The 57671-nt window shown below is 71.9% G+C and carries 26 protein-coding genes (1 of these 26 running past the window's edge); 5 read left to right on the top strand and 21 right to left on the bottom strand.

Annotation, left to right across the window (positions count from 1 at the left end; all coding sequences use genetic code 11):
- Positions 1-130: 130 nt before the first annotated feature.
- The 3 genes from ACWDY5_RS13640 to ACWDY5_RS13650 form a co-directional block, all read right to left on the bottom strand.
- Positions 131-1633, bottom strand: coding sequence for an ArnT family glycosyltransferase (locus tag ACWDY5_RS13640; RefSeq protein ID WP_449722532.1), 1503 nt, complete (start codon positions 1631-1633; stop codon positions 131-133).
- A gap of 70 nt (positions 1634-1703) precedes the next feature.
- Complete coding sequence (locus tag ACWDY5_RS13645) at positions 1704-2915, bottom strand: ROK family transcriptional regulator (protein WP_449722533.1); 1212 nt, start codon at positions 2913-2915, stop codon at positions 1704-1706.
- A 189-nt stretch (positions 2916-3104) separates the two neighbouring features.
- Complete coding sequence (locus ACWDY5_RS13650) at positions 3105-4217, bottom strand: glycosyltransferase (RefSeq protein WP_449722534.1); 1113 nt, start codon at positions 4215-4217, stop codon at positions 3105-3107.
- A 73-nt stretch (positions 4218-4290) separates the two neighbouring features.
- On the opposite strand from ACWDY5_RS13650, the gene ACWDY5_RS13655 reads away from it, so the two are divergent.
- Both ACWDY5_RS13655 and ACWDY5_RS13660 read left to right on the top strand, forming a co-directional pair.
- Positions 4291-4653 (top strand): DUF5313 family protein, encoded by a 363-nt coding sequence (locus ACWDY5_RS13655; protein ID WP_449722535.1) that lies wholly within the window; start codon positions 4291-4293, stop codon positions 4651-4653.
- Positions 4654-4777: 124 nt separating this feature from the next.
- Positions 4778-6811: an FG-GAP-like repeat-containing protein gene (locus tag ACWDY5_RS13660; protein ID WP_449722536.1), complete on the top strand. Its 2034-nt coding sequence runs from the start codon at positions 4778-4780 to the stop codon at positions 6809-6811.
- A 68-nt stretch (positions 6812-6879) separates the two neighbouring features.
- On the opposite strand, the gene ACWDY5_RS13665 is transcribed toward ACWDY5_RS13660, so the two are convergent.
- From ACWDY5_RS13665 to trxB, 6 genes are all read right to left on the bottom strand, one after another.
- Complete coding sequence (locus ACWDY5_RS13665) at positions 6880-7497, bottom strand: vitamin K epoxide reductase family protein (protein ID WP_449722537.1); 618 nt, start codon at positions 7495-7497, stop codon at positions 6880-6882.
- Between the two features lie 145 nt (positions 7498-7642).
- The gene (locus ACWDY5_RS13670) at positions 7643-10837 is read right to left on the bottom strand and encodes an amidohydrolase family protein (RefSeq protein WP_449722538.1); all 3195 of its coding nucleotides are present in this window, start codon (positions 10835-10837) and stop codon (positions 7643-7645) included.
- An 80-nt stretch (positions 10838-10917) separates the two neighbouring features.
- The gene (locus tag ACWDY5_RS13675; RefSeq protein ID WP_449722539.1) at positions 10918-11517 is read right to left on the bottom strand and encodes a hypothetical protein; all 600 of its coding nucleotides are present in this window, start codon (positions 11515-11517) and stop codon (positions 10918-10920) included.
- A gap of 96 nt (positions 11518-11613) precedes the next feature.
- Positions 11614-12543 carry a hypothetical protein gene (locus tag ACWDY5_RS13680; protein WP_449722540.1) on the bottom strand — a complete coding sequence of 310 codons (930 nt, stop codon included), beginning with the start codon at positions 12541-12543 and terminating at the stop codon, positions 11614-11616.
- Positions 12543-13418, bottom strand: coding sequence for a hypothetical protein (locus ACWDY5_RS13685; RefSeq protein ID WP_449722541.1), 876 nt, complete (start codon positions 13416-13418; stop codon positions 12543-12545). The genes ACWDY5_RS13680 and ACWDY5_RS13685 overlap by 1 nt, the downstream gene beginning before the upstream one ends.
- A 63-nt stretch (positions 13419-13481) precedes the next feature.
- Entirely contained in the window at positions 13482-14393 is a 912-nt protein-coding gene (gene trxB, locus ACWDY5_RS13690) for a thioredoxin-disulfide reductase (protein WP_449722542.1), read from the bottom strand.
- 123 nt (positions 14394-14516) lie between these two features.
- On the opposite strand from trxB, the gene ACWDY5_RS13695 reads away from it, so the two are divergent.
- Positions 14517-14891 carry an FKBP-type peptidyl-prolyl cis-trans isomerase gene (locus tag ACWDY5_RS13695; protein ID WP_449722543.1) on the top strand — a complete coding sequence of 125 codons (375 nt, stop codon included), beginning with the start codon at positions 14517-14519 and terminating at the stop codon, positions 14889-14891.
- Positions 14892-14928: 37 nt separating this feature from the next.
- On the opposite strand, the gene ACWDY5_RS13700 is transcribed toward ACWDY5_RS13695, so the two are convergent.
- From ACWDY5_RS13700 to ACWDY5_RS13720, 5 genes are all read right to left on the bottom strand, one after another.
- Entirely contained in the window at positions 14929-15573 is a 645-nt protein-coding gene (locus ACWDY5_RS13700) for a 4'-phosphopantetheinyl transferase family protein (protein WP_449722544.1), read from the bottom strand.
- Positions 15570-16427, bottom strand: a complete 858-nt coding sequence (locus ACWDY5_RS13705; RefSeq protein ID WP_449722545.1) for a metallophosphoesterase family protein — start codon at positions 16425-16427, stop codon at positions 15570-15572. Before ACWDY5_RS13705 ends, ACWDY5_RS13700 begins: the two co-directional genes overlap by 4 nt.
- 186 nt (positions 16428-16613) lie before the next feature.
- On the bottom strand, positions 16614-17618 hold the full coding sequence (locus ACWDY5_RS13710) for a hypothetical protein (RefSeq protein WP_449722546.1): 1005 nt from the start codon (positions 17616-17618) through the stop codon (positions 16614-16616).
- Entirely contained in the window at positions 17615-18844 is a 1230-nt protein-coding gene (locus tag ACWDY5_RS13715) for an MFS transporter (protein WP_449722547.1), read from the bottom strand. Before ACWDY5_RS13715 ends, ACWDY5_RS13710 begins: the two co-directional genes overlap by 4 nt.
- 14 nt (positions 18845-18858) lie before the next feature.
- The gene (locus ACWDY5_RS13720) at positions 18859-20400 is read right to left on the bottom strand and encodes a discoidin domain-containing protein (protein ID WP_449722548.1); all 1542 of its coding nucleotides are present in this window, start codon (positions 20398-20400) and stop codon (positions 18859-18861) included.
- 296 nt (positions 20401-20696) lie between these two features.
- Here ACWDY5_RS13720 and ACWDY5_RS13725 point away from each other — a divergent pair, with 296 nt between their 5' ends.
- Positions 20697-21275, top strand: coding sequence for a DUF308 domain-containing protein (locus tag ACWDY5_RS13725; RefSeq protein WP_449722549.1), 579 nt, complete (start codon positions 20697-20699; stop codon positions 21273-21275).
- Here ACWDY5_RS13725 and ACWDY5_RS13730 read toward each other — a convergent pair whose 3' ends face one another.
- The 3 genes from ACWDY5_RS13730 to ACWDY5_RS13740 form a co-directional block, all read right to left on the bottom strand.
- On the bottom strand, positions 21276-22775 hold the full coding sequence (locus tag ACWDY5_RS13730; RefSeq protein WP_449722550.1) for an alpha/beta fold hydrolase: 1500 nt from the start codon (positions 22773-22775) through the stop codon (positions 21276-21278).
- Between the two features lie 159 nt (positions 22776-22934).
- Entirely contained in the window at positions 22935-23405 is a 471-nt protein-coding gene (locus ACWDY5_RS13735; protein ID WP_449722551.1) for a hypothetical protein, read from the bottom strand.
- 107 nt (positions 23406-23512) lie between these two features.
- Entirely contained in the window at positions 23513-24280 is a 768-nt protein-coding gene (locus ACWDY5_RS13740; RefSeq protein ID WP_449722552.1) for a hypothetical protein, read from the bottom strand.
- A 72-nt stretch (positions 24281-24352) separates the two neighbouring features.
- On the opposite strand from ACWDY5_RS13740, the gene ACWDY5_RS13745 reads away from it, so the two are divergent.
- Positions 24353-24712 (top strand): ArsR/SmtB family transcription factor, encoded by a 360-nt coding sequence (locus ACWDY5_RS13745; protein ID WP_449722553.1) that lies wholly within the window; start codon positions 24353-24355, stop codon positions 24710-24712.
- Positions 24713-24763: 51 nt separating this feature from the next.
- Here the strand turns inward: ACWDY5_RS13745 and ACWDY5_RS13750 are convergent, their stop codons facing one another.
- The 4 genes in view from ACWDY5_RS13750 to ACWDY5_RS13765 are tightly spaced (at most 16 nt apart) and all read right to left on the bottom strand, a layout consistent with a single transcriptional unit that may run on beyond the window.
- Positions 24764-24967 carry an MbtH family protein gene (locus tag ACWDY5_RS13750; protein ID WP_252478927.1) on the bottom strand — a complete coding sequence of 68 codons (204 nt, stop codon included), beginning with the start codon at positions 24965-24967 and terminating at the stop codon, positions 24764-24766.
- Positions 24967-26223, bottom strand: coding sequence for an MFS transporter (locus tag ACWDY5_RS13755; RefSeq protein WP_449722554.1), 1257 nt, complete (start codon positions 26221-26223; stop codon positions 24967-24969). Before ACWDY5_RS13755 ends, ACWDY5_RS13750 begins: the two co-directional genes overlap by 1 nt.
- Positions 26220-45773, bottom strand: a complete 19554-nt coding sequence (locus ACWDY5_RS13760; RefSeq protein WP_449722555.1) for a non-ribosomal peptide synthase/polyketide synthase — start codon at positions 45771-45773, stop codon at positions 26220-26222. Before ACWDY5_RS13760 ends, ACWDY5_RS13755 begins: the two co-directional genes overlap by 4 nt.
- Positions 45774-45789: 16 nt before the next feature.
- A protein-coding gene (locus tag ACWDY5_RS13765) for a non-ribosomal peptide synthase/polyketide synthase (RefSeq protein ID WP_449722556.1) crosses the window boundary here: on the bottom strand, positions 45790-57671 show its 3' portion. Its footprint extends 6775 nt past the window's final position; 11882 of the gene's 18657 nt are visible here — the last part of the coding sequence; the start codon falls outside the window, past its right edge; its stop codon occupies positions 45790-45792.

Raw genomic sequence — 57671 nt, forward strand, 5'->3', positions numbered from 1 at the left:
TGGCGGCGGTTGCTGTGAGCGTCTGCTCGCTGGGATGTGGTGTGATGTCTCCAGGTTGACGGGCATGGGGAACCTCAAGACTTCGGACAGGTTTTGAAAAGCCAGCCCGAAAAGCCACCCCACCCCGTCGCTAGTTCATGTGGCTGATCTCCGGCCAGAGTTCGTCCCAGGTCTTCGTGACGTTCTCGCAAAGCCAGATCTTGCCGCCCTGTTCGCGGTTCTTGATGTTGAGGTCGTTGCGGATCTCAGCCTCCTGGCGGAGGTTGGCGCAGGCCTGCTTTGCCCAGGCGGGCGGTTCTGGGCTCTTGGCCGGTTGGATCAGGATGGCGTTCCGGGCTGTTGCCGGGGGGCGTTCCCAGGCCGCGTAGCCCCGGTATCCACTGTGGACGGTGGGGAGGCCCCTGGTGTGGCCGTAGCGGTGCAGGGCGGCGGCTTCGCCGAAGTTTTCGGTGATGATGACGGTGGTGCCGCGTTGGGCTGGGGGCAGGGTGTCGTAGACCTTGGTCACGGTGTTGGTGAGTTCCGGCCAGCCGAACTGTTCGGCGGACAGGCCGTTCATCTGGATCACCGGGATGCGGTGGAGCTGGCTTTCCGGGACCAGGGGCAGCGCCAAGGGGAGGATGAACACCGCGGACAGGACTCCGGCGGTGGTGGCCACCGCGGTTCTCGCGTTGCCCTTGCCCCGGGACAGCCAGCCGTCTACGGCCAGGGCGCCCGCCGCGAGCAGGGCCGGGTAGCCGCCGAACAGGTACAGGGGGGAGCCGCCTGCGGCGAGCAGGGCGACGGTGAGGATGAGGAAGGCCGCTCCCAGGAAGCGGAACTGCGGGGTGCGGAGCAGACGGACCAGGCCAGCCAGCCAGAGGGGGGTGAGCAGGGGGCCGATGGCCAGGGCCTGCATGGCGAGGAAGAGGGCCGGGCCGCCTCGGTCGGTGTTGCCTTCGCTGAGGATCTTGACCATTTCCAGTTGAGGCCAGCCGTTTTCGTACTGCCACAGCATGTTGGGGAGCCAGATCAGGACCGCGATCGCGGCTCCGGCCCAGAGCCAGGGGGTGCGGAACAGGGAACGCGGGCCGGTGAGGAGCAGGGCGAGCAGGAGGGAGGCGACTACCGCGCCGATGAGGTACTTGTTGTGCAGGGCCACGCCCAGGATCGCGCCCGCGGCCAGGAGCAGTTTGGGGTTGCCGCCGCGGATCACCTTGACCAGCAGCCAGATCACGGCGGCGGTGAAGGTGATGTCGAAGGTGGTGGTGTGCAGCATGTGGCCGGGGATCAGGACCATGCCGGAGAGCGCGGTGGCCAGGGCGGCCAGGGTCTGGGCGCGGTGGGTGCCGCCCAGCTCCCTGGCGGTGAGGGTGACGAACAGGACGGTCAGGGCGGCGGCCAGTGCGGCGGGGAAGCGCAGGGCCATCATGGAGTCCGGGACCAGGAAGTCCATCAGGGCGGCGATCATCGGGGTGAAGCTGGGCTGGTCGGGGTAGCCCCAGGCCGGGTGCTGGCCCGCCACGATGAAGTACAGCTCATCGCGGTGGTAGCCGTAGCCGCCGCTGAAGGCGATCAGCGCCAGCGCGGTCACGGCGGGGATCGCCAGCGCCGCCCTGGACAGCGCCGGGCGCACCGAAGTCTCCTGCATCATGGCGGGAAGCCTGCCGGGGCACGGGTTTCCCGGCCATGGGTCTGCGTCCCTGGCCGGGGTGGTGCCAGGTCTACCGTTGCGGAGGGCTCAGCTTGTGCACGCCGCCGGTGCGCAGGAAGCGGTTGACCCACAGGGTGGCCGCGCCCAGGGCGATGGCGTCCGGGCCGAGTTCGCACAGGGTGATCTGGGTGCCCTCGAAGGGATGGCGCAGGGCGTAGGCGCGGGCGGTGTCCCTGATCAGCGGGAGGGTGTGCTCGGCGAGCAGCAGGCCGGCCCAGCCGCCGAGCAGGATGCGTTCCGGGTTGAACAGGTTGACCAGGTTGGCGATGCCGGCGCCCAGGTACCGCGCGCTCTCCTCGACCAGGGCTTGGGCTTGTGGCGCGGGGTCGGCCAGGGCGGCGCGGAAGGCGGTGGCCTCGTCGGTCAGCGGGGTGCTGATGTTCATGGCGGCGCGGTGGCGGGCGACCACGGCCGCGGCGCCGGTGAAGGACTCCAGGCAGCCTCGGGAACCGCAGCGGCAGGGTGGGCCGTCCAGGGCGAGGGTGGTGTGGCCCCACTCCCCCGCGCTGCGCCGGGCGCCGCGGAAGGGATTGCCCTCGGCGATCACGCCCGCGCCGGCGCCGGAGCCGATCAGGGCGATCACCGCGTGCTTCGCGCCCCGGCCCGCGCCGAACCACATCTCCGCCTGGCCCATGGTGTTCGCGCCGTTGTCGATGTGCAGGGGCAGGTCGGTTCCCTTGCGCAGCAACGCTTCCAGCGGGACCTTGTGCCAGGCCGCGGTGTGCCCGTGCACCAGCAGCTCGCTGTCCTGCTGCACCACGCCCGGCACGCCGACACCGACGCCGAGCACCCGGTCGGTGCGCACCGTGTCCGCGGCCAGCACCTTCTCCAGGCCGGTCAGGATGTGCCCGATCACCAGGTCCCGGTCCTGGTTGTCCGGCTCGACGGGCAGCGTCTCCTCGGCCAGCACCGCCAGGGTCAGGTCGAAGGCCTTGACCCGCACCCAGGTCTCGGCCACCTCCACGCCGATCACCGTGGCGTGCCCCGGGTTCACCCGCAGCAGCCCGCGCGGGCGGCCGCCGTCGGAGTCCACCGTGCCCGCCTCGACCAACACCTGCTCATCCACCAGCTGGCCCACCACGTTGCTCACCGAGGCCTGGCTCAGACCGGTGCGCGCGGCCAGCTCACGGCGGCTGAGCGGGCCCTCGAAGTACACCGCGCGCAGCACCATCGCCCGGTTGCCGCGGCGCAGGTCGTGCACCGTCTGACTGTTCTCGCGCACCCGCGTCCCTTCGCCGTCTTGACCGATTATCAACCTCCGAGTTGCCCACGTCGGTCCGCCGCCCTCGCTCTGTGTGAGGTTCCGCATGCGCGGACAACAACCACATGCACCAGGGATGGTTGCAGTCCCGCGGCGTGTCGATCGACTACGTCTCGGTCCAGAACGAGCCGACCTGCTGGGAACCCGGGCCTACTTGACCAGCCCGGCCAGCTTGGCCACCAGCGTGGCCGGGGCGGGCATGCCCGCCATCTCCTTGCGCACGGCCAGGGACGCCTCGGTCAGCCCCGGGTCGGTGAGCAGCCTGCGCAGCTCCGCGGTGCTGATGTCCTTGGCCGCCACCGCGGTGCCCGCGCCGCGCTTGGCGACCAGGCGGGCGTTGTGGTCGCGGTCGCCCGCGCCGGGCACCACCAGCTGCGGGATGCCCGCCGCCAGCGCCGCGGCCACCGAACCGGCGCCGCCGTGGTGCACCAGCGCGGCGCAGTGCGCCAGCACGCTGGTCAGCGGGGCCCAGTCCAGGGTGCGCACGTTGGCGGGCAAGGACTCCCGGCGCAGCACCCTGCGGTCCGGGCGCAGCAACACGATCTCGGCGTCCAGGCCGTCGGCGGCGTCCACCACCGCGCTCATCAGGCGGTTGCCGCCCGGCCCGCCGACGGTGCTGCGGCTGACCGCGATCCGCGGCCGCTCGGACTCCGCGGCCAGCCAGGCGGGCAGCTCGCCCTCGCCGCTGTAGGGCTCGTAGCGCATCGGCCAGCCGGGCTGCTCGCCGACCAGGCTGGGCGGCGCGGTGACGATCCGCGCGGCGGGCTCGGGCAGGTCATCGATCCCGTTGCGGCGCAACGGCTTGCTCAGCTTCTCCCTGGTCGCGGCGAGCAGTTCCAGGCCGTCGAAGAGCGAGTTCTCCACCAGTACCGCGGGCACCCCGGTCACCGCGGCGGCCAGCGCGCCCGCGATGGCCAGCGGCTCGTGCAGGATGAGGTCCGGCCGCCAGGAGCGGGCCAGCTCGACCGCGCCGTCGGCGATCTCCTCGTTCACGTGCCCGAACAGCAGGGCCGCGCCCCTGGTGCCGGACTTGCCCGCGATCTCCGCCTTGGCGATCAGCGGGTGCCACAGCAGGGTCCGGCGCACGATCGGCTCGAACCGGAAACCGGGCGCGATGTCACGCACCGGCAGGTCGGACTGGTCGGCCACGGCCAGCGCCTCGCCGGCGGTGGCCAGCAGGACCTCGTGACCGGCCTCGCGGATGGCGCGGGCGAGGGGAACCAGCGGCAGCAGGTGGCCCAGCATCGGAGCCGCGGTGATCATGACGCGCACCCCGCCACGGTAGCGCGATCTCCAGAGAGGTTTGTCGATCAGCCGAACGACCTACTCTGGATGCATGGAGCGGCCGAACCCGGCCCGCTGGCTGGCCTACGCCTACGGCGCTCGCCTACCAGAGCGGTACCGCGAGTGGGTGCTGCACGACGTGACCGCGCCGACCTGGCTGCTGCGGCACGTGGCCCGCGCCCTGGTCCAGGCCGCGCCGCTGGTCTTCCTGCTGTTCCTGGTCTTCGACCCGCTGCTCGGCTTCCCGCCGGGCATCGTGCTGCCCGCACTGGGCATCGGGCTGCTGGTGAGCCTGTACTACTCGGCCTCCTTCGCGCCGGAGAGCGCGGACTACCGGGCGGCCAGGCACGGCTGGCCGGAGGGCCACGCGACCCAGGTCAGAGCGGCTCGGCGGCGGGGCACCGGTTCGCGCTGACCAGGTCAATTGTTACAGCCTGTGACACTTGTCATACGGGCTACGCGGACGCCTGCCGATGACCGACCATCGAGCCGCACTTCCTGGGATTTGAACGATTTCCCGTGACTGGGGGAACCACACCGTGACTCGCCATCGTGCGGGCAAGGCCGTCGGCCTGCTCGCCTTCACCACCGCCGCGGCGCTGCTGACCAGCCTGCCCGCGCACAGCCTCGCCGGCGGAACCGCCGCGGCGGAGGGCTCCTACGGCTTCGTCGCCAAGATCGACGTCGGCCCTGGCACCCGCAGCTGTAGCGGCGTGCTGATCGACCCGAACTGGGTGCTGACCGTGAAGTCCTGCTTCCCGGAGAACGCCCAGGGCGGCAAGCCGGCCCAGCCGACCAAGGTCACCGTCGGCCGCGCCGTGCTCTCCGGCAGCACCGGCCAGGTGGTGGACGCGGTCAACCTGGTGCACCGCGCCGACCGCAACCTGAGCCTGGTCCGGCTGGCCACCCCGGTCACCGGCGTGGTGCCGGCCACCGTGGCCAAGACCGCCCCTGCCGCCGGGGACACCGTGCGCCTGGCCGGGTACGGCCGCACCGCCACCGAGTGGACTCCCGACCGGCTGCACACCGGCCCGGCCAAGGTCGAGTCGGCCGCCGCGACCACGCTCAGCGTGCTCGGCGAGGGCTCGGTCTCGGTCTGCCGCGGCGACTCCGGCGGCCCCGCCTTCCGCGAGACCGGCAGCCGCGCCGAGGTCATCGGCCTGCACGCGGCCTCCTGGCAGGGCGGCTGCGTCGGCGAGACCGAGACCAGGCGCACCGTCACCGAGTCCAGGCTGGACAACCTGGACGGCTGGCTGGAAGCCCAGCTCATCGGCCTGACCGCGACCCCGCTGGCGCAGCACGGCAACCAGCTCAGCTGGCTGAACCCGCCCTCGCTGAACGCCACCGCCTACCGCGTCTACGGCGCGCAGACCGCGGACGTGCCGCTGGTCCCGGCGAACCTGCTGGGCACGGTCAGCGACGGCAGGTTCGCGCACACCGCGCTGCCGGCCAAGCAGATCTGGCACTACCGGGTGGTGCCGGTGACCGCCGCCGGTGACGGCCCGGTCTCCGCGATCGCCTCGGCCACCGTGAAGACGCACACCATCAGCGACTTCAACGGCGACGGCCGCGACGACATCTCCGCGATCTACGACTACAGCAACGGCGACGCGGGCACGTTCAGCTTCGACGGCACGGTGGCAGGCCCCACCGAGCCGGTGTCCAAGCACCGCACCGGTCCGAACAACTGGACCGTCTCCAGCGCCAAGTACCTCAACGGCGACTTCAACGGCGACGGCTTCGCCGACTGGGGCGCCTTCTACAACTACGGCGGCGGCAACATCAAGTTCTGGGTCCGCTGGGGCTCGCCGACCGGGCTCAAGGACGGCACCGCGCTGTGGGACTCCGCGGGCCAGTGGGACTGGAACCGGGCGCAGTTCGTGGCCGGTGACTTCAACGGCGACGGCCGCACCGACATCACCGCCGCCTACGGCTACGACCACGGCCGCACCGCGTTCTGGCTGTTCCGGGGCAACCCGACCGGGGTGGACGCGCCGGTGGTGACCTGGAACTCCGGCGACGGCAACTGGGAGCGCACCAGCAGCACCTTCATCGCCGGTGACTTCAACGGCGATGGCCGCGACGACCTGGCCGCGCTGTACAACTACGGCAGCTACGACGTCTCGCTGTTCACCGCCAACGGCACCGTCGACGGGCACACCGCCCCGGCGCAGCAGTGGCGGACCGGCCCCGGCCAGTGGGACCCGGGCCGTTCCCGGCTGCTGGCAGGCGACTTCGACGGCGACGGGCGCACCGACGTCGCGGGCCTGTACGGCTACTCCGACAACCGGCTCGCGCTGTACGTGGCCAAGAGCACCCCGAACGGCGTCGGGCGGTTCGCGATGACCTGGGAGACCAGGCCGGGCGACTGGCACCTGCCCTCCAGCGTCTGGGTGGCCGGTGACTTCAACGGGGACGGCCGCTCGGACCTCGGCGGCTTCTACAACTACGGCGGCGGCAACATCAAGCTGTTCAACTTCCGCGGCCAGCCCGGCGGCGGCACCGACCGCGGCGCGGAGGCCTGGGACTCCCGCGGCGGCTGGTACTGGGAGCGGGCCTACTTCATCCCGTGAGGTAGCGGAACGGACAACGCCCGGATCGGCTCAGGCCGGTCCGGGCGTTTCGCTGTGCGGGGTCAGGCTCAGGCGAACAGGCTGGCTCCGAAGGCGGTGAAGACCAGCGCGGCGATCACCGCGAGCCAGGTGGCGGTCAGGATGCCGTGGTAGCCGACCACGGCCCGGCCGCCGCCGCGCCCGCCGAAGTGGCCGCGTTCCAGGTTGTGCAGCGTGGTGTAGACGAAGACCGGGATGGTCACCGCCCAGACGACCATGCAGTAGGGGCAGAGCACCCGGATGTCGTACAGGCTCTGCACCACCAGCCAGTGCACGAACACTAGGCCCAGCGTCGCCCCCGCTTGCAGGCCCAGCCAGAACCAGCGGCGGTAGGTCGCGCCGGCCAGCAGCCCGAACCCGATCGCGGTGACCACGCCGAACCCGCCGATGCCCAGCAACGAGTTGGGAAAGCCGAGCACTGCGGCCTGCGGCGACTGCATCACCGTGCCGCAGCTGAGCGCGGCGTTGAAGGTGCAGGTGGGGATGTAGTTCGGGTTGAGCATCAGCTCGAACTTCTCCACCGTCAGCACGAACGCGGCCACCAGCCCGACCAGCCCGCCGACCGACAGCACCCAGGCCACGATCCGGTCCAGCCTGCGGTCCTCGACCCCGGCGTCACCCTCGGCAACGACCTGCCTGCTCGTCATAGCGCATCCGATCCACTGCGGTTCCGGTCGATCCCACGGTAGGCGGTGCGCGGGTAACCACGCACCGCCCCGTTCGATCCCAGCACCGCTGAGGTGACACCGGGGTGAAGACCGGCCGTTCAGTTATCAGTTCACCCCACCGTGGCTAGCACTCCGGGTCGCAGCAGGAGTTGCGGCGCATGGTGTGGGCGACTTCGAGCCAGTGGGCGTCGTCGGGCGCGGACTTGCCGCGGGTCTCGGCCTGGTTGGCGAAGGAGCCGACCAGGTCGTCAGCGGTGAACTGGATGCCGCCGCGCAGCACCGAGGTGGTGCGGACCAGGGAGCTGAAGTCGGTGAACGGGTCACCGTCCACAATGGTCACATCGGCGACCTTGCCGACCTCGAGGGTGCCCAGGTCCTCGAACTGGCCGAACACCTTGGCCGGCAGCGAGGTCACCGTGCGCAGGGCCTGCGCGGGGGTGAACCCGTTGCGGTGCAGGGCCCGCAGCGCCAGGTGCAGGTGCAGGCCGACCGCGACCAGTGGCTGGTCGGTGCCCAGGGCGACCAGGCCGCCGCCGTCGAGGACCCGCTTGTAGACGTCGACCTCGGTGGACAGCGTGTTCAGCTGGGCCTGGCTGGGCGGCACCTTGGCCGCGGCCCGCGCGGCCGCGGCGTCCCACGGCGGCATCAGGGTGCCGACCCTGGGGTCCTCGGCCAGTGCGGCGTCCGCGCCGAGCAGCGGGGCCGCGGTGAACGGGGTGGCGATGAGGTGGAAGTTCGTCTTCGTGTAGATCTCGGTCACGTCCTGGTAGGCGCGGCCGGAAGCGCTGGTGGCGTGGCCCCACTCCAGGCGCTGGGTGGCCTGCAGGTGCGTGGTCAGGTCCTGGTTGAGCTGCACGCCGGGCGAGCACAGGTGGCCGCCGCTGCGCACGCCGAGCCGCTCGTGCGCGAACCTGGCCGCCTCGGCCATGATCCAGCCGGGCGCGCGGACGTAGGTCTTGACGAAGTCCCAGTCCAGCGCGGCCGCCCGGTCCAGCGAGCGGCGCAGGCCCGCGCGGGTGCTGTGCGCGCGGCCCATGCTGTAGGCGACCCTGGCGCCGTCGAGCAGCTCGCCGGTGGCGATCAGCCGCGGCCCGGCCAGCGCGCCCGCGTTGACCGCCTCCCTGATCCGGGCCTGCTCGTAGGCGAAGCCACCGAAGGAGACCGCGGTGGTGATGCCGTAGGCCAGCTGTAGCGCGGTCTGGCGGCCGCCGTAGGTGGACTGCCAGGGGTGGGTGTGCGCGTCCCACAGCCCGGGCAGCACGGTCTGCTGCGAGGCGTCGATCCGCCTGCCGCCCGGCCGGCCGGGACGGTGCGGTTCGACCGCGGCGATCCGGCCGCCGCGCAGCACCAGGTCCACGTCCTGGCGCACCTCGTCACCGGTGCCTGCCCAGAACCGGCCGGCGTGCACCACGGTGTCCTCGGGCCGGGGCCGCCGGTAGTCCAGCGGCGCGCGGACCGTCCGCGGCGCGCCCCCGCCGACCCCGATCAGCCGCAGGCGGCCGCTGGAGAGGTAGAGCACGGTGCGGCCGTCACCGGCGAAAGACGGGTGGTCGGCGGCCTCGTCGGCAAGCTTGCGCGGCGGGCCGGAGGGGGTGCCGTCCTGGCCGATCGGCACCAGGTGCAGCGCGGACTCGATGATCACCGCGAAGTGCCTGCCGTCCGGGGACCAGACCGGGCCGGAGTCGTAGCGGTCGGCGATCGAGGTGTTCGGCGCGACCGGGTGCAGCCGGGACTTGCCCGAGCCGGCCTCGACCACCCTGATCAGGTTGTAGCCCTCGCGGAAGCGGCCGTTGAGCCGGTTGCGGTCGCAGAAGGCGAGGAACTTCCCGTCCGGCGACCAGCTCGGCCGGCCCGGGATGCCACCGCCGCCGAGCGGGCTGGCCAGCACCTTCTCCGTGCCCGCTGCCAGGTCGCGCAGCACCAGGTTGCCGGACATGTCCAGCGCGGCGAGCCACTTGCCGTCCGGGGACAGCGCGGGGTGCACCCGGCCGCCGGTGGCCAGCACGGTCTCCGCGCCGGTGGCCAGGTCGCGGCGGCGGACGGTGTAGAGGCCGTCGCGGTCGTCGCTGTAGACGATGCCCTTGCCGTCGGCGGTCCAGGTCGGCGCGAGCAGGAACCGGGTCGGCTCGGCGCTGACCACCTTGCGCGGGCTGCCGCCGGAGCTGGGCACGGTCCACAGCGAGTTGAGCGCGGCGAAGACGACCTGCCTGCCGTCCGGGGACAGCGCGGGCAGGTGCGGCGAGCGCACGCCGCGCACCCCGCCGCCGGTGAGGTCGTAGCGCTTGCCGCGGTAGCGCGGCCGGTCCACCGGCAGCGTCGCGGTGAAGGCGATCGGCTCGGCGTTCGCGGGCGCGCCGGGGCGCAGCAGGGTGAACTTGCCGCTGACGGTGAGCAGCAGCTGGTCCGCCGCCACCCAGCGCGGCGGCACCGGCTCCACATCGCCGTCCACCGGCACCGGCTGACCGGCCACCACCAGGGTGCAGCCCGCGGCGGGCGCCGGGGTGGTGCGCAGGTAGGCCAGGCGGCCGTCCGGGGCCAGCGCGGGGGCCAGCACCTGGGCGCCGCTGGTGTCGGTGTGCGCGACGGTGACCGGTCCGCTGCCGTCGGCGCGGACCTCGGCCACGGTGCGGGAGTCCAGCGCGGTGCCGGTGAAGGAGCCGCGCACGAACAGGATCCGGCTGCCGTCGGCGGAGAAGGCCGGGTCGAAGTCCTCCCACGCCTTGTCCTGCAACGGGCCGTCCTGACCGGGCTTGCCGGTGATCCGGGTCAGCTCGCCGGTGCGCACGTCCAGCACCCAGATCCGGTACGGGCTGCCGTTGACCGTGTGCCCCTCCCGCTCGGAGGCGAAGACGATCTTCGTGCCGTCCGGGGACCAGGCAGGGCCGCGGTCGTCCCACGGGCCGTCGGTGAGCTGGCGCAGGCCGGAGCCGTCCGCGCGCAGCAGCCACAGGTGGAAACCGCCGCCGCGATAGGCGCAGACGACGAGCTGTTTGCCGTCCGGGCTGAACACCGGGCGGTTGGGTTCGAGGTCGGCCGGGGTGAGCGCCTTGGCTTTGCCGCCGCCGCGGGGAATGGCCCACAGCACGTTCTGCACCTCGGCGACCAGGCTGCCGTCGACTGGGCTCAGGGTGGCCGCGCCGTTGGTCGCCGCGGTGAAGGAAAGCGCTGTCCGACCAGCCTCTTCGGCGGCGGGCGCGGCGAGTGCCCCGGGTGCGGAACCGAGGGCTCCGGCGGTGCCCGCCGCGGCCGCGGTGAATGCGGCCGCCTGCAGGAACCGGCGTCGGGACAAAGTCGAATCGCTGCTGTCCGAAGTCTCCACGCGTCGAGGCTACTCAGCCGAACAGCCCCCACAAGTGCGTTTCCGTTCCGCAAATAGTGCATTTCCGGGCTATTCGGGATTTATTCCCAATCCCAGTGAAAACTGTGCCAGCCCGGCCTGGGTTCGGGCACCAGCAGCTCGACCAGCCCGGTGCGGTCGACCGTTACCGTGCGGACGGTTTCCGGGCAGGTGGCCGGGTCGGGCTGCCAGGTGTGCCGCACCCGCATGGGCAGCGCGTCCGGATGGAAGGTCAGCCTGGCGCCGAGGGAGTGCACGCCCGCGCGCAGGTGGCCGCGGTAGCGGTGCGCGGTGCGGTGGCAGCCGGCGAACAGCCAGCGCCACTCCAGCACCTGCGCCTCACCCCGGCGCAACGGCTGGTCCAGCACCAGTTCCGCGTAGGTGCCGCGGTGGTCGCGGTGCTGGCGGCCCAGCTCACCGCCCAGCAACGCCTCGAACTCCGGCTGGTGCCGCTCGCCTTCCGGGCCGCGGTGCCCGGTGACGTAGCTGCCCACCCCGTCCGCCTTGGCCAGCACGAACCGGTGGTGCGCGACCTCACGCCACTCCCGGTGCACGCCGACGGTGACGTCGACGTCCACGCTCACCATGCCGAGGCGGTCCGGATCCTCGGCGGCGAACGGGAACGGCGTAGCGTCCACTGTGGACGGTGGGGGGAACGACATCACTGCGGCGGCTCCGATCACGAGCGGCCCACGTAGGCGGCGGGACCGTCGCAGTTTAGGTCGCCGCAGCGGCGGAAAAGGTTGCTTCGAAAGGATTCACCCGTCCCACTCCCAGGCCAGGCCGTATATACCCGGCTCAGCATCGAGCACGGCGTGGTGCGCGCTGCCGCTCGGACCTGGTGGCACGTCGGCCAGCAGGTCCCTGGAGCGGCCGCCGAGCCTGGTGCGGTAGCGGTGGCAGCGCACCGGCAGTTCTGCCGGGTCGAAGCGCACCCGCAACAGCAGTTCGCGGACCTCGGCCCGGCAGCCGTACTGGAGGTAGCCGTCCCGCTGGCCGGGCGGGGGCAGCTGCACGGTCTCGATCGCGTAGGTCTCCCCAGCGCGCAGCACGTGGTCGAAGACGATCTCCACCGCGAACAGCCCCGACTCCGGGTCGTGGGTCTGCCTGCCGATCCGGCAGTCGCTGACCGGCCGGTAGGCAGGGCGGCCGCCGCCGGGTGGCACGGCCTGGAAGGCGAGGAACCGGTCCACCCCGTCCTCCAGCGCCACGAACACCTGCCGGACCCGGTGCTCGACCTCGCAGCGGTTGGCGTCCACCAGGCACAGCCAGTCGTGCTTGAGCTGCCGCAGCTGCGCGTTGGCCCGCCCGGTGTCCAGGTCGGGCAGCCGGACCGGCGCGGCCAGCTCCAGGCTCTGCTCGACCAGCGGCCTGCCGTGCGTCCGGTCCAGCCAGCGCCCGCGCGGCCGGCGCGGGCCGAGCAGGGCGAGCAGTGAGTCGGCGGGAAGTCCGGCCAGCTCCTCCACCGCGCGCACCGCGTTGAGCGACTCCTCGCGTTCCGGCCGCCGGTTGCCGCGCTGCCAGTAGCTCAGGCTGGAGGTGCTCACCGGCAGGCCAATGGCGTGCAGGCGGCGGCTGACGCCCTCGATGCCCAGTCCGCTGCGCCGGATGGCCAGCCGGAAGGCCAGGTGGAACGGTCCGGTGGACAGCGCCTGGTGCAGTGCGGCATCCGGCGGCGGCGTGCCCATCACACCCAGTCCCAGACCGCGCCGTGCCAGCCCGCGCCCGCGTCGGTGAGCAGGTAGTGCGTGCTGCCGCGCGCCCCGATCCGCAGCTCGGCCACCCGCTCCTCCGGCACCGCGAGGCTGGGCCGCCAGGTGCGGTGGCAGCGCGGCGGGATCGCGTCGGGGTGGAAGAACAGCCGGTAGCCCATGGTGCGGGCGCCCGCGCTGAGCACGGTGCGGCTGACGTTGCTGGTGCCAAGGCCCAGCGGGAACTCCCAGGTCCACTGCAGGTGCAGGGTCTCGCCTGCGGGCAGCGGCCGGTCGAAGCGCAGCTCGGCGCTGTTGACCTGCCGGTTCAGGTCGCGCAGCTGCTCGCCGGTGGTGGCGCCGATGACCTCGCCGAGCACCGGCAGCTCCTCACCGGGCTCGGCGGCGTAGCGGGTGACGTAGCGGTCGATGCCGTCGGCCAGCGACATCAGCAGGCGGCGGTTGACCATGCGCACCTGCTGGCGGTCCGGGCCCAGGTGCAGGTCGGCCTCCACGCTGACCACGGCCAGCGCGTTGTTGGTCTCCGCGCGCAGCTCCGCGGTGGCCAGCTTCCACTCCAGCCGCTCCTCGAAGGAGCTGGACCGCATCGCCCATTCCTGCCCCAACGGGTGCGGCGCCTTGCCGAGCAGCCTGCGCAGCGACCCGTCGGGCAGGGCGAGGATGTCCTCCAGCGCCGCCACCGCGGCCAGTGACGTGCGACGTTCCGGGCGGGTGCGGCCGCGGCGCCAGTAGCTCAGGCTGGCCAGGCTGACCGTGATCTTCCGGTCCATCAGCCTGCGCTGGATGTTCTCCAGGCTCAGGCCGCTGTGCTCGATCGCCAGGTGCAGCGTCTCGTGGAAGGTGGCGGTCATGGTGCCGACGAGAATCCAACATCAACGGCTTCGAAGCAAGGCTGACCAGGGGCTAAGTGAAAATCAGCGTGCCAGCCACCGTTCGGCGTCCATCGCGGCCGCGCAGCCGGACCCGGCCGCGGTGATCGCCTGCCGGTAGGTGTGGTCGACCAGGTCGCCCGCGGCGAACACGCCGTCCAGGTTGGTCGCGGTGCCCGGCCCGCTCACCCGCACGTACCCGTCCACGTCCACCTCGACCTGCCCGCGCACCAGCGCCGACCGCGGCTCGTGCCCGATGGCGACGAAGAAGCCGGTCAGCGGCATGATCGACTCCTCGCCGGTGCCCGCGTCCTGGACCCGCACCCCGGTCACCGAGGTCTCCCCCAGCACCTCCAGCACCTTGGTGTCCAGCTGCCAGCGGATCTTCTCGTTGGCGCGGGCGCGCTCCAGCATGATCTTGGACGCCCGGAACTCCTGGCGCCGGTGGATGATCGTCACCGACCGGGCGAACCGGGTCAGGAAGGTGGCCTCCTCCATCGCCGAGTCGCCGCCGCCGACCACCGCGATGTCCTGGTCCCGGAAGAAGAACCCGTCGCAGGTCGCGCACGAGGACACCCCGCGGCCGAGCAGCCGCTGCTCACCGGGCACGTCGAGGTAGCGGGCGGCCGCGCCCATCGCCAGCACCACGGCCCTGGCCTGGTAGTCCCGCCCGTTCGCGGTGACGGTCTTCACCGGCCCGGACAGCTCGACGGACTCGACGTCCTCGGCCCGCAGCTCCGCGCCGAAGCGCTCGGCCTGCGCGCGCATCTGCTCCATCAGGTCCGGCCCGAGGATGCCGTCCTTGAACCCGGGATAGTTCTCCACCTCGGTCGTGGTCATCAGCGCCCCGCCGTAGCTGACGCCCTCGAACACCAGGGGCTGGAGCTGCGCCCTCGCGGCGTACACGGCGGCGGTGTACCCGGCCGGCCCGGAACCGACGATGATCAGATCTGCCATACCCCCAGATGCTCCGCGCGCGGTGGCCGCCGCGCCCCGGCCGACCGGCTGGTGGGATTCACAGCCGTTCAGAGCCGTTCAGTTAGGGTCGGCACGCTGGAAGCCATTCGAGGAGGACACCCCATGGGCAAGACCAAGCCCACCGTCACCGTGCCCGACGGCCCGTCGCCGGACTACCTGGACATCACCGACATCGAGATCGGCGACGGCCCGGAGGCCGGCCAGGGCCAGGAGGTGACCGTGCACTACGTGGGCGTGGCGCACAGCACCGGCCAGCAGTTCGACGCCAGCTGGGACCGCGGCGACACCTTCTCCTTCCCCCTGGGCGCCGGCCGGGTCATCAAGGGCTGGGACATGGGCGTCAAGGGCATGAAGGTCGGCGGCCGCCGCCAGCTGGTGATCCCGGCGCACCTGGGTTACGGCAACCGGGGCGCGGGCTCGGCGATCAAGCCGGGCGAGACGCTGATCTTCGTGGTGGACCTGGTCGCGGTGAGCTGACCCGGGTCGCGGACGGCCGGTGCGCCGGCCGTCCGCCCTACCCTGGTACCACCACCGAGGTCAGCACCAGCCCGTCCCGCACCAGGTACCGCCCCGCGAACCCGTCCACCCGGTACCCGTCCACCACCGGCGGCTCGATCAGGATCCGCGCCCGGAACCCGCCCTCCCGGTCGAAGGTCAGCTCCGCGTCCTGGAACCCCAGCCACGCCCCGGTGATCGGGAACCAGGCCTTGTACACGCTCTCCTTCGCGCTGAACAGCACCCGGTCCCAGTGCAGCCCGTCCCCCGCCCCCGCCAGCCACTCCTGCTCCGCGGGCACCGCCACCATCCGCTGCACGCCCGGCGGCAGCACGTCGTGGATCTCCGCGTCGATCCCCACCGATCGGATGTCGGCGCGGTCGGCCACCGCGGCCGCGCAGTAGCCCTCGCAGTGGGTGATGCTGCCGACGATTCCGTTGGGCCACAGCGGTTCCCGTTTCGGGCCGCGCAGGATGGGCTGTTCCGGCAGGCCGAGGGCGGCCAGGGCGCGGCGGGCGCAGGTGCGGGCTTGGGTGTACTGCTTGCGGCGGCGTTCCACCGCGCGTTCGACCGCGGCGTGTTCCTCGGGCAGCAGGTAGGCGGTGGGGTCATCGCCCACCACCTCGGCGGCGTGCACGCCGTCGGGGAGCAGCTCCTCGATCATGCCGGCAGCGGGTACTGCGGTTCGGAGTCCACCAGCACGTCGCGCAGCACCGGGCGGCGGCGCTTGCGCGGCTGCCACTCGCGCGGGTAGCCCAGGGAGACCTCCTCGAACCGGACCCCGTCGAACTTGTCGGTGAGCGGGATGTGCAGGTGGCCGGAGACCACCACTGCGGCCCGGTAGCGCAGGTGCCAGTCCTCGGTCAGCGTGGTGCCGCACCACAGCGCGAAGTCCTGGTAGTGCAACCGCTTGGTCGGGCCGGGGTGCAGCGGGAAGTGGTTGACCAGCACGGTCCGCCGGTCGGCCGGGATGGCGTCCAGCCGCTGGCGGGAGTAGCGGACCCTGGCGTGGCACCAGGCGTCCCGGCTGGGGTAGGGGTCGTGGTGCAGCAGCACCTCGTCGGTGCCGACCACCCCGGCCTCTCGCGCGCGGGCCAGCGCCTGGTCCTTGGTCTCGTCCACCCTGCGGCCGATGGAGTAGTCGTAGAGCACGAACAGCGGCGCGATGACCAGGTCCTCCTCCGCGCCGTGCCACACCGGGAACTCGTCCTCCGGCGTGACCACGCCCAGGCCGCGGCACAGCTCGACCAGGTGCCGGTACCTGGCCTCGCCGCGCAGCTGCACCTCGTCCTTGGGCACGGTCCACAGCTCGTGGTTGCCGGGCACCCAGATCACCTTGGCGAAGCGGTCCCGCAGCGTGCGCAGCGCCCAGTCGACGTCGGCGATCGTGTCGCTCACATCCCCGGCCACGATCAGCCAGTCCTGATCGGACTCGGCGCGGAGACCGGCCACCACCTCGCGGTTGGCGGCACGGTCACAGTGCAGATCGCTGGTGGCCAGCAAGCGCGGACTCGACACGACCGCCGACGATACCTGGCCAGGTGGTGTCCGCCCGGTCGCGCCTGTGAGAGCCGTGATCGAACTGGTCGCTGGCGGTGCGGCCGGGACGCCCTCATACCGGACGTATCCGGGCGTTCCGGCCGTGCCGCCAGCGACCAGTTCGGCGCGGCTATCGCGGGCGCGACCGGGCGGACACCACCTGACTCAGTGGGTCCTGGTGGCGGAAGGAGACGACGCCCACCGGATCAGCATCTTGCTGGCCCCGGAGCCGTCGGCCGCCGCGGTCCACACCTCCTCCCCCGGCAGGCCGTAGACCAGCGTCTTCTCATCCAGCCAGGCCACCTGGTCGTCGATCCCGGCCGGTTCCGCGATCGCCGTCTCGGCCATGGTGGCCAGGTCCAGCACGTGGATCCGCCAGGGCCGGGCGCCGTCGGAGGAGATGCGTTTCTTGAATGCGATCCGCTTGCCGTCCGGGGACAGCGAGGGGCATTCCACGTTCTCCCGCAGCGCCTCGGCCTGCCACTCCCGGTAGTCCGCGCGGACCAGGTGGGTGCGGCCGCCGGTGGACACCGTGGCGTAGAAGGTCTCGCTGTCCGGGGTGAAGCTGACGCCCCAGAAGTTGACGTCCTCGGCCATGTGCTGCTGACCGCCCAGTTGCAGCGGGATCTCCTCGATGTTGGTCTGCAGGCGGTCCAGTTCGTGGTGGTAGATGCCGGTGCGGGTGGAGAAGCTGGTCGCGTTGTAGGCGTCGCCGGTGACGAAGGTGGTCCAGGCGGCGATCTTGCCGTCCGCGGACAGCCGGGCGCGGCTGACCGTGCCGAGGATCTGGAACCGCTTCAGCTCGTTCAGCTGGGCGTCCAGCAGGATCACCACCGCCCTCGGCGCGGGCCCGGCCTCCGCGGCCACGCACAGGCCCCGGTCGCCGCCGGTGGAGAACCGGTCGCAGCGCAGCTGGCTGACCCGGCGCGGCCCGCCCGGATCGGTCCGCGACACCGAGGCCACCACGCCGAAGTGCGGGCCGGGCGCGGTGTTGCGGAAGACCAGCCTGCCCGGCTCGTCCAGCCGCACCGGCGCCGGGTCGATGGCCAGGTCGGCCGCGGGCTGCTGGTCCGGCGCGGTGGCCCTGGCGTGCAGGGTGTAGACCACCGCGGCCGAACCGAGCAGGACCGCGGCCAGCACCGCGAGCAGCATGCGCAGTTTGGTGCTCATCGCGCCTCCTTCAGCCGGAACACCGCCGCGGCCACCACCAGCGCGAGCGCGCCGCAGGCGGCGAACACCGCGGGGTAGAGGCCCCACCAGGTCCACGCGGCGCCGAAGGCCACCGCGGAGACCAGCTTGGCCACCGCCTGCGCGGTCTGCAGCACGGCCATCCCGCTGGTGCGCTGGTCCTCAGGCACCAGCGGGGCGACCGCGGCCATCAGCACACCGTCGGTGGCGGCGTAGAACATGCCGTGCGCGAGCAGTGTGCCGACGAGCAGCGGGATCCCGTCGGCCAGCCCGGCCACCAGCAGGTAGGCCACCAGCAACAGCACGTGCCCGGCCAGGAACATCTTCCAGCGCCCGATCCGGTCGGCCAGCTTGCCCAAGGGCATGGCCAGCAACAGGTACACCCCGGCGGTGCCCAGCGGCAGCATGGCGATGTAGGCGGGCTCGACCTCAAGTCGCTTCTGCAGCAACAGGTAGAGGAACGAGTCGCCGACGGTCACCAGGCCGAGCAGGGTCGCCCACAGCACGATCCGGCGGAAGGCCTTGCCGCGCAACAGGGCGAAGGAGGCGCGCAGCGGGATCCGTGCCGTGGTGGCCGGTCCGCGCTTGTCCTGGACGAACAGCCCGAACAGCAGCACGCCCAGGGTGGCGAAGCAGAAGCTGACGAAGAACACGGTGTCGTAGCCGCCGGCCACGACACCCAGCAGCAGGAAGGCGGCCAGCGGGCCGAGGAACGCGCCGACGGTGTCCATCGCGCGGTGCACCCCGAAGGCCCTGCCCTGCTCGTCCGCCGGGGTGGACAACGAGATCAGGGCGTCCCTCGGTGCGGTGCGCAGCCCCTTCCCGGTCCGGTCGACGGCCAGCACCAGGCCCATCGCGGCGGCGGAACCGCCGGCCGCGATGAGCCCGAGCTTGGCTACCGCGGAAGCGCCGTAGCCAAGCCCCGCCACCAGTTTCCGGCGTTGCCACCGGTCCGCGAGGTGCCCCCCGAGGACCCGCACGATCGCGGTGGCCGCGGAGTACAGCCCATCCAGCAACCCGAACTGCAACGGGCTGAATCCCAGCCCCAGCACCAGGTAGAGCGGCAGGACAGCGGTCACCATCTCACTGGAGATGTCGGTGACCAGGCTGACCACACCCAGTGCGAGGACGTTTCCGGCTACCGCCCGCCGAGCACCGCCACGTTCGCGGTGTGGGGTGCCGGCGGCCCGGGTGGTGGCGAGATACATCGGGTGCTACCCCCTCAGCGACAGGTGAACGGGCCGGCCTTGTCCAGCAGCTTGTTGTCGGTGCCGACGATTTCCCAGGAGTAGCTGGCGCCGTTGAGGATGAGCTTCATGACGCCGTGCTTCTTGATGTAGACCTCCATGCCGGCCCTGGGCACGTGCTGCTCGTTGTAGATGGAGTCGCCGCCGATGCCGACGATCGCCGAGCGGATACCGTTGGCCTCGTCCACCTTGCCGCTGGAGTTCAACGGCTTCAGCCGCTCGTAGTGGTGGTCGTGACCGGAGAGCACCAGGTCCGCCTTGGCCTTGACCAGTTCGTCCCACAGCGGAGCCATGCTCGTGTTGTCGCCGTAGTGGCCGGAGTTGAACCTGGGGTGGTGCCAGTAGGCCACGACACAACGCTTCTGGTTCTTGGCCAGGTCGGCGCGCAACCAGTCGAGCTGGGCCCGGTCATTGGCCTTCTGCGCCATCGAGTCCAGTGCGATGAAGTGGAAGTCGCCGGAATCGTGGCTGTAGTACATCTTGCTGCCGCCCAACGGCGTGGCGGCGGCGCCGAAGTACTGGCGGTAGCCCTTGCCCTTGCCTGACGGGTCGTCGTACTCGTGGTTGCCGGGACTCGGCTTGGTGATGTTCTTGAACCGGCCCCAGGTGGGCTCGTAGTACTTGCGGAACTCCTCGATCGTGCCGCTGTTGTACTGGTTGTCACCGGCGGTGATGATCATCGAGGGCTTGATCTTGTCCACCAGCGCCGCGGTTTTCGCGCTGGCGCAACTGGATCCGGAGCACACCGGCGAGATGTCACCGACCGCGACCACCACTTGGCCGCCCGGCGAGCCGGGCTGGGTGCGGGCGACGAACGGGGCGCTCTCGGCGGAGATGTTGCCCGCCGCGTCCCTGGCCCTGACCGCGTAGTTGAACGTGGCGCCGGAGGCCAGCCCGGTGTCGGTGAAGGAGGTCGTGGCCGAGGAGCCGACCAGGTTGCCCTCACGCAGGATCTCGTACCCGGTGACCCCGACGTTGTCCGAGGACGGGTTCCAGGACAGCGTGACGCTGTCCGCGGTGGAGGAGGGCGAGGCCAGCCCGGTGGGCGCGGTGGGCGGCTGGATGTCGCCGGACCCGGTGCGGGTCCCGTAGACCGACAGCTCGAACAGCGAGTAGCCGTAGGCGGTGGCCCTGCGGGTGCCGTGCACCCTGATGTGCTTGGTGCTGGTGTTCAACGAGGTCAGCTCGTCCACGCCACCGTCGGATCCGGTGACCGAGCGGATCGTGGTCCAGGTGCGGCCATCGGCGGATGCCTGCACCTGGTAGTCGCTGGCGAAGGCGGTCTCCCAGGTGAGACTCACCCTGTTCACGATGGCCGGACCGCCCAGGTCCACCGCGATCCATTGCGGGTCGGCGCCTTCGGCGCTGGCCCAGCGGGTGGTGGTGTCGCCGTCGACCGCCTTGCCGCCGTCGAGCTCGGCAGCCTCGTTCGACGAGGTGGTGGTCAGTTTGTTGAGCGAGAGCAGGGAATCGTTTGCGGCGCTGGCGGTGAGCAACGACTGGGTCAGCGTGACCACCACAGCCGTTGATATCAGTGCGGGAAGGACACGAATTCTCATGGCGGTGTGTTTCTCCTCGACGAGCCTGTGTCGAATCCGGCGCGTGGCGGCGGCGGCGATGTTGGCTGGCCGGCGTCGACGAGGGATTTAAAAGTTAAGAAACCTCCCTGTCTATTCGGAGTGATCAGCACCGTAAGCGCTTGCCTGACGTAGCGCAACCCGCCAATCGGGCCACGACCAGGGTCGTTGCGACCCACAACAAACCTGGCTACGGCAGCGCCCGGCGCCGCGGGTCAGGCTGCGATCATGGGGAGGTGCTGGAACTCCTGCGTGACCACCACCGGCTGCTGACCGTCCGCGGCGCCCTCGCGCTGCTGTTCGCCGTGCTTGCCTTCGCCTGGCCGGACACCGACTGGGTGGTGCAGTTCGGCGTGCTGGTGGCGTACCTGGTCGCCGAGGGCGTGTTCGGGCTGCTGCTGGCCCTGCGCGGCAAGCAGTCCCCCGCACTGGACCGCTCGCTGTTCGCGCTGCCCGCGCTGTTCCTGCTCGCCGGGGTGGCGATCACCGCGCTGGCCTTCGCCGTCGACCCGTTCATCGGCCTGCTGGGCCTGGTGGTGACCACCTCGGGCTGGCCGGTGGTCAACGGCATCGGCCAGGCGCTGGCCGCCGCGCGGGCCAAGGAGCTCTACACCCGGATCGGCCTGGCGGTCAGCGGCACACTGTCCATTGTGGCCGGTGTGCTGGTGATGAACGTGCCCACCCAGGAGGTCTCGCTGTGGACGCTGCTGGCCTGGTACGCCATGGTCTCCGGCGCGATCTTCCTGGCCCTGGGCATCCGGTTCCAACGCGGCCAGGGCGGACCGCGTGCGGCCCGCCCTGGTAAGTCCCGCTGATCAGTCGCCGCGGCAGGTGAGGTCGCCGCTGGGCAGCACGCCGTCGCGCAGGTAGGTGTTCACCGCGTTCTCCATGCACCCGTTGGGGTAGCGGGAGAACAGGCCGTGCGCGCGGACCCCGGGCAGGGTGATCAGCCGCGAGCCGGACATGGCCCGGTGCAGGTCGACCCCGCTGTCGTAGGCGGTGCGGGTGTCCTCGGTGGCCTGCACGATCAGCGCGGGCACCGAGTTGCGCACGATCACCGGCGCTTCGGCGGGCTCGGCCCAGAAGGCGCAGGGGTTGATGCCGTTGGCGAAAGCGCCGAAGACCGGCTGGCTCGCCCGGCTGCGCTGGATGTTGCGCCAGTACCACTCCGGGTCGCGCCGCACCGCCGCGTCCCCACACATGATCGCGGCCTGCCCGGAGAGCTGCGCGTTCGGATCCCGCCTGCTCAGCACGTGCAGGCTGGCCAGCAGCCCGGGGCTGGGGCTGACCTGCTTGCCGTCGGCGGCGTCGGCCAGCACCCGCACGGTCTCGGCCAGCGCGGTGTTCAGGCGGGTGTCGCCCACCTGCTCGAACAGCACCATGGGCAGCATGTGCTCGTCGACCCGGTACTCCCCGATCGGGATGGGCTGCCGCGCGGACCGGCGGATCAGCTCCTCCACCGCGCCGCGCACCTGCGCCGCGGTGCGGCCGAGCCGGTACTCGCCGTCCCTGGCCGCGGTCCAGGCCGCCCAGTCGTCGAGGGCCCGCTCGTTCGCCGGGCCCATGTCCCGCACCATCTGCTGGGAGTACCGCTTGGAGTCCACCGCGCTGTCCAGCACGATCCGGTCGCTGCGGCGCGGGAACATCTGGGTGTACACCGAACCCAGGTAGGTGCCGTAGGAGTAGCCGAAGTAGCTGATCTTCCGCTCGCCCATGGCGCCGCGGACGACGTCCATGTCCCGTGCGGTGTTCCGGGTGGTGATGTGCCGCAGGGTGTCCCCCTGGGTCCGCGCGCACCGGCGGGCCAGGTCGGCCTGCAGCGCGACGGTGCGGTCGAAGCCTGCCCGGTCCAGCCCGGAGGAGCGCAGCATGAAGCCCACCGGCCAGGCGCAGTCCACCGGGTTGGACCGGCCGACGCCGCGCGGGTCCATGCCGATGAGGTCGTAGCGGGCCAGCACGTCCGGGCTCAGCTTCGGCCGCATCTTCAGCGGCAGGCCGAGTCCGGGGCCGCCGGGTCCGCCGGGGTTGGACAGCATGATGCCCCGCCGCTGCCCCGGGTCGGCGGCCTTGAGCCGGGAGATCGCCACGGTGAGGGTGCGGCCCTGGGGCTGCTGGTAGTCCAGCGGCACGGTGACCTCGGCGCACTGGGCGCCCGCGGCGTCCAGATCCTGGTCGCCACAGGCCTTCCAGTCCAGGCGCTGCTGGTAGAACCGTTCTGCCCCACCACGTCCGGCGGTCTCCGGCTCGGCCCCGGCCAGACCGGCTCCGGCCAGCAAACCGGCCCCGGCCGCCGCGGCGGTCAGCAGTGCGGTCATGCGTCTCATCGTCAAGGCTGCCTTCCCCGTGTTCACCGGCCGCCGCTACTCGGTGGCCGGTGATCACAAGGCTAGGAACTCCGGCCGCGCCGACCCAGCCAGACAGCACCCGCATCGAGGGTCCAGACCACTCCCGCCCGGGGGTGGGGCAGGCTCTACCTAGTGCGGCACGTAGACGCCGTCGACCTGCTTGGCCGAGCCAGGGGTGAATGTCAGCACGGTGCGCAAAGTCCGGTGCCGGATCTTGGCGTCCGCGCCGGGAATGGCGTAGTGGTCGGCGAACTCGTCCAGCGCCGCGAAGTCGGGCTCCCGGGCGCAGATCAGCAGCATCTCCACCGCCGGGTCGACCGCCTCGGCGGCGGACTGGATGTTCGCGGCGACCTCCGCGTCCAGCTCGGCGTGCGCCAGGCGCAGCGCGATGCCCGCCGGCGCCAGCTCCGCCACCAGCTCGGTGATCCGCTCGACCTGCTCGACCAGCTCCGCGCGGTCACCGATCGGGCCGAGCTCCAGGAACGCGCGAATGCCCCGGTCCCGCAGCAGCTGCCGGGTCGCGCGGTCGGCGGGACCGATGACGGCCCAGTCCGCCGCCGCCAGGTTGCCGCCTCGTCCGATGCACAGGATCCGCCCCATCCGGCGATCCTCGCACGGAGCCGGGGACGCCGGCCGTGCGGCGTCCCCGGTCCGGGGTCAGCGAGCCCCGTTAGAAGCCCGCTGATCTACCAGCGCGGATCAGACCGTCACGGCCGCACCGCCGTGCCCTCGGTGAGGGTGGTCTGGCCGGTCACGTACTCGCTCCACACCCCGACCGACAGCCTGGCGCCCGGCCGCGCGAAGCTCCGCACGAAGCTCTGTCCTTTGTGGACAGTTCCGAACGTCACGTAGAACTCCTTGGTGCTGGGCCGCTCCTGTGGCGGGATGTCACTCACCGGCAGGATCTCGTCCAGGCCCCAGCCATAGGATTCCCGGTAGTCGCCAACCACCCGCTCCAGGGTGTTCTCCAGGATGGCGCCGGTGGCCGGAATGTGGATCAGGACGCCGCGCCTGCCCTTGCCCAAGACGGTGTTGAAGACCAGCACCTCGCTTTCGCCGCCGCGGTGGAACACCGCCCGGCCGGAACCGACCTGGGAGCCCCGCGGGCAGGCCGCCGGGCCCCGCTCCGCGATGACCGATCGATCACAGGCCGGGAACAGGTGGGGGCTGAAGTGCACCGAGCGGTCGAACAGGAACACGAACTGCCGGGCCGCGGCCGGCTCCACCCCGGTGGTGGTGGAGCGCAGACTGGTGAAGGAGACGGTGACCCCGAACCGGGAACCACCGTCCCTGGCGTAGGTCACGGACCCCTTGTCGATGTTGACCGGGCCCGCCACGGCGGGCTCGTGCGGCCGCTGCGGACCGAAGGGGGTCGGATGCGGATGTGCGCCGCCGGGCGCGGCCGAAGCCTGCCCGGATGCGGCGAGGAGTGCGATGACGGCGACGGCGGACAGGATCACCTGACGGGATCGCATGGGCGGAGCCTTTCCATCCGGTCTATTCGATGCCCAACGAATAGACCGGGTCGGGGGTAGAGTCTTCGTGAAGTGTCGAAAAGACTGGAGAACCTCGCCAGGGAGGAGAGGCTCGTGCCCCTCGGCCGCTGGACCGGCGTCTCGCACCCCGAACTCGACGAGATCACCGTCGACGACGTGCTGCACGCCCTCGCCGACCCCACCCGCCGCGCGATCATCCGGCTGCTCCAGGCCGAAGGCGACCGCCCGTGCGGCACGTTCGGGCTCCCGGTCGCCGCGTCGACCCTGAGCTTCCACTTCCGCGCCCTGCGCAAGGGCGGCCTCATCCGCCAGTACGACGAGGGCAGGCAGCGGATGAACACGTTGCGCATCGCCGAGCTGGACACCAGGTTCCCCGGTCTGGTGGCCGCCGTGCTCAGTTCCGCGGACTGACCACCGCTCGCGGGCCGGGGACGCCGGCCGTGCGGCGTCCCCGGTCCCGATTCAGCGAGCCCCGTTGTCCATCCGCTCGCGCAGGCTCTTCGGACGCATGTCGGTCCACACCTCGTCCACGTGCCGCATGCACTCGTCCTTGGTGCCCTGCTTGCCGACCGCCCGCCACCCGGCCGGCAGCTCGGTGCCCACCGGCCACAGCGAGTACTGCTCCTCGTCGTTGACCAGCACCTGGTACTTGCCGTCCTCAGACATCAACTTGCCCTTTCCTCAGTGGTGGTGGCCGTCTCCGGCCGGGGGAAGTTCCTCAACGTGGGGCTCAGCGTGACCAGCAACGCGGTCAGCGCGATGCCGCCGGTGCACACCAACACCGCGGTGGTGGCGGGCAGCAGCTCCATCAGCACACCGCCGAGCGCGGGACCAGCGGTGCCCGCGACGCCGGTGGCCACGCCCATCACGCCGCCGAGCCTGCCGCGCAGCTCGTCGGGGGTGAGCAGCAGCTGGTAGGTGCTGATCGTGGTGTTGGCCGCGGGCAGGGTGAAGGCCATGCCCGCGAACAGCAGGCCCATCAGGTAGCCGCTGTTGATCCAGATGGTCAGCGGGGTCAGCGCGGCGAGCACCCAGAACACGCCGATGATGGACACCGCGGGGCTGATCAGCCGGTGCAGCAGCGGCGCGGCCAGTGCGCCGAGCAGTCCGCCGACGCCAAGCAGCGAGGCCATCACGCCGATCTCGCCGGAGGGCACGTTCCTGGTCTGCGCCAGGATGATCACCACCAGGTAGAACGCGGTGAAGAACAGGTTGAGCAGCACCGCGCACAGCGCCATCGTCCGAAGTGGACGCTGCTGCCACACCCAGCGCACCCCGGTGACGATCTCGCTGCCGAGCTGGCCGACCGGCGCGGACTTCCGTTCCTGCTTGGGCATCCGCAGGAACAACAGGCCGAGGAAGGCGATGGTGTGGCTGATCAGGTCCACCAGGAACGGCACCACCCGGCCGACCGCGAACAAGAACCCACCGGCCGCGGTGCCCAGCAGCTGGGCCAGGTAGCCGCGGGCGGCGTTGATCGACACCGCCGTGCCGAGCTGCTCGGCCGGCACCAGGTTGGGCAGGGTGGCTTCCTCGGCGGGCTCGAACAGCGCGGCGGCCACGCCGATCACCGCGGCCACCGCGACCATGTGCGGCACGGTGGCCACGTCCCACCACAGCGCCAGCACCAGGCTGCCCGCGGCGACCGCCTGCGCGGCCTCGCACAGCACCATCACCGCCTTGCGGTTCCACCGGTCGGCCAGCGCGCCGGCCGGCAGCCCGACGAGGAGCCGGGCCGCGGACATGGTCACCAGCACCAGGCTGGCGGCCGACGGTGAGCCGGTGAGTGCCAGCACCAGCAGCGGGAAGGCGATGGTGGTGATGTTGACGCCCAGTTCGGCGCTGGCCTGGCTGACCCACAGCAGCTGGTAGTTCCGGTTGCGGGACAGCGGAACCGGCCGGGTGTCGGTGCTGGTGCTCACTGCTTGCCCCCGCAGTCCCTGGCGATGTGCTCCAGCGCAGCCTGGAAGTCAGCGGCGACCCGCTCCACTGTGGACTGATCATGTCGGTCCGGCCGGTAGTGCCAGGCGAACCGGAGCTGACCGCCGCCTGCCGCGCCGACCACCTCGAGCAGGTGCTCGCCCTGGTTGGCGTGGTCCTCCTCCTGGCCGATCGAGCCATGCGCGGTGTGGTAGAGGCCCTCCTCGGCCTCGCCGCGGACCGCGCTGTCCCACTGGCCCAGGTAGTTGAACACGATCTGCGGTTTCCGGTCGTCGGCGGCCAGCTGTGCCCGCACCTCGGGTGAGCCGAGGTGGCGCAGCGCGCCGAAGCCGAAGCCGTTGTCCGGCACCGCGCGCAACTGCCGCCGCACCGACTTGATCAGCGTCCGCCAGTTGGTCTCGCCGGTCGCCGGGACCTCCAGGCCGACCGGGAACATGGTGGTGAACCAGCCGACCGTCCGGGAGAGGTCGACACCGTCCAGGATCTCCTCGCGGCCGTGGCCCTCCAGGTCGATGGAGACCCGTTCGCTGCCGGTCCACCGGCTGATCGCCCAGGCCAGCGCGGTGAGCAGCACGTCGTTGATCCGGGTGCGGTACACCGTGGGCGCGGCGAACAGCAGCGCCTCGGTGTCCGGCCGGCTCAGCTCCACCGACACCGTGCCCGGTTCGGCGACCGGCCGGTCCTGGTGGTCCACCGGCAGCGGCGCGCCGTCAAGGGCCTTGGTCCAGTGCGTCAACTGGTGGTCGAGACCACCACTGGCGACGTGCTCGGACAGCCGGATCGCCCAGTCCCGGAAGGAGGTCGAGCGCGGGCCGAGGTCGACCTTGGCCCCGCGCGCGGCCTGCTGGTAGGCGGTCTCCAGGTCGTCCAGCAGCACCCGCCAGGACACCCCGTCCACCACCGCGTGGTGCACCGCGAGGAACAGGTGCGGGCGGGCCGGGCCGCAGTCGAAGAGCACCGCCTTGAGCTGCGGGCTCTCGCCGAGGTTGAAGCTCGCGTGCACCTCGTCGGCCACCCGCTCCATCGCGGCCCGCCGCTCCGACGGGTCCACTGTGGACAAATCGTGGCGGCGCAGGATCTCACCGGGGGTGAAGGGCGGGTTGTACTGGTGCCACTGGCCGTCGACCTGCTCGAACAGCATGCGCAGCGCGTCGTGGTGCTCCACCAGCGCCTGCAGGGCGTTGTCCAGCGCGGCCGGATCGGCGGTGTGGTCCAGTTCGACCAGTGCGGACTGGTTGAAGTGGTGCGGGTTGGCCTGGTAGGCGCCGAAGAACCAGTCCTGGATCGGGGTCAGCGGCACCGCACCGACCGCGGGTGCCTGACCGGCCTGTCCGGCTTCGATCTCGGTGGCCACCTTGGCCAGCGCGCCGATGGTCTGGTTGCCGAACAGGTCCTTGGTGGTGAAGGCGTAACCCGCCTTGTGCGCCCTGGACACCACCTGGATGGTCAGGATCGAGTCGCCGCCCAGCTCGAAGAAGTTGTCCGAGGTGCCGACCCTGGCCAGGCCGAGCACCTCGGCCCAGATCTCGGCCAGCGCCTTCTCCGCGGGCGTCTCCGGCGCGCGGTAGGCGGCGGTGAGCTCCGGCGCGTACTCGGGTGCGGGCAGCGCCTTGCGGTCGACCTTGCCGTTGGGGCTCAACGGCAGCCGGTCCAGCACGGTGATCGAGGAGGGCACCATGTAGTCCGGCAGGGTGGCCGCGGCGAACTCGCGCAGCTCCAGCGCGGAGACCTGGCCACCGGCCGGGACCACGTAGGCGACCAGGCGTTTCCGCGATCCGTCCACGTGCACCTCGGCCACCGCCTCGGCCAGGTAGGGGTGGCGCAGCAGCACCGACTCCACCTCGCCGAGCTCGATCCGGAAACCACGGATCTTGACCTGGTCGTCGGCCCTGCCGATGAACTCCAGCTGCCCGTCGGCGGTCCAGCGGACCACGTCGCCGGTGCGGTACATCCGGCTGCCGATCGGGCCGAACGGGTTGGCCAGGAAGCGGTCCGCGGTCAGCCCGGCACGGTTGAGGTAGCCGCGGGCCAGGCCGTCCCCTGCCACGTACAGCTCACCGGGCACCCCGATCGGCACCTCCCGCAGCCGCTGGTCGAGCACGTGCACCCTGGTGTTCCAGATCGGCTTGCCGATCGGCGGAATACCGCCTGGCACAAGGGGTTCGCTCCAGGTGGCGACCACGGTGGACTCGGTCGGCCCATAGGCGTTGATCATGCGACGGCCGGGTGCCCAGCGGGCCACCAGGTCCGCCGAGCAGGCGTCGCCACCGACGACCAGCGTGCGGAGCTCGGGCAGCTCGGCCTCGGGCACGGTGGCCAGCGCGGCCGGCGGGATCAGCGCGTGCGTGACCCGCTGCTCGCGCAGCACGTCCGCGAGCTGCTGCCCGAGCAGCGGCCCCGGCGGCGGCACCACCAGCGCGGCCCCGGCGGGCAGCGCCAGGCACAGTTCCAGCACCGAGGCGTCGAAGCTGGGCGAGGCGAACTCCAGCACCCGGTCGCCCGGCCGGACCTCGAACCGGTCGATCTCGGCCGCGGAGAACCCGGCCAGCCCCCGGTGCGAGACCAGCACGCCCTTGGGTTTGCCGGTGGAGCCGGAGGTGTAGATGACGTAGGCGGCGTTGGACAGCGCGACCGTGTTGGGCAGGTTCGCCGCCGGGCACGCGTCCACTGTGGACTGGGTGGCGGCGAGGAAGTCCTCGTCGATCACCAGCACCGGGTCCGCGTCGGCGAGCATGAACTCGATCCGCTCGGCCGGGTAGGCCGGGTCCACCGGCAGGAAGGCCGCGCCTGCCTTGAGCACGGCCAGCTCGGCCATGATGATCTCGGCCGAGCGGGGCAGCGCGAGCGCCACGATCCGCTCCGGACCGGCCCCGCGCTGGACCAGGAAGCGGGCCAGCCGGTTGGCGCGGGCGTTCAGCTCGGCGAAGCTGACCGTCCCTTGTGGACTGATCACCGCCGGGGCGTCCGGGGTGCGCTGGACCTGGACCTCGATCAGCTCGGCCAGGGTAGCCGGGGCCACCGGGTGGTCGGTGTCATTCCAGTCCCACCGCAGCCGGTCGCGTTCGGCCTCGCTGAGCAGCGGCAGTTCCGCCACCGGCCGGGCCGGGTCCTCGGCGATCCCGGCCAGCAGCACGCCGAGGTGCTCACCGAAGCGGGCGATGGTGCCGGGGTCGAACAGGTCGGCGTTGTAGGTGATCGCGGTGTGCAGGCCGCCCTCGTGCTCGACGAACTCCACGGTGAGGTCGAAGCTGGCGTTGACCAGCGGCAGTGGCACGTTGTCCACGGCGAGGCCGGGCAGGTCGATGCCGGAGTGCGGGGTGTTCTGCAGCACCACCATGGCCTGGAACAGCGGCGTGCGGCTGGTGTCGCGTTCGGGCTGGAGGTGGTCCACCACCCGCTCGAACGGGACCTCCTGGTGCGCGAACGCGCCCAGCACGGTCTCCCTGACCTGGCCGAGGAACTCGGTGAAGGACCGCTGTCCGTCCACTGTGGAGCGCAGTACCAGGGTGTTGACGAAGAACCCGATCAGCCGTTCCAGCTCGGGCCGTTCCCGGCCGGAGACCACGGTGCCAACCGAGATGTCGTCCTGGCCCGACCAGCGGTGCAGCACCAGCTGGGTGGCTGCCAGCAGCGTGGTGAACAACGTGCCGCCGTGCGTCCGGCCGAGCTCGCGCAGCGCGCTGGTGACCTCTACCGGGATCGCGAGCTCGTGTTCGGCGCCGGTGCTGGTGCGCACCGGCGGCCGGGGCCGGTCGGTCGGCAGCTCCAGCGGCACCGCACCGTCCAATGTGGACTGCCAGTAGGTCAGCTGCTCGGTGAGCGCGGCCCCGGCCAGGTTGGCCCGTTCCCACACCGCGAAGTCGGCGTACTGGATCGGCAGCGCGGGCAGCTCGGGCTGTTCACCGAGCACGGCGGCCCGGTACAGCTCACCCAGCTCGCCGAGCAGCACGCCGGTGGACCAGCCGTCGGTGACGATGTGGTGCAGCATCAGGCTGAGCACGTGCCGGTCGGCGGCCAGCCGGAACAGCTTGGCCCGCAGCAGCGGCCCGTGCCGCAGGTTGAACGGCCGGGCGGCTTCCTGCTGCAACAGCGCGGTCAGCGCGTCCGGGTCGGCGGTCAGGTCGACCAGGTCCAGTTCCGCCTCGGCGGGCTCGTGCACGACCTGGACGCCGCGGCCGTCCACCGAGGAGAAGGTGGTGCGCAGCGACTCGTGCCGGCCGATGAGTCCGGTGAGCGCGGTGCGCAGCGCGGGCAGGTCGAGCTCGCCGTCCAGGCTGAGCGCGGTCGGCGAGATGTAGGCGGCGCTGTCCGGCTCGAACTCGTCCAGGAACCACAGCCGCTGCTGGGCGAAGGACAGCGGCAGCGCGCCGGTGCGCGGCACCGCCGGGATCCGTTCCCTGGTCTCGGTGCCGACCACCGCGGCGAGCCGTTCCACCGTGGGGTGGCTGAACACCAGCCGCGGCGAGACGTCCGTGCCGAGCTCCGCACCCAGCCTGGACACCGCCTTGATGCTCAGGATGGAGTCGCCGCCCAGCTCGAAGAAGTTGTCCCGCGCGCCCACCCGCTCGGCGCCGAGCACCTCGGCCCAGACCCGTGCGATGGCCGCTTCGGTGGCGGTGCGCGGGGCCAGGTACTCGGTGTCGGCGCTGGTGTACTCGGGTGCGGGGAGTGCGCGCCGGTCCAGCTTTCCGTTGCGGGTCAACGGCAGCGCGTCCAGGTTGACGAACGCGGCCGGGACCATGTACTCGGGCAGGGTGCGGCCGAGCTCCGCGCGCAGCTCAGCTGCCGGGACCTCTTGCCCGACCAGGTAGGCCACCAGGCGCTGGACGCCGGGCTGGTCCTCGCGGGCGATCACGGCCGCCGCGGTGACCGCCGGCAGCGCGGTGAGCGCGGCCTCGATCTCACCGGGTTCGATCCGGAACCCGCGGATCTTGACCTGCTCGTCGGTGCGGCCGAGGAACTCGATGTTGCCGTCGGCCCGCCAGCGCACCAGGTCGCCGGTGGCGTACATCCGGGAGCCGGGCCCGCCGAACGGGTTGGCCAGGAACCGGTCCGCGGTCAGGCCGGGGCGGTGCAGGTAGCCCCTGGCGACCTGCTCCCCCGCCAGGTACAGCTGCCCGGCCACGCCCACCGGCACCGGTTGGAGCGCCGGGTCGAGCACGTAGGCCTGAAGGTTGCGCAGCGGGCGGCCGATCACCGGGCGCTCGCCTTCGACCTTGCAGGACAAGGCGTCCACGGTGCACTCGGTGGGGCCGTAGAAGTTGTAGCCGGCCGTCTCCGCGCCGCTCAGCTCGGTCCACAGCGCCTCGCCGAGGGCCTCGCCGCCGAGCATCAGCACCTTCGGCTTGTGCTTGCCGGCCAGGAGTCCGGCCGGGATGAGCTGCTGCACGTAGGACGGGGTGAGGTCGAGGAAGTCGATCCGCTCGGTCCGCACGTAGTCCACCAGCGCCCTCGGGTCCAGCCGGACCTCGTCGGCGACCAGGTGCAGCTCGTGCCCGTCGGCCAGCAGCACCAGGCCTTCCAGCGAGGTGTCGAAGGAGAACACCGCGGTGGTGGCCACCCGCAGCCGCCCGCCCGCCGCGGCCACGAAGTCCGCGCGGTGGTTGAGCAGCAGGTTGACCAGGCTGTGGTGTTCGACGCTGACGCCCTTGGGCCTGCCGGTGGAGCCGGAGGTGTAGATGACGTAGGCCGCATTGTCCATCCGAAGTGGACTGTCCAGGTCGTGGCCGTCCTGGATCGCGGTGGCCGCGGTGAACTCGGCCGAGTGGTACAGCTGCTCGGTCAGGGTCACCGCGGGCCGGGCGTCGGCCAGCAGGGTGTCGATCCGCTCCGGTGGCAGCTGCGGGTCGACGGGCAGGTAGACGGCCCCGGCCTTCCACACGGCCAGGACCGCCACCACCAGGTCAGCGGTGCGGGGCAGAGCGACCGCGACGATGCGCTCCGGCCCCGCACCTTGGACGACGAGCTGACGGGCCAACCGGTTGGCCCGCGTGTTCAGCTCGTCGAAGGTGATCCGGGTGTCCCCGGAAACCAGCGCCAGGTCCTGTGGCGTGCGCCGGACCTGCGCCTCGAACATGGCAGGGAAGGTGGCCGAGGGCAGCTCGCCCGCGGTGTCGTTCCATTCCCGCAGCACCAGCTGACGGTCCTGTGTGGACAGCCAAGGCAGCTCGGCGAGGGTGCGCTCCGGCCGCGCGGCCAGCTCGGTGAGCAGCAGCGCGGTCTGGTCCAGCAGGCGGCGCACGGTGGCCTCGTCGAACAGCCGGGGGTCGTAGGAGAGCTCCAGCCGCAGCCGCTCGTCCAGGAAGGCGGCCAGGGCCAGCGGCAGGGTGGTGGTGTCCACCATGTCGACCTGGCCCACCTTGGGCGCGCCGTCCAGGGAGTCGTCGCCGAGGGGGTAGTTCTCGAAGACCACGATGCTGTCGAACAGGTTGCCCTGGATCTCACTCCAGCCCTGCACCTGGTTCAGCGAGACGAAGTCGAACCGCCTGGCCTCGGACTGCTCGGCCTGGAGCTCGCGCAGCCAGGGCAGCAGCGGCCGCTCCGGCGCCACCCGGACCCTGGTGGGCACGGTGTTGATGAACATGCCGACCATGGACTCGACCCCGGGCAGCTCGGCCGGGCGGCCGGAGACGATGCTGCCGAAGACGATGTCGCGCTGGCCGCTGTGCCGGGACAGCAGCAGCGCCCACACGCCCTGCACCAGGGTGTTGACGGTGAGCCCGTTGCGCTTGGCCACCTCGTGCAGCCGCGCGGACTCCTCGGTGCTGAGGTGGTGGGCCAGCTCGCCGGTGGACTCGGCGCGGTGCGCCTCCAGCGGCTGCCGGTCGAAGGGCAGTGCGGTCGCACTGTCCACTCCGGACAGCGCCTGCCGCCAGAACTCCTCGGCCGCGGCCAAGTCCTGCCCGGCCAGCCACTGGAGGTACTCGCGGAACGGGCGGCGCGGCGACAGCTCGGGTTCGCGGCCACCGGTGATGGCGGCGTACTGCTCGGAGACCTCGGCGAAGACCGCGGAGGTGCTCCAGCCGTCCAGCAGCACGTGGTGCGAGGTCCAGACGAGCAGCACCTCGTCCGCGCCGAGCCGGGCGATCATCAGGCGCAGCAGCGGCGCCTTGGTGACGTCGACCCCGGCGGCCAGGTCCTCAGCGAGCAGTCGATCCAGCTCTGTCCGGGTGTCCTCTTCGGACAGAGCCCGCCAGTCGAAATATTCCACCGGCAGCTCGATCCGGCGGTGCACGACCTGAACGGGCTGGTCAAGGCCCTGCCATTCGAGGTGGCTGCGCAGCACGGGGGTCCGGTCGACCACCCGCTGCCAGGCCTGGCCGAGCGCACGCGGGTCGCTCACCCCGGTCAGCCGCAACCTGGCCTGGTCGACGTACGCGCCGCCCTCGGTGTCCACCAGGCTGTGGAAGAGCATGCCGGCCTGCAACGGCGTGAGCGGGTAGATGTCCTCGACCTCGCGCCCGTCCCCGGCCAGCCGGTCCACTGTGGACTGGTCGAGTCCGGCCAGCGGGAAGTCGGACGGGGTGCGGCCACCGGCCCCGGGGGTGGCGCAGTGCGCGACGATCTCCTGGAGGGCTGCGGTCATCCGCTCGGCGACCGCGCGGATGGTCTGCTCCTGGTGGATGTTCGCCGAGTACTGCCAGGACAGGTGCAGCTCGCCGCCGGTGACCGCGCCGACCACGTCGACCAGGTAGGCGCGGGCGGACTCCGGCGCACTGTCGCTGCCGAGGCTCTCGCCCTGGCCACGGACCAGGCCGTCGCCTGCCCCGGCGACCTCGAACTGGCCGTGGTAGTTGAAGCTGATCAGCGGGTCCGGGTCGGCGGCCAGCGGGCTGTCCGCGCGGAGTCGGCGCAGGGCCTCGTAGCTGAGGCCGCGGTGCGGCACGGCGCGGAGGCGTTCCTTGACCGTCTTGAGCACCCTCCCCCAATCGCCGTCCGCGCCGAGCGGGACCGGGAACTGGGTGGTGAACCAGCCGACCGTCCGGGAAAGGTCGACCCCGTCCAGGATCTCCTCCCGGCCGTGGCCCTCCAGCGCGACCAGCACCCGGTCCCGGCCGGTCCAGCCGGTGAGCGCGGCGCCGAGCGCGCTGAGCAGCACGTCGTTGACCTGGGTGCGGTAGACGTCGGGGACCTGGTGCAGCAGCGCGTCCGTGGTGGCCCGGTCGAGCTGGACGGACACGGTGCGGGTGGACTCGGTGGTGTTCTCGCCGTCTCGATCCACCGGCAACTCAGCGTCCACTGTGGACAGTGCGGTCCAGTGTGCGAGGTCGGCGTCGAAGCCACCGCCCGCGGTGTGTTCGGCGAGCAGGTGGGTCCATTCGCGGAAGCCGGTGCCGACCGGGTCCAGCCGGATCGGCTGCCCGGCGACGGCCTGCCGGTAGGCGGTGTCCAGGTCACCGAGCAGTACCCGCCAGGACACGCCGTCCATGACCAGGTGGTGCACCACCAGGAACAGCCGGTCCGCGCCGAAGAGCAGCGCCCGGAACAGCGGTCCGCGCTCCAGGTCAAAATTGGCCTGGGCTTCAGCCGCGGCCTCGGCCAGCGTGGCCGGGTCGTGGCTGGAGAAGAACTCGCCGGACTCGCCGACGTCCTGCCGCCACTCGCCGTTGTGCTCGCTGAACCGGATGCGCAACGCCTCGTGGTGCTCGACCACCGCGGTGAGCGCGGCGCGCAGGGCGGCCGGGTCGGTGTCCGGGGCCAGTTCCAGGTGCATGGACATGGTGAAGTGGTGCCGGTGCGCGGGTTCGGTGGTGAAGAACCAGCGCTGGATCGGCCCCAGCGCGCTGGGGCCGGTCAGCTCGACCCTGGTGCGCGCGGTGTCCTCGGTGCGCACCACGGGGGCCAGTTCGGCGATGGTCTGGTGCAGGAAGATGTCCTTGGAACTCAGCCGCAGCCCGGCCTGCCGGGCCCTGGAGACCACCTGGATGCTCAGGATCGAGTCGCCGCCGAGGCCGAAGAAGTTGTCCGTGACCCCGACCTCGGCCACGCCGAGCACCTCGGCCCACACCGCGGCGAGCTGGCGTTCCACCGGGGTGCGCGGCGCGATCCGGCCGGTGGCCTCGATGTCCGGGGCGGGCAGGGCACGGCGGTCGACCTTGCCGTTGGCGGTGACCGGGAAGCGCTCCAGTGCGACGAACGCGGCGGGCACCATGTAGTCGGGCAGCTGCCCGGCCAGGAACGGACGCAGATCATCCGCGCTGCCCACGGTGTACGCGACCAGGCGCTTGCGGCCCTGGTCGGTGCGGACCTCCACCAGTGCCTCGCTGATCTGCTCGTGCCGCAGCAGCGCGGCCTCGATCTCGCCCAGCTCGATCCGGAAACCGCGCAGCTTGACCTGGTTGTCGATGCGGCCGAGGAACTGGAGCACGCCGTCGGGCAGCCAGCGGACCTGGTCGCCGGTGGCGTACATCCGCGAACCGGGTTCGCCGAACGGGTTGGCCAGGAACACCTCGGCGGTCTGGCCGGGCCGGTTCAGGTAGCCGCGGGCCAGGCCCGCGCCCGCCAGGTGCAGCTGGCCGGGCACGCCGACCGGAACCGGCTGGAGCTGTGCGTCCAGCACGTAGGCGCGCATGCCGTCCAGCGGTCCGCCGATCGGGATCACCGGCGGCACCGAGTCCACAGTGGACATCCGGTGGGTGGTGGCGAAGGTGGTGGTCTCGGTGGGGCCGTAGCCATCGACCACGGTCAGTCCTGGGCAGGCGGCCAGCACCCGGCGCACCGCCTCGGCTGGCACCACGTCGCCGCCGGTCCACACCTCGCGCACGCCGGTGAAGCAGCCGGGGTCCTCCTGGGCGGCCAGCCGGAACAGCCCCGCGGTGAGCCAGAGGCCGGTGACCTGGTAGTCGCGGATGGCGGCGGCGTCCACGTCGCCGGGTGCGGCCACCACCACGGTGCCACCGTTGAGCAGCGGCACCCACAGCTCGTAGGTGGAGGCGTCGAAGGCGGTCGGCGAGTGCAGCAGCACCCGCTCGTGCCCGTCCTGGAACCGGCGGTCGGCGGCCAGTGCGACCACGTCCCGGTGCCGGATCGCCACGCCCTTGGGCACCCCGGTGGAGCCGGAGGTGTGCATGGCGTAGGCGAGGTTGTCCGGGTGCACGATCGGCGCGGCGCGCAGCGGGACCTCGCCGGGCTGGTCTGCGCGCAGGATCTGTCCACTGTGGACGGCGTGGCCGGTCTTCTCCCAGCCGCCGTCGGTGATCAGCACCGGGGCGCCGGTGGCGGCCAGGATCGTGCGCAGCCGGTCCTGCGGGGCGCGGGTGTCCAGCGGCACGTAGGCGCCGCCTGCCTTGAGGACGGCCAGCACCGCGACCACCAGGTCGGCGGAGCGGTCCATCAGCAGCGCGACCGGGGTCTCCACACCGACCCCGGCGGTGCGCAGGCGCTGGGCCAGGCGGTTGGCGCGGGTGTCGAGCGTGGCGTAGCTGAGCCGGTCCGCGCCCGCGATGACCGCGGTGGCCTGCGGGTTGGCCCAGACCTGGGCGGCGAACCGGTCCGGGATGGTGTCGGTCGCGGCTTCCTGGCCGGTGTTGTTCCACTCGGTGAGGATCCGGCGGCGTTCGGCCGGGCCGAGCAGCGGCAGGTCGGCCAGCCGCGCCTCGGTGTCCCTGCCGAGCGCGGTGAGCAGGCGGCCGAGGTGTTCGGCCAGCCGGTCGGCGGTGGCCGGGTCGAACAGGTCGGTGTTGTAGTTGACCGCCAGGTGCAGGCCCTCCGGCGTCGCCACGAACTGGAAGAGCAGGTCGAAGCTGGCCGCCACCACCGGCATCGGCAGCTCCGTCACGGCCAGCTCACCCAGACGCGGCTGCTGGTCGGGGGTGTTCTGCAGCACGATCATGGCCTGGCACAGCGGGGTCCGGCTGGTGTCGCGGGCCGGCTGGAGCTCGTCCACCACCCGCTCGAACGGCAGGTCCTGGTGCGCGAAGGCGTCCAGCACGGTGTCCCTGACCTGCCCGAGGAAACCCGTCACCGACTCGCGTCCGTCCACAGTGGAGCGCAGTACCACGGTGTTGACGAAGAAGCCGACCAGCCGGTCCAGCTCGGCCTGCTCGCGGCCGGAGGTGACCGTGCCCAGCGCGATGTCGGACTGGCCGGACCAGCGGTGCAGCAGCAGCTGGGTGGCCGCGACCAGGGTGGTGAACAGGGTGCCGCCGTGCTGCCGCCCGAGTCCGGTGAGCGTGCCGGTCACCTCGGCGGGCAGCAGGCGTTCGGCGTAGGCGCCGTTGCGGGTCTGCACCGGCGGGCGCGGGCGGTCGGTGGGCAGGTTCAGCGGTTCGACGCCGTCCAGGCGGCTGCGCCAGAAGTCGAGCTGGGACTGGAGCACCTCGCCGGTGAGCTGCTCGCGTTGCCAGGCCGCGAAATCGGCGTACTGCACGGGCAGCGGCGGCAGCTCGGCGCCGGTGTAGGCGGCGTCCAGCTCGGCGGTGAGCACGCCGGTGGACCAGCCGTCGGTGGCGATGTGGTGCACCAGGACCAGCAGCACGTGCTCCTGCCGGCCCAGCCGGTAGAGCCGGGCGCGCAGCACCGGTCCGGCGGCCAGGTCGAACGGGGTGCCCGCCTCGGCGAGCAGGGCCGCGTCCAGGTCGGCCGGGTCGAGGTCGACGACCGGCAGGTCGACCTGGTGCGGGGGCTGGATCAGCTGGCGGCCCTGGCCGTCGACGGTGGTGTAGGTGGTGCGCAGCGGTTCGTGCCGCTCGACCAGCCGGGTCAGCGCGGCGCGCAGGCGGTCGGTGTCGAGCTCGCCGGTCAGGCGCAGCACGATCGGGGACAGGTACTCCAGGCCGCCGGGCTCGAACTGGTCCAGGAACCACAGTCGCTGCTGCGCGAAGGACAGCGGCAGCGCGCCGTCCCTGGGCTGCACCGGAATACCGCTGTCCACAGTGGACCCGTCGGTGGGCAGCACCCGCACCAGGTCGGCGACGGTGGGGCTGGTGAAGACCGCGCGGGGCGCGACCTCGGGACCGAAGAGGGCGCGCAGCCGGGAGATCACCCGGATGCTGAGGATGGAGTCGCCGCCCAGCTCGAAGAAGTTGTCCGTGACCCCGACCTTGGGCAGGCCCAGGACTTCCGCCCAGATCTCCGCGACCTGGCGTTCGTTCTCGGTGCGCGGAGCGACGTGCTCGGCGGCGGTGTACTCGGGGGCGGGCAGCGCGCGCCGGTCCAGCTTTCCGTTGCGGGTCAACGGCAGCGCGTCCAGGGTGACGAACGCGGCCGGGACCATGTAGTCGGGCAGCCGGGCGCCGACGAAGGCGCGCAGGTCGGTCACGGACGGGATCCGGGCCCGCTCGGCTGGGACCAGGTAGGCGACCAGGCGGTTCTCCCTGGCCACCACCGCGACCTCGGCCGCCCAGTCGGCGCCGGCCAGCACGGACTCGATCTCGCCGGGCTCGATCCGGAAACCGCGGATCTTGATCTGGTCGTCGGTGCGGCCCAGGTAGTCCAGCAGGCCGTCCGCGGTCCAGCGGACCCGGTCGCCGGTGGCGTACATCCGGGAACCGGGCGCGCCGAACGGGTTGGCCACGAACCGGTCCGCGGTCAGCCCAGGGCGGTTGAGGTAGCCGCGGGCCACCTGCTCCCCCGCCACGTACAGCTCACCCGGCACGCCGACCGGCACCGGGTTCAGGCCGCTGTCCAGCACGTAGGCCTGGAGGTTGCGGCCGGGCCGGCCGATCACCGGGCCGGCGGCGGCGTCGAGGCGGCAGTAGACCGCGTCGACCGCGCATTCGGTGGGGCCGTAGTAGTTGTAGCTGGTGGTCTCCGGCGCGGCGGCCAGCTCCCGCCACAGCGCGGCGCCGGTGGCCTCGCCGCCGAGCATCAGCACCCTGGGGCGGTGCCGGGGATCGGTGAGCAGCCCGGCCGGGAGCAGCTGCTGCACGTAGGACGGGGTGAGGTCGAGGAAGTCGATCCGGTTGGCCGCCACGTAGTCCACCAGGGCGCGCGGGTCCAGGCGGGTGTCCTCGTCGATGAGGTGCAGCTCGTGGCCGCAGGCCATGCCGAGCAGGCCCTCCCACGAGGTGTCGAAGGAGAACACCGCGGTCAGCGCGATCCTGGCGGGCTGCCCGCCGGTCTCCGGGTAGAACAGCTCGGCGGCGTGGTCGTGCAGCAGGTTCGCCAGCTGGCGGTGCTCGATCAGCACGCCCTTGGGGCGGCCGGTGGAGCCGGAGGTGTAGATCACGTACGCCGGGCTGGCCGGGTCGATCCGCACCCCGGGGTCGGTCTCCGGCCGGCCGGTGAGGTCGGTGGCGGCGAGCAGGTCGTCGGTGAGCACCAGCACCGGGTTGGCGTCGCTGAGCAGGAACTCGATTCGGTCGACCGGCTGGTCGGGGTCCACCGGCAGGTAGGCGGCGCCGGTCTTGAGCACCGCGAGCAGCGCCACCACGAACTCGGCGGTGCGCGACATCCGCAGTGCCACCAGGCGTTCCGGTCCCGCGCCCAGGCCGATCAGGTGGTGGGCCAGGCGGTTGGCCCGCGCGTTCAGCTCGGCGAAGGTGTACCTGGTGTCGCCGAAGACCAGCGCGGTGCGGCCGGGGAACTCCTCGGCCCTGGTCTGGAAGGACTCCGGGTACAGCTGGCCGTTGGTGACCAGCGCGGTGTCGTTCCACCTCCTCAGCGTGGTGGTCCGTTCCTGCTCGGTGAGCCAGGGCACCTGGCCGACCGGTCGGTCGGGGGCGCTGCCGAACTCGGTGAGCAGCAGGGCCAGCCGGTCCGCGATGTCCTTGGCGGTGGCCGGGTCGAACAGCTGGGGATCGTAGGAGAGCTCGAACTTGAGGCGGTCCAGCAGGTACGCGCTCAGGGTGAGCGGGAAGCTGGTGGTGTCCACCGCCTTGACCGAGCGGATGCGCAGCCCGGTCTCGTCCACGGCCTTGTCGTCGAAGGGGTAGTTCTCGAACACCACGATGCTGTCGAACAGCGTGCTGCCGCCGGGCAGGTCGCTGTAGGAGCGCAGCTGGGCCAGCGAGACGAAGTCGAACCGGCGTGACTCGGTCTGCCCGGCCTGCAAGGCGCGCAGCCAGCTCAGCAGGTCCTGTCCACTGTGGACGTCGACCCTGGTGGGCACGGTGTTGATGAACAGGCCCACCATCGACTCGACCCCGGGCAGCTCGGCCGGCCTGCCGGAGACGGTGGTGCCGAAGACGATGTCGCGCTGGCCGCTGTACCGGGACAGCAGCAGCGCCCAAGCGCCCTGGACCAGGGTGTTGACGGTGAGCCCATTGGCCTTGGCCAGCGCGCTGAGCGTGGCGGACTGCTCGGCGGAGAGTTCGAGCTCGAGAAGTTCGGCGGACTCGGCGGCGTGGTTCGGTCCTGGCTGGCGGTCCACCGGCAGCGGGGTCGGACTGGTGAACCCGGCCAGCACGGACCGCCAGTGCGCCTCGGCGGCGGCGGGGTCCTGCTGGTCCAGCCACTGGAGGTAGTCGCGGAAGGGCCTGCGGGCAGGCAGTTCCGGCGCGGCGCCGGTGATCTGGCCCGCGTACTGGGTGCAGACCTCGGCGAAGACCTGGCCGAGGCTCCAGCCGTCGAGCAGGATGTGGTGGAAGCTCCACACCAGCACCACCTCGTCCGCGCCGGTGCGGGCCAGGGTGAGGCGCAGCAGCGGCGGGGCGGTGAGGTCGATGGCCGCGGCCCGGTCGGCCGCCACGATCCGGTCCAGCTCCCGTGCGCGGTCCACTTCGGACAGTGCGCGCAGGTCGTGCCGGGCGATGGGCAGCGGCACCTGCCGGTGCACCACCTGGAGCGGCTGGGGCACGCCCTCCCAGACCAGCGCGCTGCGCAGGATCGGGGTCCGGTCCACCACCAGCTGCCAGGCGCGGGCCAGCGCGTCCACGTCGGTGACCCCGGCCAGGTCCATCCTGGCCTGGTCGAAGTAGGCGCCGCGGTCGGCGTCGACCAGGCTGTGGAAGAGCATGCCGGCCTGCAACGGCGTGAGCGGGTAGACGTCCTCGACCTCGCGGCCGTCCCCGGCCAGTCTGTCCACAGTGGACTGGTCGAGTCCGGCAAGCGGGAAGTCCGAGGGGGTGCGGCCGCCGGCGCCGGGGGTGGCGCAGTGCTCGGTGATCCCGCGGAGCGCGTCCATCATCCTCTCGGCGAGGTCGCGGATGGTGCGCTCCTCGTGCACGTTGGCCGAGTAGAGCCAGGTGAGCTCCAGCTCGCCGCCGTCGACCAGCCCGGCGATGTCGATCAGGTGCGTGCGGGTCTCCTCGGCGGCCTGGTCCCGGCCGAGCGGGGTTGCCCTGCCCTGCACCAGGTGCTGTGGGTTCGCGGTGCCGGAGTCCCACTGGCCGTGGTAGTTGAAGCTGATCCGCGGCGTGGGGCCGTCGGCGAGCGGGCTGTCCGGGGTGAGGTAGCGCAGCGCGCCGTAGGACAGGCCGCGGTGCGGCACCGCGCGGAGCTGTTCCTTGACCGACTTGAGCACCACGCCCCAGTCGTGCTCGGCGGGCAGGGTCAGCGCGAGCGGGAACTGGGAGGTGAACCAGCCGACCGAGCGGGACAGGTCGATGCCGTCCAGGATCTCCTCGCGGCCGTGGCCCTCCATGGCCAGCAGCGCGCCGGAGCGGCCGCTCCACTCGGCCAGCACGTGCCCGAGCGCGCTGAGCAGCACGTCGTTGACCTGGGTGCGGTAGACCTCCGGCACGTCCTGGAGCAGGGCGCGAGTGGTGGCCTCGTCCAGCCGGACCGAGACGGATTTGGTGCTGGCCACGGTGTTCGCGCCGGGCCGGTCGATCGGCAGGTCCGCCTCGACCGCGCCGAGCTGTCCGGTCCAGTAGGCGAGGTCGGCGTCCAGGCCACCGGCGGTGACGTGCTCGATGAGCTTGTGCGACCAGTGGGTGAACGGGGTGCTGACCGGATCCAGCGTGATCGGCTGACCCGCCTTGGCCTGGCGGTAGCCGGACTCCAGGTCGCCGAGCAGGATGCGCCAGGACACGCCGTCGACCACCAGGTGGTGCACGGCGAGGAAGAGCTGTGGGGCGCGGTCCTGGCCGAGGGTGAACAGCACCGCGCCGAGCAGCGGGCCGCTGCCGGGGTGCAGGTCGGTCTGCACAGTCAGCGCCTCGGCGTCCATCGCGCCCTGCTGATCGTCCACTGTGGACACGTCGACCACGCGGAACACGGGCTGTGGTTCGGTCTCGACGGTGTCCTGCTGCCATTGACCGTCCACCAGCGCGAAGCGCAGGCGCAGCGAGTCGTGGTGCCGCACCAGGGCTTCGATGGCCTGGCCCAGTGCGGTGGCGTCGGTGTCCCTGGCCAGTTCCAGGGTCATGGACATGCTGAAGTGCGGCTGTGCGCCGTGTTCGGCGAAGAACCAGCGCTGGATCGGGGTGAGCGGGGCCGGTCCCTCGATGATCTCCACCGGGGTCTCTTCGGCGGCGGCCAGGTTCGGCACCGCGCTGACCAGTTCGGCGATGCTCTGGTGCAGGAACACGTCCTTGGAGCTCAGGCGGAGTCCGGCGCGGCGAGCGCGGGAGACCACCTGGATGCTCAGGATCGAGTCGCCGCCGAGGGAGAAGAAGTTGTCCCGCAGGCCGACCCGCTCGACGCCGAGCACCTCGGCCCACACCTCGGCCAGCACGCGCTCGGTCTCGGTGACCGGGGCGACGTACTCCCGGCTGGTGGCCTCGGCCTCGGGGGCGGGCAGGGCGCGGCGGTCGATCTTGCCGTTGGCGGTCAGCGGCAGCGCGGGGAGCTCGACGAAGGCCGAGGGCACCATGTACTCGGGCAGCCCGGCCCGCAGGTGCTCGCGCAGGTCCGGGAGGTCGGTGCCGACCAGGTAGGCGACCAGGCGCTTCTGGCCGTTGTCGGTGCGCACGACCACCACGGCCTCGGTAACGGACTCGTGCGCGGTGAGCGCGGCTTCGATCTCACCCAGCTCGATCCGGAAACCGCGCAGCTTGACCTGGTCGTCGGCGCGACCGAGGAACTCCAGGTCTCCGTTGCCGTTCCAGCGCACGGTGTCACCGGTGCGGTACATCCGGGTGCCGGGTGCGCCGAACGGGTCGGCGAGGAAGCTGCTCGCGGTCAGGCCGGGGCGGTCCAGGTAACCGCGGGCCAGGCCCTCGCCCGCCAGGTACAGCTCACCGGGGATGCCGACGGGCTGCGGGTTGAGGTGGGCGTCGAGCACGTAGACCCGCATGTTGTCCAGCGGGCGGCCGATCGGCACCGTGTCCGGCACCGAGTCCACTGTGGACATCTGGTGCAGGGTCGCGTAGGTGGTGGCTTCGGTGGGGCCGTAGGCGTCGCTGAGCCGCAACCCTTCGCAGGCGGCGAGCACCCGGCGGACCGCGGCGGCAGGCACGACGTCGCCGCCGGTCCACACCTCGCGCGCACCGGCGAAGCAGCCGGGATCTTCCTGTGCGACCAGGCGGAACAGGCCGGCGGTGAGGAACATGCCGGTGACGCCGCGCTCACCGATCATCTGGCGGATCAGGTCGGCATCCACGTCGCCGGGCGGTGCGATCACGGTCTGGCCGCCGGAGAGCAGCGGCACCCACAGCTCGTAGGTGGAGGCGTCGAAGGCGCTCGGCGAGTGCAGCAGCACCCGCTCGTGCCCGCCCTCGAAGCGGTGTTCCCGCACCAGGGCCACGATGTCCCGGTGGCAGACCGCGACGCCCTTGGGGCGGCCGGTGGAGCCGGAGGTGAACATGACGTAGGCCAGGTTCGCCGGGTCGACCGGCACGGCGGGCGGGGTGGCGCTGTGCGCGGTGTAGTCGCCGTCGACCAGCTCGATGTGTCCACTGTGGACATCAGTGGCGGTGGCGTACCAGGTCTGATCGGTGAGCAGCACCTCGGCGTGTGCCTCGGTGAGCACCATGCGCAGTCGGTCCGCGGGTGCTCGCTGGTCCAGCGGCACGTAGGCCGCGCCTGCGATGAGCACGGCCAGTTCGGCGACCGCGAGTTCGACCGAGCGTTCGACCAGCACGCTGACTCGCTGCTCCGGCCGCACGCCGAGCGCGATCAGCCGGTGTGCCAGGCGGTTCGCCCGTTCGGCCAGTTCGCCGCGGGTGACGGTGCCGTGGTCGGTGACCAGTGCGACGGCGGCCGGGTCGAGCCGGACCTGCTCGGCGAACAGCGCGGGCACGGTGCCGGTGGGCAGCTCGGTGGCGGTGTCGTTCCACTCCACGAGCAACTGGTGGCGTTCGTCGCCGGACAACAGGGAAAGCTCGCGCAGCGGCCGGTCGGGGTGCGCGACGACCTCGGTGACCAGGCGGACCAGGTGGCCGGTCATCCGCTCGATGGTGCTGGCCTCGAACAGGTCGGTGTTGTACTCGAACACCCCGGCCAGGCCGTCCGGGCCTTCCTCGAACTCAGCGGTGATGTCGAAGTTGGCCGTGCTACGGGTCAGCGAGATCGGCTCGGCTTCGAGCCCCGCGAACTGCGGCGTCTCGCCCTGGGCGTTCTGCAACAGCACCATCACGTCGAACAGCGGGTTGCGGCTCAGGTCCCGCTCGCCACCGACCGCGTCCACCAAGCGATCGAACGGGGCTTCGTCGTGGGCGAAGGCGTCCAGCACGGTGTCCTTGACCGCGGCCAGCAGCTCACGGAAGCTCCGCTGTTCGTCCATAGTGGACCGCAGCACCACCGTGTTGACGAAGAAGCCGACCAGCTTGGCCAGCTCGGGCCGGTTGCGCCCCGCGGTGACGGTGCCGATCGCGATGTCCCGCTGCCCGGAGTAGCGGGCGAACAGCAGCTGGGTGGCGGCCACGATCGCGGTGTACAGCGTGGTCTCGTCGGCGCGGGCCAGCTCGGCGAACCTGGCGCTGACCTCGGCGGGGAAGGCGAACTCGTGCCGCGCGCCAGCCGTGGTGCGCACCGCCGGGCGGGGCCGGTCAGTGGGCAGGGCAAGGGGTTCGACGCCACTGAGCCTGGCCGTCCAGTGCGCGAGCTCCTTGTCCAGCGCCTCCCCGGCGAGCCGGTTTCGCTGCCAGACCGCGAAGTCGGCGTACTGGATCGGCAGTTCGGGCAGCTCGGTCTCACCCGCGTAGCTGGCGGCCAGCTCGCCGCCGAGCACGCCCATGGACCAGCCGTCGATGACGATGTGGTGCGCGGCCAGCAGCAGCACGTGGTCCTGCGCGCCCAGCTCGAACAGGGTGGCCCGGAACAGCGGGCCGCGGCGCAGGTCGAACGGCCGGGCGTACTCGGCGGCCAGCAGCTCGGGCAGCTGGTCCTCGTCGGTCCTCGCGGTGGCCAGGGTGACGTCCTGGTGCGGGTGGGTGATCTGCACGCCGCGGCCGTCCACCTCGTCGAAGGTGGTGCGCAGCGACTCGTGCCGGGCGACCAGCGCGGACACCGCCTCGGCCAGCTTTGTTACATCGAGGGGTCCGCGCAGGCGCAGGGCGAGCGCGCTGTTGTACTCGGCGCCGCCGGGCTGGAACTCGTGCAGGAACCACAGCCGCTGCTGGGCGAAGGACAGCAGTAACGGCGCACCGGTGCGCTCGGCCGGCGGGATGGTGTCGGCGCGCTCGGCCTTGCCTGCCAGGCGTTTGCGCATCAGCTCCTGCAGGTGCGCGGGCAGGGCGGCGGTGCGGCTCTGTTTCGACGACGGCATCGCTGGTGGTCCCCCTTCAGAGTTCGCTGTCGGTGCCGTCACCGAAGGCGAGGCGTTCGAGTTCGGCGAGGATCTTCTCCTCCACCAGCTCAGCCAGTCCGGCGACCGTGCGGGCGGTCAGCACGTCCTTGGGCGTGAGGGTGAGGTCGAAGGCGTCCTTGGTCTTGGCGGTGATCTGCAGGCTGCGCACGGAGTCGCCACCGAGGTCGAAGAAGCTGTCCTCGATGCCGACCCGGTCCAGGCCGAGCACCTCGGCCCAGATCTCGGCGAGCACCTGCTCGGTCTCGGTCTCCGGCGCGACGTAGCCGGTCTGCCCGACCAATCCGGCGGTCGGCGCGGGCAGCGCGCGGCGGTCGAGCTTTCCGTTGGGTGTCAACGGCAGCGCGTCCAGGGTGACGAAGGCGGCAGGCACCATGTAGTCGGGCAGCCGCCCGGCCAACCTCGCCCGCAGCTCCGGCACGCTCGGGATCTCCCCCACCAGGTAGGCGACCAGGCGCTTGGCCCCGTCGTCCTCCCTGGCGATGACCACCGCCTCGGTGACGCCGTCCTGTTGGCGCAGCAGGGTTTCGATCTCGCCGGGCTCGATCCGGAAACCGCGGATCTTGACCTGCTGGTCGGCCCGGCCGAGGAACTCCAGCTGCCCGTCCGCGCGCCAGCGGGCCAGGTCGCCGGTGCGGTACATCCGCTCGCCGGGTGCGCCGAACGGATTGGGCGGGAAGCGGTCCGCGGTCAGGCCGGGCCGGTTCAGGTACCCGCGGGCCAGGCCCCCGCCGGCGACGTACAGCTCACCGGGCACACCGACCGGGACGGGGTTGAGGTCGGCGTCGAGCAGGTGCACCCTGGTGTTGCGGATCGGCCGGCCGATCGGCGGATTCCCGCCAGGGGTCAGCGGATCGCTCCACGTGGTGACCACAGTGGACTCGGTCGGACCATAAGAGTTGATCATCCGGCGGCCGGGCGCCCACCGGTCGACCAGCTCCGCGGTGCAGGCGTCGCCACCGACGACCACGGTCCGGAAGTCCGGCAGCGCGACGCCGTCCGGGATGGTGGCCAGCGCCACCGGCGGGATCAGCGCGTGCGTGACCCGGTGCTCGTCCAGCACCTCGGCCAGGTGCTCGCCGAGCAGTGAGCCTTCCGGCGGCACCACCAGCGCGGCACCGGCGGGCAGCGACATGCAGAGTTCGAGCACCGAGGCGTCGAAGCTGGGTGAGGAGAACTGGAGCACCCGGTCACCTGGATTCACTTGGTAGTGCTCGATTTCGGCGGCGGAGAAGCTGGCCAGTCCGGCATGCGTGACCACCACACCCTTGGGCTTGCCGGTGGAGCCGGAGGTGTAGATGACGTAGGCGGGGTGTTCCGGGCGCAGCGGCGCGATCCGGTCCGCGTCGGCCGGGGCGTGCGTGCTCGTGCCCTGCTCGGCCAGGAACTCCTGGTCGATCACCAGCACCGGCTTGGCGTCGGTGAGCATGAACTCGATGCGCTCCGGCGGGTAGTTCGGATCCACCGGCAGGTAGGCGCCACCGGCCTTGAGCACCGCGAGCTGGGCGATGACGATCTCCACCGAGCGCGGCAGCCGCAGCGCGACGATGGTCTCCGGGCCGACGCCGAGCCCGATCAGCCGGTGCGCCAACCGGTTCGCCCGCTGTTCCAGGCCGGCGAAGGTGATCTCACCGTCGCCGACGATCAGCGCGGCCGCGTCCGGGGTCCGCTCGACCTGGGCCTGGAACAGTTCCGGGAACACCGTCGGCGCGGTGTCGTGCGCGGTGTTGTTCCAGGCGGCCAGCTGCTCGCGTTCGGCAGCGCCGAGGATGTCCAAGCGGGCCAACGGTTCCGCGTTGTCGGCGGCAAGACCGCGCAGCACCTCGGTGAGGTGCCCGGCCATCCGCTCGATGGTGCCGGGCTCGAACAGGTCCGGGTCGTAGCCGAACTCCAGGTGGAACTGCTTGCCGGGCGAGACGACCAGGCTGATCGGGTAGTTGGTGGTCTCGATGGCTTCCAGCTCGCGGACGCCGAGGCCGTTGGCGGCGGCCACCTCGTCGTTGATCGGGTAGTTCTCGAAGACCACGATGCTGTCGAACAGCTCGGTGCCGCCCTCGACCTGGCTCCAGGACTGGAGCTGGGACAGGGCCACGAAGTCGAACCGCCGCGACTCGGCCTGCGCCGCCTGGAGCTCCTGCAGCCACTCGACCGGGTCGGCGGCCGGGTCGACGGTGAGCCGGACCGGCAGGGTGTTGATGAAGATGCCGGTGATGTCCTCGCCGCCGGGCAGATCCGCCGGACGGCCGGAAACCGTTGCGCCGAAACAGACATCGCGCTGCCCGCTGTACCGCGACAGCAGCAGGGCCCACGCGCCCTGCACCACCGCGTTGAGGGTGAGCCGGTGCCGCTTGGCGAACTCGTACAGCCTGCTCGCTTCGGTCTCCTGGAGCGCGAAGCCGGTCCAGGTGGAGGAGCGGGTGTTGTGACCGGCGGGCCTGGGCTGGTCCAGCGGCAGCGGGGTCGGGGTGTCGAACCCGGCGAGCACCTCCCGCCAGTACCGCTCGGCCTGGGTGTGGTCCTGGGCGTCGAGCCAGCGCAGGTACTCGGCGAACGGACGGCGGCTGGGCAACGGGTGCCCGGCGTGCGCGGCGAAGACGTCGGAGAGCACCTGGAAGACGCTCCAGCCGTCCAGCAGCACGTGGTGGAAGGTCCACACCACCTGCACCGAGCTCTCGGACAGCCTGGCCAGGGTGACCCGCAGCAGCGGTGCCTCGGTGAGGTCGAGCCCGGTGGCGCGGTCGCGCTCCAGCAGTTCGGCCAGCGCGGCCTTCCGGTCCTTTTCGGACAGTGCGGTCCAGTCCAGGTGGGTGACCGGCAGCTGAACCTTGGCCTGCACGATCTGGAGCGGAGCAGGCACGCCGGACCAGACGATCCGGCTGCGCAGCACCGGGGTGCGGTCCACCACCTGCTGCCAGGCGGCGGCCAGGCGGTGCGGGTCGGTGACGCCGTCGAGCACGAACTTGGCCTGCTCGAAGTAGACGCCCTGCTCCTGCTGGGACAACCCGTGGAAGACCATGCCGGCCTGCATCGGGGTCAGCGGGTAGATGTCCTCCACCTCGCCGTCGGCCAACCTGTCCACTGTGGACTGGTCCAGCTTGGCCAGCGGGAAGTCCGAGGGCGTGCGGCCACCCGCGCCGGGCTGGGCGCAGTGCGCGATGATCTCGCGCAGGGCCGCGCGCAGCCGGTCGGCGAGACTGCTGACGGTGGCTTCGGTGTGCAGGTTGGCGGAGTAGAACCAGGTGAGCTGGAGCCGTTTCTCCGCCACCGCCCCGACGATGTCGAACACCCGGTCCCGCTCGCCGCCGAGGCTGACATCGGACTGGATCCCGCTGCTGCCCCGGACGAGTCCGCCACCGGTGCCGGACTCGAACTGGCCGAGGTAGTTGAAGCTGACCGGCGCGGGCGCGGCAGCGGGCAGCCGATCGGTGAGCCACCGCAGCGCCCCGTACCCGAGCCCACGCCCGGGAATCGCCCGCAGCTGTTCCTTCACCGCCTTGAGAGTGGTCGACCACTCACAGTCCGGTGTGGACAGCGCGACCGGGAACATGGTGGTGAACCAGCCGACCGTTCGGGAGAGGTCCACCCCGGCGAACAGATCCTCGCGGCCGTGACCCTCCAGGTCGATCAGCAACCGGTCCCGCCCGGTCCACTCGGCGAACACCCGCCCGAGCGCGCTCAGCAGGACGTCGTTGATCTGGGTGCGGTAGACCGGCGGCACGTCCTGGAGCAGGGCGCGGGTGTCGGCCTCGTCCAGCTCGACGGTGACGGAGGCGGTGGAGGCGGTGGTGTTGGGACCGGTGGCGTCTCTTGGAATATTCGTTTCGAGGTTCGCGCTGGTCCAGTGCGCGAGCTCGTGGTCGAAGCCGCCGGCGCGGGCGTGCTCGGTCAGGCGGTGGGACCAGTCGCGGAAGGAGGTGGTCTTGCGTCCGATGTGGACGGTCTGGCCGTCGACGGCTTGACGGTAGGCGGTTTCGAGGTCTTCGAGCAGGATGCGCCAGGAGACGCCGTCGATGGCGAGGTGGTGGACGCAGAGGCGTAGTTGGGTGCCGGTGCGGTGGGCGCGGAGCAGGGGGGCGGGGCTGCTCAGGTCGAAGGCACCGAGGGAGTGAGTGGTCAACCACTCAGGTTCGGTGGCGGGCGTCGCGGGGGCTTCGGCGGTCCCGGCGTGGGGGCTGGCGGCGGTCGAGACGGTGGGGGTGGCGGCGGTCGCTGCCGTCCCGGCGGGGGCGACAGTTGCAGCGGTCGCAGCGGTCCCGGCGGAGGCGACAGTCGCAGCCGTCGCAGCGGTCCCGGCGGAGGCGACAGTCGCAGCCGTCGCAGCGGTCCCGGCGGAGGCGACAGTCGCAGCGGTCCCGGCGGAGGCGGCAGTCGTGGCCGTCGCGGCGGGAGCGGCAGTCGCAGCCGTCGCAGCGGTCCCGGCGGAGGCGACAGTTGCAGCCGTCCCGGCGGAGGTGGCAGTCGTGGCCGTCCCGGCAGTCGCGGCGGGAGCGGCGGGAGCGGCAGTCGCAGCCGCCGCAGCGGTCCCGGCGGCGGCGACAGTTGCAGCCGTCCCGGCGGAGGTGCCAGTCGCGGCGGTGAGATTGGCAGCGGTCGGAGCCTCAGCGGCGGCAGTCGAAGCAGTCGCGGCGCGGGTCGCGGCGGGCGTGGCTGCCTGGCCGTCGGGTGCCGGGGCCGCGTTGGCTGCTGCGACCGAGTTGTTGTGTTGCCGCCAGCCGCCTGCCTCGCGGGTGAAGCTCAACCGGAGCGCGTCGTGGTGCCGGATCAGCTCGGCCAGCGCGACCCGCAGCGCCGCCTCGTCCACCGCCGGGTCCAGTTCCAGCGTCATCGCCTGGTTGAAGTGCCCCGGCTCCGGTGCCCCGGCGAAGAACCAGTGCTGGATCGGGGTCAGCGGCACCTCGCCGACGACCTCGCCCTGTTCCGCGGTGTCCGGTTCGGCCTCGGCGACCAGCACCGCCAGCTCGGCGACCGTCTGGGCGCGGAACAGGTCCCTCGGCATCAGGCCCAGGCCTGCTTGGCGGGCGCGGGAGGTGACCTGGATGCTCAGGATCGAGTCGCCGCCCAGGGCGAAGAAGTTGTCCTGGGCGCCGACTCTGGGCAGGCCGAGGACTTCGGCCCAGACCTGGGCGAGGGTCTGCTCCGTCTCGGTGCGGGGGGCGACGTAGCCGGTTTGGGCCAGGGCGGCGAAGTCGGGGGCGGGCAGGGCGCGGCGGTCGAGTTTGCCGTTGCGGCTCAGGGGGAGGTGGTCGAGCAGCAGGAAGGCGGCCGGGACCATGTAGTCGGGGAGTTGCGCGGCCAGGGTGTCCTTGATCTTGACGGGGTCCAGGCCGGTGCCGACCAGGTAGGCGACCAGGCGCTTGACCCCCTGGTCGGTGCGGGCCAGGACCACGGCCTCGGCGACGCCGGGCTGGGTGGTCAGCAACGCTTCGATCTCGCCCAGCTCGATGCGGAAGCCGCGGATCTTGACCTGTTCGTCGGCCCGGCCCACGAACTCCAGCACGCCGTCGGCGGTCCAGCGCACCACGTCGCCGGTGCGGTACATCCGCGTCCCCGCCGGGCCGAAGGGGTTTGCCAGGAAGCGGTCGGCGGTCAGGGCGGGGCGGTTGAGGTAGCCGCGGGCCAGGCCCTCGCCTGCCAGGTGCAGCTCACCGGCGATGCCGGGCGGGACCGGGTTCAGGTCCGCGTCGAGCACGTAGGCCCGCATGTTGTCCTGCGGGCGGCCGATCGGGATCTGGGCCGGCACCTCGCTGCCCGCCGGAATGCGGTGGTGGGTGGCGAAGGTGGTGGTTTCGGTGGGGCCATATCCGTCCACAATGGACAGTCTAGGACAGGCGGCCAGCACCCGGCGGACCGCGCCGGCCGGGACCACGTCGCCGCCGGTCCAGACCTCGCGGACGCCGTGCAGGCAGTCCGGGGCGTCCTGGGCCAGCAGGCGGAACAGGCCCGCGGTGAGCCAGAGACCGGTGATGCCGTGCTCGGTGACCAGGCGGCGCAGGGTGTCCACGTCCAGGTCGCCGGCGGGGGCGACGATCACGCGGTCGCCGTTGAGCAGCGGCACCCACAGCTCGTAGGTGGCGGCGTCGAAGGCGGTGGGCGAGTGCAGCAGCACCCGCTCGTGCGCGCCGCCGCGGAAGCAGCGGTCGTGGGCCAGGGCGAGCACGTCCCGGTGCCGGACCGCCACGCCCTTGGGGGTGCCGGTTGAGCCCGAGGTGTACATGACGTAGGCGAGGTTCTCGCCGTCGACCGTGACCGCGGGGGGCTCGACCGGGCCGTCCAGCGGCTCGTCGATGCGGGCCGTGTGTCCACTGTGGACCTCGTCGGCAGTCGACGCCCAGTGCCGGTCGGTGAGCAGGATGGTGGCGCCGGACTCGGCGAGCACCAGGCGGAGGCGGTCGGCGGGGGCGCGCAGGTCGAGTGGGACGTAGGCGCCGCCTGCCTTGACGATGGCCAGTTCGGCCACGACCAGGTCCGGGGAGCGCTCGGCGAGCAGACCGACCGGCTGGTCGGGACGCAGGCCGAGGTCGAGCAGGCGGTGGGCCAGGCGGTTGGCCCTGGCTTCCAGGTCGGCGTAGGTGAGGTGGCCGCCGTCGAAGGCCAGTGCGACGGTCTGCGGGGTGCGGGTGGCCTGGGCGGTGAACAGCTCGCCGAGAGAGCCGGCAGGCAGCTCGGTGCCGGTGTCGTTCCAGGTTTCCAGGACGCGGTGGCGTTCGGCCTCGGTGAGCACCGGCAGCTGGGCCGGGGTGCGCTCCGGGTCGCGGGCGATGCCGGAAAGCAGCAAGGCCAAGCGGTCGGCCATGGCCTGCACGGTGTCCGCGTCGAACAGCTCGGGGTCGTAGTCCAGGGCGAAGGAGAGTTGCTCGCCGGGTGAGACGACCACGCTGAGCGGGTAGTTGGTCGGCTCCTCGTCGCGGGACTCGGCCATGGTCAGGCCGGTGGCGGCGATCGCGGCCGGATCGAACGGGTAGTTCTCGAACACCACGATGCTGTCGAACAGGCCGGTGCCGCCGGGCAGGTTCAGCCAGCCCTGCAGCTGGGCCAGCGAGACGAAGTCGAACCGCCGGGACTCCGCCTGCGCCGCCTGCAGCTCGCGCAGCCAGGGCAGCAGCGGCTGTCCACTGTGGACGTCGACCCTGGTGGGGATGGTGTTGATGAACAGGCCCACCATCGACTCCACCCCGGTCAGCTCGGCCGGGCGGCCGGAGACGGTGGTGCCGAAGACGACCTCGGACTCACCGCTGTACCGGGACAGCAGCAGGCCCCAGGCCCCCTGGAAGACGGTGTTGAGGGTGAGGCCGCCGTGCTGGGCCACCTCGCGCAGCCGCGCGGTGTCCGAGCTGGTCAGCTGGGCCCGGACGGTCCCGGAAGACGCGGCGCGGTGCGCCTCCCGGGACTGCCGGTCGAACGGCAACGGCGTAGGAGTGCTGAAGCCGTCGAGTGCCTGCCGCCAGTACTCGGCGGCCTGGTCGGCGTCCTGCTGGGCGAGCCAGTCGAGGTAGTCGCGGAACGGCCTGCGGGACACCGGTTCCAGGGCAGCGCCGCCAGTGAGCGCGGCGTAGCGGGCGCACACCTCGCCGAAGGTCTGCGCGGCGCTCCAGCCGTCCAGCAGCACGTGGTGGAAGGTCCAGACGAGCAGGACCTCGTGGTCCGACAAGGTGATCACCGCGATGCGCAGTAGCGGCGCGGTGGTCAGGTCGAAGCCCTGGGCGCGGTCCTCATCGAGCAGCTCGCGCAGTGCGGTCTCGGTGTCGGTCCGCCCGGTCCAGTCGAGCAGGCGGGTGGGAACCGTGACGGTGCTGGGCACGACCTGAAGAGGCTCGGTGACGCCCTCCCAGACGATCCGGCTGCGCAGCACCGGGTTGTGGTCCACGGTCTGCTGCCAGGCTGCGGCGAAGGCGGCCGGGTCGGTGACGCCGGTGAGTCGCAGCTGCACCTGGTTGAAGTAGGCGGTGCTCGCCTCGCCCATCAGGCTGTGGAACACCATGCCTGCCTGCATCGGGGTCAGCGGGTAGATGTCGGCGACTTCGGTGCCGTCGCCGACCAGTGTGTCCACTTCGGACTGGGAGATTCGGGCCAGCGGGAAGTCCGACGGCGTGCGGCCACCCGCTCCGGGCTCGGCGCAGTGCGCGACCAGCTCGCGCAACGCGGTGGCGAAACGCTCGGCGAGGTGGCGGATGGTGGTCTCGGTGTGGCAGCCCTCGGCGTAGGCGAAGGTGAAGGTCAGCCGCCGGGACTCGACGCTGCCGATGACGTCAAGCAGGTGCGGGCGCTGGTTGGCCGGACCGGCCTCGCCGCCGAGGCCCTCGGGCAGTCCGGCGATCAGGCCATCCGTCTCTTGTGGACGGTCGAACTGGCCGAGGTAGTTGAAGCTGACCAGCGGCGCGGGCTGGGCGGGCAACCGGTCGGTGAGGTGGCGCAGCACGCCGTAGCCGAGGCCGCGGCGCGGGATCGCGCGCAGCTGCTCCTTGACCGCCTTGAGCGCCTCGCCCCAGCCCAGGCCGCGGTGGCCGGGCAGGGCGATCGGGAACATGGTGGTGAACCAGCCGACCGTGCGGGACAGGTCGATGTCGCCGCCGAGGTCCTCCCGGCCGTGGCCCTCCAGGTCGAGCAGCACCCGGTCCCGGCCGGCCCACTCCCCCAGCACCCGGCCGAGCGCGGTGAGCAACACGTCGTTGACCTGGGTGCGGTAGACCGGCGGCACGTCCTGGAGCAGCGCGCGGGTGGTCCCCTCGTCCAGCTCGACGGTCAGGTTCCGGCCGCCGGCCACGGTGTTCTCGCCGGTGCCGTCGACCGGGATGGCCGGGTCGGCGGTGATGCCGGTCCAGTAGGGCAGTTCCGCGTCGAACTCGCCGTCCTGGGCCAGTGCGGTCAGCTTCCGGGCGAAGTCGCGGAAGGAGGTGGTCTTGGCCGCGAGCCGGACCGGGTTGCCCGCGCGCAGCTGGCGGTAGGCGGTGTCCAGGTCCTCCAGCAGGATGCGCCAGGACACGCCGTCGACCAGCAGGTGGTGCACGGCCAGGAACAGCTGGTTGTCGGCCAGCAGCACGGCCTTGAGCAGCGGCCCGTGTTCGAGGTCGAACCCGGTGTGGTCCGCCGCGCCGCCGAGCTGGAGCAGAGTGGCCGGGGCCTCGGCGTGCTGCTGCCTACCCCCGGTGAAGCGCAGGCGGAGCGCGTCGTGCTGGCGCACCAGCGCGCACAGCGCCTGGTCGAGCAGCTCCGGGTCGGGGCGCTCGGTCAGGTCGAGCAGCACGGACTGGTTGAAGTGCGCCGGGTCCGCGGTCTGGGTGGCGAAGAACCAGTGCTGGATCGGGGTGAGCGGGGCGTCCCCGGTGACTGGGCCCTGCTCGATGACCGGCTGGGTGGTCTCGGTGGCGGTGGCGGCCAGTCCGGCGACCGTGGGCGTGCGGAACAGGTCCCGTGGCATCAGGCCGATGCCGGCCTGGCGGGCGCGGGAGACGACCTGGATGCTGACGATCGAGTCGCCGCCCAGCTCGAAGAAGTTGTCCTCCACACCGACCCTGGGCAGGCTGAGCACGGCGGCGAAGATCTCGGTCAGCGCCCGCTCGGTCTCGGTGCGCGGCGCCACGTACCCGGCGGCGGCGACCAGGCCCCAGTCCGGGGTGGGCAGCGCCTTGCGGTCGACCTTCCCGTTGGCGTTCAACGGAAGCGCGGGCAGCGGCACGAACACCGAGGGCACCAGGTAGTCCGGCACCGACTTGGCCAGGAACTCGCGCAGCTCGGCCGCGCCGGGCACCGGGTGGTTCTCCGCCGGCACCAGGTAGGCGACCAGGCGCTTGCGGCGGGACTCGTCCAGCAGCACCGCGGAGACCACCTGGCCGAGGTGCTCGTGCCGCAGCAGGGCGTTGTCCACCTCGCTCAGCTCGATCCGGAAGCCGCGGATCTTCACCTGGTCGTCGGTGCGGCCCAGGAACTCGATCTCGCCGTGGTGGTTCCAGCGCACGGTGTCGCCGGTGCGGTACATGCGCTCGCCGGGCGCGCCGAACGGGTCGGCCACGAAGCAGGCCGAGGTCAGGCCGGGACGCCCGAAGTAGCCGCGGGCCACCCCGGCGCCCGCGATGTGCAGCTCACCGGGAACACCGGCGGGCACCGGGCGCAGGGTGCGGTCGAGCACGTAGACCCGCATGTTGTCCAGGGCCCGGCCGATCGGCAGCAGCTCCGGCACCGCGTCAGCAGCTGGGAGGTCGTGGTGGGTGGCGAAGGTGGTGGTCTCGGTGGGGCCGTAGGCGTCCACGACGAGCAGGCCGGGGCAGGCGGCCAGCACCCGGCGCACCGACTCGGCGAGCACCACCTCGCCGCCGGTCCACACCTCGCGGGCGCCGCTGAAGCAGCCCGGATCCTCCTGTGCCACCAGCCGGAACAGGCCCGCGGTGAGCCAGAGGCCGGTGACCCCGTGCTCGGTGATCATGCGCCGGAGGACCAGCGCGTCCACGTCGCCGTCAGGGGCCACCACGGTGCTGCCGCCGCTGAGCAGCGGGGCCCACAGCTCGTACGTGGACGCGTCGAAGGCCAGCGGGGAGTGCATGAGCACCCGCTGGTGCCCGCCGTGGTGGAAGCGGCGGTGCGTGGCCAGGGCGAGAATGTCCCGGTGGCACACCGCGACGCCCTTGGGGATTCCGGTGGAGCCGGAGGTGTGCATGATGTAGGCCAGGTTGTCCGGCCGCACGTGCGGCAGTACCGCGCCGGACTCGGGGTGCGGCCGGTCGGCGCGCAGGATGTGTCCACTGTGGACTTGCTCGGCGGTGGCGGCCCAGGTCTGGTCGGTGAGCAGCACGGACACGCCGGTCTCGGTGAGCAGGCGGCGCAGGCGGGCAGCGGGGGCACGCACGTCCAGCGGCACGTAGGCCCCGCCCGCCTTGAGAATGGCCAGTTCGGCCACGACCACGGCGGCTGAGCGGGCCATCAGCAGGCCGACCGGCTGCTCCACGCCGACACCCAGTTCGACCAGGTGCCTGGCCAGCGCGGTAGCGCGCCCGTCGAGTTCGAGGTAGCTGAGGTTGCCGTCGTCGGTGATCACCGCAGTGGCCTGCGGGGTGCGCTCGACCTGTGCGGCAAAGGCTTCCGGGACGGAACCGCCGGGCAGTTCGGTCGCGGTGTCGTTCCACTCGAACAGCACCCGCTGCCGCTCGGCCTCGGTGAGCATCGGCAGCGCGGCCACCGGGTTGTCCGCGTACGCCGGGAATCCGGCCAGCAGGGTGAGCAGGTGCTCAGCCAGCCGGTCCGCGGTGGCGGCGTCGAAGTGCGCCGGGTCGTAGCCGAGGCTGACCGCGAGCTCGTGGTGCGGGTAGGCGACCAGGGTGAGCGGGTAGTTGGTGGTCTCCACCCCGCGCAGCTCACGCAGGCCGAGGCCGTGCGCGGCGGCCGCGTCGTCGTCGAAGGGGTAGTTCTCGAAGACCACGATGCTGTCGAACAGGTTCGACCGCTCGGGCAGGTCGGTGCAGGCGCGCAGCCGGGGCAGCGGCAGGTAGTCGTGGCGACGGGCCGCGGACTGGGTGTCCTGGATCCCGCGCAGCCACTCGGACAGCGTCTGTCCACTGTGGACCTGGACCCTGGTGGGCAGGGTGTTGATGAAGATGCCGGTGATGTCCTCGACCCCGGCCAGGTCGGCGGGGCGACCGGAGACGGTGGCGCCGAAGAGCACGTCGTCCTGGCCGCTGTGCCGGGCCAGCAGCAGCGCCCAGGCGCCCTGGACCAGGGTGTTCAGCGTGAGGCCGTGCCGCTGGGCGAGGGTGCGCAGCGCGCCGGTGGTCGCCGCGTCCAGCGAGCGGAGCACGGTGGCGGTGGACTCCTGGTGCCCGCCGCCCGTGGGCTGCCGGTCGTAGGGCAGCGCGGTGGGCTCGCTGATCCCGG

The organism is Crossiella sp. NPDC003009 (assembly GCF_053591555.1).

Coding starts and splice junctions, on each gene's coding strand:
- ACWDY5_RS13640 (WP_449722532.1), bottom strand. CDS start 1,633: ATGATGCAGGAGACTTCGGTGCGCCCGGCGCTGTCCAGGGCGGCGCTG.
- ACWDY5_RS13650 (WP_449722534.1), bottom strand. CDS start 4,217: ATGATCACCGCGGCTCCGATGCTGGGCCACCTGCTGCCGCTGGTTCCC.
- ACWDY5_RS13655 (WP_449722535.1), top strand. CDS start 4,291: ATGGAGCGGCCGAACCCGGCCCGCTGGCTGGCCTACGCCTACGGCGCT.
- ACWDY5_RS13665 (WP_449722537.1), bottom strand. CDS start 7,497: ATGACGAGCAGGCAGGTCGTTGCCGAGGGTGACGCCGGGGTCGAGGAC.
- ACWDY5_RS13675 (WP_449722539.1), bottom strand. CDS start 11,517: ATGTCGTTCCCCCCACCGTCCACAGTGGACGCTACGCCGTTCCCGTTC.
- ACWDY5_RS13680 (WP_449722540.1), bottom strand. CDS start 12,543: ATGGGCACGCCGCCGCCGGATGCCGCACTGCACCAGGCGCTGTCCACC.
- ACWDY5_RS13685 (WP_449722541.1), bottom strand. CDS start 13,418: ATGACCGCCACCTTCCACGAGACGCTGCACCTGGCGATCGAGCACAGC.
- trxB (WP_449722542.1), bottom strand. CDS start 14,393: ATGGCAGATCTGATCATCGTCGGTTCCGGGCCGGCCGGGTACACCGCC.
- ACWDY5_RS13695 (WP_449722543.1), top strand. CDS start 14,517: ATGGGCAAGACCAAGCCCACCGTCACCGTGCCCGACGGCCCGTCGCCG.
- ACWDY5_RS13700 (WP_449722544.1), bottom strand. CDS start 15,573: ATGATCGAGGAGCTGCTCCCCGACGGCGTGCACGCCGCCGAGGTGGTG.
- ACWDY5_RS13710 (WP_449722546.1), bottom strand. CDS start 17,618: ATGAGCACCAAACTGCGCATGCTGCTCGCGGTGCTGGCCGCGGTCCTG.
- ACWDY5_RS13715 (WP_449722547.1), bottom strand. CDS start 18,844: ATGTATCTCGCCACCACCCGGGCCGCCGGCACCCCACACCGCGAACGT.
- ACWDY5_RS13730 (WP_449722550.1), bottom strand. CDS start 22,775: ATGACCGCACTGCTGACCGCCGCGGCGGCCGGGGCCGGTTTGCTGGCC.
- ACWDY5_RS13735 (WP_449722551.1), bottom strand. CDS start 23,405: ATGGGGCGGATCCTGTGCATCGGACGAGGCGGCAACCTGGCGGCGGCG.
- ACWDY5_RS13740 (WP_449722552.1), bottom strand. CDS start 24,280: ATGCGATCCCGTCAGGTGATCCTGTCCGCCGTCGCCGTCATCGCACTC.
- ACWDY5_RS13750 (WP_252478927.1), bottom strand. CDS start 24,967: ATGTCTGAGGACGGCAAGTACCAGGTGCTGGTCAACGACGAGGAGCAG.
- ACWDY5_RS13760 (WP_449722555.1), bottom strand. CDS start 45,773: ATGCCGTCGTCGAAACAGAGCCGCACCGCCGCCCTGCCCGCGCACCTG.